The sequence below is a fragment of the Fulvivirga sp. M361 genome, from assembly GCF_007097395.1.
Classification (GTDB): domain Bacteria; phylum Bacteroidota; class Bacteroidia; order Cytophagales; family Cyclobacteriaceae; genus Fulvivirga.
On record NZ_VKDC01000003.1, the window covers coordinates 115,343 to 173,013 of the forward strand.

Here is a 57,671-nt window from a genome sequence, read left to right on the forward strand (position 1 = left end):
CTGATACCTGTAACCCGGGTAAGTGGGGTCACTACATCTCTGTCGGTTCCTTCGGGAGGATTGTTTTCCGGAACAGCGGCACTTGTTCATTTACATGGTTATACCCCAAACCAAATGTATGCAGGTTTTAAAGGTGTGGTACTTAACTTTCCTTCCACAGGCAGGAGAGGGCGTTTCGATCGCAGAACCGATGAGGAGATAAAAAAGGCATCTGATAAATCTCTGAAAAACCTGAAAGATACCTGGGCCAAGGTAGTAGAATATCATAAAATCGATTCAGCGATCAAAGCAGCTGCGAGTAAAGAACAGCTGGATTACTACCCTGAGATGGAGGTATTATTACCGGTATTACGAGGTGAAACCCCTTTGCTACTGGAGGTAAATACTGCCAAAGACATACAGGCCGCCCTGGATTGGGTAGAGAATAAAAATCTTAGGGTTGTTTTTACCGGTGTCTCAGAAGGGTGGCGAATGGCCAAAGAGCTTGCTGAAGCTAAGGTACCTGTAATCACCGGCCCTGTATTAAGTCGGCCTACACGCGATTATGATCGGTATGATCGTCCGTATGCTAACGCGGGAATTATGCATGAAGCAGGGGTAAAAGTGGCTATTCGTACTTCAGGAGCTGAAAATGTAAGAAACCTTCCTTATAATGCTGGGTTTGCAGCAACCTATGGTATGGGTAAAGAAGAAGCATTAAAAGCCATTACTATCGTACCTGCGGAAATATTTGGGTTGCAGAATGAAATAGGTTCTCTCGAGACAGGAAAAATAGCCAACATAGTAGTGACGGATGGAGACATTTTCGAAACAAAGACCCAGGTGAAGCACGTTTTTATTAACGGTTGGCAAATACCTATGGAAAGTCGCCATACAAAGCTCTACGATGAATTTCTTGAACGTAGCCCGGGGCTGAAGAAATAAGTATAATTGGATGGAAATTATGAAGGTCGGTTTTTACTGACCTTTTTTATTTAGTAGCTATAAGGCAAGTTCAGTATTTATGATTTCTTTCACTTTCTGAAGTTGTACTTTATTAAAAATGAATGCTGGTAAGCCCTCTATTTCCTTTAATTTGGCCTATTTATCTTGTTTTCGGTGTGTCTTCAAGCGTTACGAGTCAAAGCAGGGTCTTTATTAAGACTACCTGATGATAAAGCATTCCAAAATAAATTTTTCTACGTGATACAGCGTTTGTTCCGCGGGGCGCATTATTAGATAAACGATGGCAGAATTCGCAGCATATTGACAGACCTCGAACTCATTCAACTTTGTAAAAAAGGAGACCGGAAGGGGCAGAGGCTTTTGTTCGAAAAATACTGTAGTGCTATGACGCGTATGTGTTATCGGTATATCAAAGATGAATCAGAAACGATGCTGGTACTTAATGAAGGTTTTCTAAAAATATATCGTAACATAGCACAGTTTGAATACCGGGGAGAAGGCGGATTGACCGCCTGGGTTAAAAAGGTAATGTTAAATGAAGCTCTAGGTTATCTGCGTAAGCGAAAGCCACTTCATGTCTCATCACTTGATGAAAGCTCTGACTTGTCCTGGGACTACATAGCATTGGAAAATTTAGAAGCAGAATACATCTTTCAAGCCATATTGAGTTTACCGGAAGGTTACCGCGCAGTATTTAACCTGAGCGTAATTGAAGGTTTTAGCCATAAGGAAATAGCTGAAAAATTGGGCATCGCAGAGAGCACTTCAAGGTCTCAGCTTGTTCAGGCAAAGCGCAGATTACAAAGTATCCTGATCAAAGAAATATGCCGATGAAGACACTTGATGATATACTAAGGGAAAAAGTGACATCACTTGATTCTATGCCGGAATTGTCGTGGAATGAAGACGACTTGTGGCAGACATTGCAAAGTGAACTTGGGTACCAAAATCTAAAAAAAAGTAGAGGGCGAACGATGTTATGGTCATCTATAGCCGCAGCAGTATCTATTGTTACTGTTGTATTTATCAAAGTTTTCATTGCTGATCCTGGAGCTACTATTACCTACACTCACTATGTGGAGGATGCAGAAACTGCCATGTTGGATGAAAATGAGGCCGGCTCTGATGAAGGTGCCAGGGAATTGATTGAGTCTATGTGTCTGAGTGACCTGGAAATATGTAAAACCCCGGAATTCATTGAGTTAAAAGATCAACTGGACGAGGTAGCAGAAGAAATCGAGAGCTTGGATCAAATGATTGCCATGTATGGTGAAGATCCGGCGCTGGCCCGGTCCAAAACAGAGATCGAAAATTTTAAATCAGAAATAATGTATCAGCTTATCCAGATTATAACATCATGATGAAGGTACAAATAAAAATAGTCATGTTTTTGTTGATCAACATGGGTTTGATGACGCTACCATACTCAGTTTTGAGTCAGAACAAGGTACATGTAGTCACAAAGAAAATTGAGCAGCAGCTGGAGTTCAAAGCAGGGGAATCATTAATGATTACTGCTGAAAAAGCCAATATTAATGTGGAAGCCTGGTCCGGTGATTATATTGATATCATGCTCAAGCTGATCTCTAAGCACCCAAATGAAGAGATCGCTAAAAAGGAGCTGGCATATATAGGCTATAAATTGGAAAAAGCCGCTAAGGGTCATAGCATAAAAAACTACTTTGATGCTAATGGGCGTAATGCTCGTATCAAGGGTAATCTATTGTTCTCCTATACGATAAAGGTGCCTTATGAATGTGCGTTGGATGTAACCAATTTGTACGGTACGCTATATGTTTCAGGGATTAGGTCAAACCTCAAGAGCAGGGTAAGATTTGTTGAGTTTACGCTGAAAGATCATCATGGTGGCACCATGCTGGAATCCTTTTTTAGTGACTTGACGGTGGAAAACTATAAAGGTCATTTTACGGGAAGCTTTGAAAAGTCGAAACTGAGGATGGCTGCTTTCAAGGGACAAATAGATATAAAAAGTAATTATGGTGAAATAGAAATTGAAGGAGGTACCCGTGATGCGTTGAATATAAATAGTAATAAAACCAAGGTCAGTTTTAATGCCCCTAACCTGACTTCCTATAACTATCGTTTGCAAAACAAGCAAGGGAAGATTATTCTCCCGAACTCACTGGGAAATTCCGAAATTTCCACGGATGGTAATATGGAACATTACGACCGGGAATTTAATCAATCCAATACCTCAATATTTATCTCAACAAGTTACAGTACTATAGTACTCAGAGAAACGTCGAATTGATATGCCAAATTTTACAAAAACGATCCATTTAACCATTTTCTTGGCACTTATAGCTTCGATACAAGGTATAGCGCAAGAAGGAACTATCTCAACATCAGTGGAAGAGAAAAGCTTGGAAGACTTCGAAGAAGAAAGAAAATACCAATATGTTGACCAGCGTTGGCAGGAAAGAAGGAGTTTGATCAAGTTGAATGTTCCTATAACGGAAGATGTAAATATTGATGGGCTAGGTATGTCGGTGGAGCATAAATTAAAACCATCCCTTTCTGTTGAATTAGGTTGGGAACTCCCCTTATATTATGGAAGTTCTTTGTTTGCTCAATTAAGGTATTATCCGTCGAAACGAAAATCGTCTAAGTCTGCCTATGATCGAGTGAATAATTTTTCAGGGACTTACTTCGCCGCTTCTTTTGAAAGATCTTTTGGGCAACAAGGCTTTGATAACGCCATTTATACCAGTCTTGAAGATGACTATATTTATGGACTTAGCTTTGGGAGGCAACAAAAAATTGGTAAATGGGGATTTTTTGATGCACGTATTAAGGCGGAATATCTCAGTAATCTAAGCACATTCCGAATGGGCCTGTCAGTAGGGTCAGGCATAGCATTCGGCAAATCTAAAAGCGTTGATACCGGGGCTTCAAAATTCAATGAATTTAGCGAAGGGTATACCATTGGAGGCGGAATGTTCAGGATCTCTGACCCGGGCTTTTGGTACCAGCCTAATACCAGAAATCACACCCTTGGAACTGTCTCGGGAGGGAGATTAACCTTAGGTTGGGAACAACAAATAATGAATAACCTTTCCCTGATCGTTCAATACAGGTCTCAGTTTAATCATGGCAACTCCAGGCGGATCACCAAAAATTATTCATCGTTTTTCAGTAGTGATAATTACAATGAATATAGAATAGCCATTGATATGGAGCTACGCTATTATTATAACTTCAACAGGCACATGAGGAGAGGCACTGCAACGAGAAATTTTGAGGGGAATTATATTAGCATTTTGATAGACGATTTTTATAAAAATTATTTCCATAACACGGATATAAACTTAGGAGGCGGGCCAAGTGGGGTAGATTATAAAGGGTTTGACGAATTTAAGATCGGAGTAGCATGGGGAATGCAAAGACGCTTTGGGAAACGAGGTTTCCTGGATGGAGGAGTTGGAGTTTCTTATGACATAGGGCATGAATATTTTGAGCCTTTGATGAAAGCTTCTATTGGCGTTATGATAGGTAAATGATTATAGATGTGCATTTCATTCCGAGTATTCAACCTTTACTTGTAACAGAATGTTCTATCTCATCTGCATTAAAGTCAATCAACTGCTCACAGTAATTTTTGTGCTGGTATATGAGTATCGACACTTCTAATTCTTAATCTATCTAACAGGATTATAACTAACTACTTTACCAGAGTGATTAAAGGAATCAGGGTCAAGTACGCCCATTTAGTAAAACCAATTGCCTTTGATGTACCTGAATAAAACCACAAACAAGATGAAAGATATATCAATAATTATGATCAACTATAACTCTGCATCCTATTCCATGAACTGTGTGAACAGTATTCTGAATAAGACAAATAGTGATCTGGAATACGAAATAATCATAATTGATAATAATTCAAATGAGCAAGACTATGATCGTCTAAACCATTTTTGTAAAGGAGTGGCATGTGTGTCATTGATAAGAAGTCGAATTAATTTGGGGTTTTCCGCAGGTCATATGCTCGGCGTACAGAAGGCTCAGGGAAGTTACATTTATTTCTTGAACAATGACACCGAGTTCCTCAATGATAACCTTCGGATTCTTTACTCTTTTATGGAAAGTAATAAGAGCGTAGCATTATGTACTGGTCAAATGTATGATTCAAATAAAAATTTTAAACCTTCCTTCAACAGCTTTCCTACCTTAAGGCGAGCGTTGTTCGGTGCATCCCTGCTGAGTATTTTTAATCCTCGCAAATATCCAAGTCGCAAACGTGCATTTACTTGTCCGGTACAAGTGGACTTTGCAACCGGGGCTGCAATGTTTGTTAATTTTGAAAAATTTGCAGAAGTAGGTGGCTTTGATACAAACTATTTTTTATACTGTGAAGAGGAAGATATTGCGATGAAGTTTAAGCAGGCCGGGTATTCAATTTTCTTAATTCCGGAAGCAAAGTTTATTCATCACGTGAGTAAAAGTACCATCCGTGATCTAAGAATTGAGAAAGAGTTTTATGTTTCGCTATTCTATTATCACAAGAAGTACTCAGGCTTCCTGGAATATAAGATTATAAAACTTTTGCATTTTCTTAAAAATGTCAAAAGAGCATATAAAGGAGCCAATTACCTGAAAATTTCACTTTTCATACTAAAAGGAGCTAAGATGGGTAATTCATTAAGGCATGGACAGAAAATTGCACTTGGTGATAGGTGAATTTTAAACTCAATGGCAAAGGTCTAAAAAAAGATACTGATCTGCTATATAATGAGAATTTAAAATAGAACGGTATGGGCGTGCTGAGGCGTTTTGGAAGGGATAAAAGGATTGAGGTTTCAGATACTTGTAATTGGATTCAGTGAATAGCCTGCGAACCTCATTAACTGGCCGTACACAGTACTCGATTTATCTCAGGTAGTGGGGAGTTAGTTAAAATTACCCTTAACACACTTGAATGAAACCAAAGATATGGTGAGAGATGTATATCAATAATAATGATTCTTCGTTGTGTTTAGCGAAGTAATCGAATACCATGAATAAAACAATTAGTACAATAGGAGGTACAAGGTACTTCAGGCATTTTTTCCACATATCAAAAATTGATAAAAAGGTTAGAGCGTAATGATTTCAGATATGTGGCTTACAGGTTTATTGGTCATTGCGGATAAAACCGGTAATGACTACCTTGTTAAGTATTTTTGCATTTTGTAGGTATAATGAGTCTTATAATATTTAAATACACATGTTGTATAGTTAGTTGTTGGTTATGAAAATCTTGATCTATGGATGGGGTTAAGATTAGCTTCTCAACACGCGTACTCAGGTGAAGTATGTTCCTTATCATTCACAATTTAATGTAACTCAGTAATCATTTTTGCGTCAATTTTACCTTACCCCAAACATGAAAACAAAACTAAGGCTTGGCCTTGTCATTTTTCTTTTGCCCTGTAGTGTTGTTTTTGCACAAAAATATAGTATCAGTGGTTATGTCAAAGAAAAAGGAAGTGGTGAGTTGTTACCCGGGGTTACTGTCTATCTGCCTGACTTGAAAACCGGTGCAGTTACCAATACGTATGGTTTCTATTCCCTTACGTTAGCCGGGAATGAAACATATGATGTACAGTATTCCTTCATTGGTTACGAGCCAATAAGCAAACGTCTTAACTTAAATGAAAATAAAAGCATCAATATAGAACTGACAGCTTCTGCAATAGCTTTAGAGGAGGTAGTGGTCATGGCTGAGCAACAAGAACTGATAAGTGAAAAGAGCCAAATGAGTGTCGTTAGCCTTCCAACAAGAAAGATACAGGATTTCCCCTCCTTTTTAGGTGAAAAAGATGTGATGAAAACGCTTCAATTGATGCCTGGTGTTCAGTCAGGGTCAGAAGGAAGCTCAGGGCTTTATGTCAGGGGGGGCGGGCCAGACCAAAACCTGATAATTCTGGACGAAGCTGTGGTGTATAATGCCAGTCATCTTTTCGGCTTCTTTAGTGTGTTCAATGGAGATGCGTTAAAATCTGTGGAGCTGTATAAAGGTGGCTTTCCGCCCAGGTTCGGAGGAAGGCTGTCTTCCGTGGTGAAAATGGATATGAAAGACGGCAATAAAGAGGAAGTCCATGGAAAGGTTGGTATAGGTCTGTTATCCTCCAGTTTCATGCTGGAAGGGCCTATTAAAAAGGGAAAGACTTCTTTCCTTGTCAGCGGCAGAAGAACGTATCTCGATGTATTGGCAGCCCCCTTTATTAAGGCGTCTTCGGATGGTGAGGCAAGTGGCGGTTATTATTTTTATGACCTCAACACTAAGATCAATCATGAATTTAGCAGTAGGGACAAGCTTTATGTGAGCGGTTATTTTGGCCGTGACAAGTTTTATGCAAAAGAGAAGTATGAAGATAGTAAATTTAATGCGGGTCTTGGCTGGGGTAATGCCACCGGCACTTTGCGTTGGAATCATCAGTTCAACGATAAGCTGTTTGCCAATAGCTCCTTGATTTTTAGTCGATATAGCTTTGATATCTCGGCCGATGAAGAGGATCGGGACTTTGATTATAAACTCAAATACTCATCCGGGATAACAGATTACAGTGCAAAGTTTGACCTCGACTTTTTTCCTAACCCGAGTCATAGCTTACGTTTTGGTTTGCTGACCACCCATCACAGCTTCACCCCGCGTGCTTTGGTATTGCGGGAGACAGGTATAGAGCCTAAGGATGAACAAGATAAATTCAATTCTATCGAAACGGCTGTTTATGCTGAAGATGATATGCGACTTTTTAATCGGCTCAATATTTTACTTGGATTGCGGCTAAGCCATTTTAACTATAAAAACACACAATATTTCAAACCGGAGCCGAGATTGTCTATGGCCTATATGCTGAATGATAAGCTCTCGGTGAAGGCATCCTACGCCAGTATGAACCAATACATACATTTGCTTACCAACTCAGGCATAGGCCTGCCGACTGATTTGTGGGTTTCGTCCACAGATAAGGTAAAACCACAAAGTTCCCGGCAGGTAGCCATTGGGCTGGCAAAAGATTTTAACAGCAGGCATGGACTTAGCCTGACCATAGAAGGGTATTATAAAAAGTCAGACGATGTTATCGCCTACAAGGAAGGGGCAACTTTTTTGGTACTGGATGATCCTGAGTCTGCTGAAAATGTTAACTGGGAAGATAACATCACTGCCGGGCAGTCCTGGGCTTATGGCGCTGAAGTATTTCTGGAGAAAAAGCTGGGAAAATTTACCGGTTGGCTTGGCTATACCCTTTCAAAGACAGAGTTGCAATTCGATGAATTGAATTTAGGAGAAAAGTATTTTGCCAAATATGACAGACGTCACGATGTATCTTTGGTAGGGGTTTTTAAACCATCAAATAAAATTACTTTGTCCGGAACCTGGGTGTATGGTACAGGTAATAACTTTACTGTGCCTACCGGTACTTTTCGGGTAGCACAAGAAAAACTGTCACATTCTTTCTTTTTTGAACCTGAGTTTGATGATATAGAGCAAATCAATAACTTCAGAGCGGAGGCTTATCACCGCCTGGATTTTGGAATACAATTCCATAAAAAGAAGAAAAGAGGTATCAGGACCTGGGACATCGGTATTTATAATATATACAATCGTAGAAATCCATTTTTTTATTATACAGAGTCAAAGACAGTACCTCAGGGTGAAAAGATAGCTCTTAAAAAGGTGAGTATACTTCCCGTTATTCCATCCATCAGTTATCGCCTGGAGTTTTAAATATAAATGATGAATAGTATGATCTGCCTTCCTAAAATTATTTTCAACAATGCTTTGCTGCTTGTTCTATCTGTTTTTGTTGCCAGTTGTGTAGAAGAGGTAAACCCGAAAGGTTTGGTTAATACAGATCGAAAAGTGGTGATTAATTCTCTCATATCTCCACAAGATTCTATTATTTCTGTTGAGGTCTCATTGTCCAGACCAGTTTTGGGAATTACCAACTTTGGTGCCGATTTGATCACGGATGCAGAGGTTATTATTTCGGATGGTACTGTGAGTAACGTAATTCCCTTTGATGATGTAACTGCGAGGTACAATCTGGAAACGGATGTATTCCCGATACAGGCTGGAAAGCAATATTTTCTCGAGGTAAAAACTGGTGGAAATACATATAAAGCAAGCTGTCAGGTACCTGAAACACCGGCTACTGACATCAGAACGACCATCAGTGAGACTAGGGATGGTTTCCGGCTAAGGGTATTTTGGAGAGACCAGAAAGGTGAAGAGAATTATTACAGAGTATCAGGAGGTTATAAAGATGATGTTGATCGTGATCGCAATTTTTACCTGGGATTGGATTTTGCTGAAGAAGGCTTTAAGACAGATAATGGCAGGGACGGGGAGGTTATTTCGGCGGATACTGATATTTTGTTGAATTACTTCGTAAATGGTCAAAAGGTATTAATCGATTCGTTAGAAATTCAATTGCTCACTACAGACAAAAATTATTACGAATATCAAAAAGTTTTAGTTGATATCGATCAGAATGAAAATCCGTTTGCCGAGCCCGTCCGGCTTATTAGCACCATAGAAGGTGAGGATGCCTTGGGCATTTTTGCTGCATATCAATCTGTTATAAAAAAGATGAAAGTGGAATGATCTCAGACAAACGTCTGTAGGTTTTTCAATAGATAAACCTGCATCTGCATTTTGGTAAAAAATGACCAAGGTTGGTTATTGTAGGCAAAACAGGTAATGGCTAGCCTTACAAAGCATTTCGTGTATTGTCGGTATGTCTGGTATGATAGAAGCTACCTGCTAATACAATACACATGCGGTTGAAATGAGTCGCTGGATATGAAAACCTTAACAAGGCGAGTCTTTCAATGCAAGAGCTCAGATGAAGTATGGTCCTTATAGTTCCCGATGTCCTTAATGTACTTTAGTAAAACGGTTGGTCAAATGAAAGATGTATCAGTGATCTTTATCAATGATAACTCATCATCCTATTCAATGTACTGTGTGAACAGTATTTTGGATAAGTCAAATGATGATCTTAATTATGAAATCATAATCGTTGATAATAATTCTAACGAATTGGACTATGACCGTTTGAGCCATTTTTGTGAAGAGATAGCCTGTGTATCAGTGATCAGAAGTAGTGTTACTTTAGGAGTTTCTGAAGGACATATGCTAGGTGCTGAACAATGTGATGGAAAGTATATTTATTTCTTAAGCAATCATGTGGCATTTCTTAATGATAATCTCAGGATCCTTTATTTTTTTATGAGAAGTAATAGAGAGGTGGCGTTATGTACTGGTCAAATGTATGATTCAAATAAAAACTTCCATCCTTCTTTTAACAGCTTTCCCGGTTTGATACGATCGCTATTTGGTGTATCCCTTTTAAATGTTTTTAATCCACTCAAGTACCCGGATCGTAAAAGTGAATTCACCTTTCCTATACAAGTCGACTTTGTTACTGGTGCAGCAATGTTTGTTGATGGTAAAAAATTTAAGGAAATAGGTGGTTTTGATACTAATTACTTTTTGCACTGTGGAGAGGAGGACATTGCTATGAGATTTAAAAAAGCTAACTATCCAACTTTTTTAGTTCCGGAAGCAAAGTTCATTTACCATATGCCAAATAAGGCCTGTGATATAAAAGTCGAAAAAGAATTTTATAAAGCGTTATTCTATTACTATAATAAGTTTTCTGTCAAATTGGAATATAGAGTAATGAAAATATTACTCTTTCTTAAAAATGTTAAAAGACTATATAAAGGCTTCTATTATCTGGAAATAGCACTCTTTGTTTTAAAAGGAGCAAAAACAGGAGAGTCGTTAAGACACAAGTAATAAGCACAAAAGTATGTTCGGTTATAATAGGTAAGCGATCTTTTTCTCAAGAGGATTACGCTTGGAGTTACCCTGCTAAAACCAATTCATTAAGGTAATAAAGAAGAAGCTATGCAGAAGGGAGTTTTGGATTTACTCACTTCTTAATGATTCTGCCGGATTAGCTTTTGCTGCCCTGAATGCCTGGTTACTTACAATGATCAGGGCAAATAACAGTGCCACACCACCGGTTAGAGGAAATACCCACCAGTCGATAGCTGTACGTATGGAGTAGCGGTCCAGGTATTGATCGAGTAGCCACCAGGATATGGGGCCTGAAATAGCGAATGAAATGATCACCAGCAGCGAGAATTCCTTCGATACTAAACCGACCAGGCTGGATATGGAAGCACCCAGTACTTTACGTATTCCTATTTCTTTCGTACGCTGTTCTGCTGTGAAAGAAGCTAATCCAAATAAACCCAGTCCGGTGATGACAATCGCTAAAGACGCAAATAATGTGGCAAGTTTGCTCGTCATCTCCACGGTGGTAAATTTCTTTTGAAAAGCTTCATCTGCAAATGTATATTCAAAAGGATATGCCGGGTTGTGCTTTTCGAAGATACCTTCTACTTGCGCCAGTGTAGCGTTTAAATCATTTGTTTTTTTCAATCTTACAGAGATGACATTGATCCAATCCGGGTTCATGATCATAAAAAGGGGTTTGATCGCCTCGTTCGGAGACCCCATAAGTACATTGTCTACTACACCTATGAGTGTTCTTTTACCTCCCCATAAGTCCAGTTCAGTTCCTATTGGCTCATCGAGGTCCATTAAGTCCAGCGCTGCTTTGTTAATGATAATAGCGGCGGTATCACTTTTAAACTCTCTTGAAAAATCCCGTCCCATAAGCACTTCTATGCCCATGGTCCTGGCATAGTCATATTCAGTGGCAACAGTGGTAAATATTACCCTCAGGTCTTCCGGTTTGCCAGGCCACCCGACAAAGTTATTGGAGTTAATCGTGGTGATAGCCCCATTTGACCTGGTTACAGATAATACAGCGCCGGATTGTTCTAATTCATCTTTGAGTGTGTAATAGTTTTTATCAAGTTCATCATTCGTAAAGATGGAGATCAGGTTTTCCTGGTCATAACCAAGGTCACGGCTTTTTACGAGCTGGATCTGACGGAAAATGACTATAGTGCCAATAATGAGTAAAATGGCAAAACCAAATTGGAGTGTGACCAGTACTTTCCTGGGGGTACTGACCTGTCTGCCTGTGGTGACTTTTCCCTTGAGTACTTTCACTGGCTGAAAGGAAGAGAGATAAAAGGCCGGATAACTGCCGGAGACAAGGCCCGTAAATAAGATAATACCGATAGAAAACAGCCAGAAAGATAAGGATGCATAAGGTATACTAAGTTGTTTATCAACGAGGTCGTTATACGCAGGAAGAACTAATTGAGCCACTAAAAGGGCAACGATAAATGATACTGTTGCAATAAAAAGCGACTCACCGAGAAATTGCAAGATCAATTCATAGCGATTAGAGCCAATACTTTTACGTATACCAACTTCTTTAGCCCTGCGCTCTGATCGTGCTGTGGCGAGGTTCATGAAGTTGATACATGCAATGACCAGGATGAAAATGGCAATAATGGTGAACAACCGGATAAAATCATTTCTTCCGCCACTTTCCTGACCATTTTCAAAAGTAGAATGTAATCGCCAGCGATGCATGGGATGTAAAAAGAACTCGGGCTTCATGTCCTCTTCACCGTTTTCCTGCAGCAGGTGTACTATGGCTTGTTCTACTTCCAATTCATTTTCAGGGTTATTGAGCTCCACATAAACTTGAAAGGAATAGTTACCCCAGTTGTCGTTATTATTCTGTATCCATTCCTTTAAAGCATTTAGCTTCCAGGTCACAAGAAAGTCAAATTCAAAAGATGAGTTTTCCGGTAGATCCTCTAATACTCCGGTCACTTTGAGATCATACTGATCATTAAAGCGCACCACTTTGTTGATCGGATCATCATCGTTGAACAATGCTTTGGCAGTGGATGCGGTGAGTACAATTGAATAAGGATCGTCCAGGACAGTTTCAGCACTACCTGAAGACAACGAAAACCCGAACATTTCCAGAAATTCTTCACTCACATAATAGGCTGTTTTAGTTACCCGGGTTTCTTCCCACTTTAGAAGGTGTTCTCCACCCCAGTCTGAAACGGCTGAATTGACAATATTGCTGTTACGGGTTTTCATAGCTTCGTAGGTGGGAAGAGGCACGGAGTTCCATGAATTGATTTCCCCACTAAACTGGGCATTTACCCATACCTGGTATAATCGCTCACTTTTAGGAATAAAATGATCGTAAGATACCTCATCTTCTACCCAAAGTATGATCAATAAGCTGCATACAATGCCGATAGCCAGACCCGTAATGTTGATAAATGAATAAACGGAATTCTTGAAAATATTCCTTAAAGTGACAACAAAGTAATTTTTCAGCATATTACAAGATGGGTTATATCAGGAGTACTCTTTGTTACAGTAAAGGTTACGGGTTAAGAGTTGATTTTTCATTTGATTAAAGACCCTATTAACTTTTAAGAGGTTGCATGAAAAAGAAAAAAGGAGAAGTTTAATAATTGTGGGAATTTGACTCTGAAACTAATTTTTTTTTGAAACGTTTGTTTCAGTATGCCTAAGTCTGTTTTGTTTGATCGCGAAGATGTGATAAAAAAAGTAACACAGCTTTTTTTGCACAAAGGCTATAACGCTACATCCATGCAGGACCTGGTAGATGTTACCGGCTTAAATCGATCCAGTATATACAATTCCTTTGGTGATAAATTCAAACTCTACGAAGAATCTTTGAGGTATTATCAAAAGATGCAAAATGATAACTTGCAATCACGTATTAAGTTAGAGGAAAGCCCCAGAGCTGCTATTACCTTTGTGTTCGAAAGTATACGAGATGAAATCATTCAGGGCAAACAAGATAAAGGCTGCCTGATTACAAACTGTACTACCGAACTAGGTGGCAATGAGCCGAAAATCCGTGACTTTCTCTTAAGAAACCAGGAAAGCATGGTAACTATGTTCTCAACCCTTATTGAGCAAGCCCAGGAAATGGGTGAAATAGCGGTTTCGAAAGATCCTAAACAGCTGGCGCTTTACTTGTTTTCCAGTCTTCATGGCCTGAGATTGATCAGTATTTTAGATCATCAAAGTTCTGATATAGAGGATATTACTAATCAAATTTTAAAAAGTTTATAAAAAGGCCCGTTTATTTGAAACGTTTGTTTCAGTATATCGTTATTTGGAATGAACGTTTCAAATAAAAAATAAATAATGGGAAAATTAGAAAACAAAGTAGCGCTGATCACCGGGGGTAATAGTGGGATAGGCCTGGCTACGGCTAAACTATTTGCACAAGAAGGAGCTAAAGTGGTGATCACCGGCAGAAGGCGTGAAGCGCTTGAGCAGGCTGCCAATGCCATATCAGGCGAAGTCACTTACATTTTGGCAGATGCAGCGAATATTGAGGAAGGTAAGTTAGCGATTCAAAAAACGGTGGAAACCTATGGTAATATTGATATCCTGTTTTTAAACGCTGGTATTGCTCCTTTTTTACCAATCCTGGATATCACGGAAGAGCATTTTGATGATTTATTTGATACCAATGTGAAAGGCCCTTTTTTTACAATAAAGGAGGCAGTGCCGTACATTAATGAGGGAGGGGTAATCATTGGAAATACTTCTATAGTAGGACAAAAAGGCTTTCCGGGTACATCCGTTTATTCAGCCACCAAGGCAGCGCTAAGGTCGTTGTCCAGGGTATTGGCGAATGAGCTGAAAGAGAAAAAAATACGTTCTGTGAGTGTGGCGCCGGGCCCGATAGATACACCACTTTATGGTAAAATAGGTTTATCTGAAGATGAAGTACAACAGATGGGAGCAGGTTTTGCGCAGCAGGTGCCACTTGGTCGTTTTGGTTCCTCGGAAGAATTAGCCAAGACCGTGTTGTTCCTGGCTTCAAATGAGGCCTCTTTTATCAATGGAGTAGAATTGGAAGTGGATGGAGGATTAAGCCAGGTGTAAACCTGGAGAAACAATCCAACAAAAAGAGGTTGTTCTTTTCTTATGAGCAACCCCTTTTTTGTTTTCATTACTTTTCGTTGTATACGTGTATATCGCGTTGGGGGTAAGGAATGGAAATACCTGCTTTGTCAAATTCCAGTTTGACCTTTTCCTGAAGGTCGAAGAAAACACTCCAATAGTCCTCTTTCTTTACCCACGGGCGTACGGCAAAGTTTACCGAGCTATCTCCAAGTTCACTTACTGCTATGGTGTGTGCCGGGTCTTTGAGTATACGTTCGTCACTTGTAACAATAGATTCCAATAAGTCTTTTGCGGTTTTTATATCATCGTCGTATCCAATGCCAAATACCATGTCGACTCGTCGTATGGGTTCCGAAGAGTAGTTGACGATGGAATCATTAGATAATGTTCCGTTTGGAATGGTGATACGTTTGTTATCTGGTGTTATTAAGACCGTATTGAAAATCTGGATTTCTTTTACGGTACCGGAGTGCCCACCTCCGTCAATGTAATCACCTACTTTAAAAGGCCTGAGCACGAGTATTACCACGCCTCCTGCAAAGTTTTGAAGAGTGCCTTGCAGAGCCAGGCCAATCGCCAGGCCCGCCGCACCAACAATAGCTATGAAAGAGGTCATCTGTATACCTATTGTGCTAAGCACGCTAAGGATCAATAGCACCAGGAGGATGTTATAAACCAAACTTCCTAAAAATGGTTTCAATGATGCATCGACGTTTCTTTTCGATAATAGTTTCTCAAATCCATTACGAATGGCCCTGATAATCCATAATCCAATGACGAGGACAATTATCGCTTTCAGGATGGCCAACCCATAGTCTACCGCATAGTCCATGAGTAGATTTTTCATTTGTTCTAAATGCTCCATTTAAATGTAAAAGGTTTAAGTTGTAATAGTTTTAAATATAACATATTAAAAATCAATTACATAGAGCCAATTATGAACAAATGATTACGATTATTCTATACGTTGGATGTCGGCTCCAAGTGCTTTTAACCGATCTTCAATGTCCTGGTATCCGCGGTCAATTTGCTCGACATTGGAGATGATACTTTCACCATCTGCTGACAATGCTGCAATAAGAAGTGATACTCCTGCCCGAATATCCGGAGAAGACATGTTGATACCACGAAGGTTCTGTTTTCTGTCTAAACCTATTACCGTGGCACGATGCGGGTCACACAGAATGATCTGGGCCCCCATGTCGATCAACTTATCAACGAAGAAGAGCCTGCTTTCAAACATTTTTTGATGTACCAAAACGGTGCCTTTGGCTTGTATAGCTGTTACAAGTATAATACTCAGCAGGTCCGGTGTAAACCCTGGCCATGGGGCATCTGCTACAGTCATGATAGAACCGTCTATGAAGGTCTCTATTTCGTAATGCTTGTGTGCGGGAATAATAATATCATCCCCTTCAAAAGTCATCCTGATGCCCAGCCTTTTGAATACCTCAGGTATTAATCCGAGATATTCTACTCCGGCGTTTTTGATAGTAATGGAAGATTGGGTCATGGCGGCCAAACCAATAAAACTCCCTACTTCGATCATATCAGGAAGTAACGTGTGATCGGTACCGTTCAGACTGCTAACTCCTTCAATTTTTAATAGATTAGATCCAATACCTGAAATATTTGCTCCCATACGGTTGAGCATATTGCATAGCTGTTGCAGGTAAGGTTCACATGCTGCATTGTATATGGTAGTAGTTCCTTCCGCCAGTACGGCAGCCATAATAATATTGGCTGTTCCTGTTACTGAAGCTTCATCCAAATGCATGTAACAACCTTTCAGATTAGATGCATCAATTTTAAAAAGACCGTCATTTTGCGAATAGTCAAACTTGGCGCCCAGATTTTGAAAGCCTAAAAAGTGAGTGTCTAATCGCCTTCTTCCTATCTTATCGCCTCCCGGCTTTGGTATTTTGGCTTTACCATATCTGGCCAGAAGCGGGCCAAGGATCATAATAGAGCCTCTTAATGAGGCTGCCTTGGTTTTGAAATGTTCACTTTCCAGGAAGTTTACATCAATGTTTTTGCAGGTGAACCGGTAGGTCTCGGTATTAAGTTGTTCAACCCGTGCGCCCATATCACCAATGAGCTCTATTAATTTGTTAACATCGAGAATATCCGGTACACGGTATACTGTTACAGGATGTTCTGTGAGCAGTACAGCGGATAGTATTTGAAGGGCCTCGTTTTTGGCTCCTTGTGGAATGATCTCACCAGAGAGTTGTTTACCACCACGGATTTTAAATGAACCCATTATCTTCTTCTGCGGTTCCTTCCACCTTTTCTGTTATCGTGCTTACCGCCCTGTGATCTGTTATTATTGTTATTGTTAGACTTTTTCCGGTCCTTGTAAAGTCGCTCAAAAAGGTTGCCTTCTCTCACTTTTTCAAGATCGATACTCAGGGCGCCGCCTGAAATGGATTGAATGTTATTCAGAATGACTTCATCATCTATTACCTCTTTGTTCCAACTGCTATAGAAGCTTTTCATTAGCTTACCTATATAGACAATAGCATCTTCACGTTCCTGTGGGTCTTCTTTTTTGATGGCTTCATTTACCAATAATTCTATATTGCGGCCATAGTGTCTGTATTTTATTCTGTTATTCACATACCCGACCCGGTCCGGTTTTTTGTCCAGTATTTCCTTTTCAGGGATAGGGTAGGGGCTGTCCACCTCCAGCTCGAAACCTGCCATAATGAACATATCGTCCCACAGTTTTTGATTTGTTTCATTGGTCTCTTTAACCGTTGGAGCTATTTGCTTCATTAATTCTACCAATGTATGCGCGTATTGGGTCCTCTTCTCCTTATCTTCTATTGTTCTTAAGAAGCCAACTAGTTTTTGAATGTTCCTCCCATATTCTTTCAGAATTAAAGGAGAAAGGCTTGTATTATAATCCATGTAATGCTGTTTGCTGGCCGAAGCTGGTATTAAAGTATTGGCCAATTGTTAATTGTCGTGAATCTTGAGTTTAGCAAAGCTAAGTAATAATGTCTTTTCTCCAAAGTCGTCGAAACTAACTTTGGCCTTACGGTTGGCCCCACTTTCATCCATGTCTACTACTTTACCGTATCCAAATTTAGGATGTTCTACTTTCATTCCTTCTTGTAAGTTCGATGTATCGCTTGGTGTAAAATCGGCAGAGGGTTTGTAACTGCTCTTTTTCACCGGTTTCGAAGACACCGTCTTTTTCATTCCTTTTACAAAGTTTTTTGCATAATCCGGCCGCTCGTTTTGGGTAGTGCTATCTGCCGGATTGTACTTTTTATTTATTTTAATGAATGCAGGATCTATTTCTTCAATGAACCGACTCGGTTCACAGTTTTTTAATCTTCCGAAACGGTAACGGCTTAGTGCATACGAGACAAATAGTTTAGATTTGGCTCTGGTGATAGCTACATAAAAAAGGCGCCGCTCTTCTTCCAGGTCAGCACGGCTACTTAGCATCATTTGTGATGGGAAAAGATCTTCCTCCAGTCCTACGATATAAACATGCTGGAATTCCAGGCCCTTTGCCATATGGATGGTCATTAAGGTGATTTTTTCTTCATCATCATCTTTATCATTGTCCAGCCCCGTCACTAAAGCGATTTCCTGTAAAAAGGCCCCCAGGCTTTTGTCTTCTTTTTCAGGATCGTCTACATATTCTTTAATAGCGTTTAACAGTTCTTGTACGTTTTCGTATCGGTTAAGGCCTTCAACGGTTTTATCTTCGTACAGCTCTTTCAGAATGCCCGAGGTCTTGGCGATTTGAGTAGCAGCTTCAAAGGCATCTTTACTTTCTATTTCCAGTTTAAACCTTTTAATGGTGGTCACAAAATCCATTACAGCATTTGCTGCACGTCCACCCAGGAACGAGTTGGCGTTTTCCAATACTTCCCACAAACTAATCGCATGATCATTAGCAGCTACAATCATTTTACTTACGGAAGTATCACCCACGCCTCGTCGAGGGTAGTTGATAATACGTTTAAAAGACTCTTCATCGTTATGGTTGATGGAAAAGCGGAGATAAGCCATAAGGTCTTTGATCTCCTTGCGCTGATAAAAAGAAAGACCACCTATAATTTTGTATTTGAGGTTCATTCTCCTGAGCGCCTCTTCAATAGCCCTTGACTGGCTGTTGGTCCGATAAAGCACCGCGACTTCATTATTTTTGATTTGACGATGCATTTTTTCTTCAAAGATCGCGGAGGCTACCAACTTGCCTTCTTCACCATCGCTATTGGCTTTAAGCAGCTCAATGAGGCTCCCCTCTTCGTTATCTGTCCAGACGTTTTTCTTGAGCTGGGCTTTATTTTTAAAAATAACGGAGTTCGCAGCGTTAACAATATTGCGTGATGAACGATAGTTTTGCTCCAGCTTGATCACTCTTAGATCAGAATAATCTTTTTCAAAATTCAGGATATTCTGAATATCCGCCCCCCTGAAGGCGTAGATACTTTGGGCGTCATCACCTACTACAGCAATGTTCTGGCGTACGGCGGCTAATTTTTTGGTGATCAGATATTGTGAAATATTGGTGTCCTGAAACTCGTCCACCATAACATAATGAAAGCGTTGCTGATATTTATTGAGTACGTCTGTGTGTTCTTTGAAAAGCACATTGGTATTGAATAATAGATCGTCAAAATCCATGGCTCCGGCTTTGAAGCAGCGCTCTGCATAGGTTTTATAAATACGACCGAGCTCAGGCTTCATGTTACTTTCATCGTCAGCCTTGTAAATGGGATTATTTAAATATTCACGCCAGGAGATGAGCCTGTTTTTTGCCCCGGATATTCGATTGAGCACTACATTTGCCTTATATACCTTGTCATCAAGGTTAAACTCTTTGACGATAGTTCTTATGAGTGATTTGGAATCGTCCGTATCATAAATAGTGAAGTTACTGGGGTAGCCTAAATGATCGGCTTCGGCTCTCAGTATTCGTGCAAATACAGAGTGAAAGGTACCCATCCATAAATTACGGGCCTCAGTACCTACCACTTTTTCAATACGTTCCCGCATTTCTTTAGCGGCCTTGTTGGTAAACGTTAACGCTAGAATGTTAAACGGATCAACTTGCTTATTATCAATAAGATAAGCAATTCGATAAGTCAGCACCCGGGTTTTTCCTGAACCTGCTCCTGCTATGATCATTACGGGGCCATCTGTATTAACCACCCCTTCTCTTTGTGGCTCGTTTAAGCTATTTAAATACTCCATTCTACCTCATTAATCTTTTTGCAATTTACATTTTTGAGGGGATCAAATAAGGGTTCAGAACAACAATTTGAAGGGTTTGTTCTATAGACCCGATACTACATGATGCAGAAGTGATATCTTACGGTTAACAACCAGCTCATATGGTTAGGAATCATTTTAGAATATATATTTTTGAAGTAATGATAGAATTTGGTAAAACGATAATCTCAGATGACATTAAGGATAATTTCTTTGTATGTAATCTTGAAAAGTGTAAAGGAGCGTGTTGTGTGGAAGGTGATCTGGGAGCGCCTTTGGAAGAAGATGAATTGGACGTGTTGAAACAAGCATATGAAAAGATCAAACCCTTCTTATCGGAAGAAGGTATTCGTGCTATAGAGCAGCAGGGGCCTTACATTCTGGATGAAGAGGGTGAGTATTCTACACCTACTATAGGAGGAAAAGAATGTGCTTATGCCATTTATGATAAAGAAGGGATCTTAAAATGCGGGATTGAACAGGCGTATAATGAAAAGCAAACAGATTTTAAGAAACCCATCAGTTGTCACTTATATCCTATTCGCATTACTAAATATGATGAATTTGATGCACTGAACTATGATCAGTGGGATATTTGTGATGCTGCCTGTCATTTGGGCGCCTCTCTTAATGTGCCGGTCTATAATTTTTTGAAAGAACCCCTGATCCGGAAATATGGCAAAAGTTGGTATAACGATCTTGTTGATCTTCTGGAGAAGGAAAGCAGCTAATAAGCTAATCGGATAATGGAATAAGGAGTGCAAGTCTCAGGTTTAATGCATTATCATTTCCACTGTCTCCAAGTTCTGAAATATTGTCAAGATAGTCGGTATTAGTATTGAATATACCTGCCTGGAAAGAAAAGCCGAGCTTTCTTTTTGTGAAATAAATGATCCCTATGCTTGTGGGAAGAATAAAACTCAGATTTCTATAAGTTTCACCTTCATTTCGTGTATCCTCCTGTGACTCCAATACCTCGTCAAATTCATCTTTAGGGGTAAAACGCATGAATCCAATACCCTGGCTTAAGTAGAGGATCAGCTGTTCTTTTTTTATAATGTTGATATGGAGATCGTAGTTGAAGAAGAGGAAGTTCGTTTTTACGAAATTGTTAGGTGCGGGTGTGCCGGTATTACTTTGAAAACCGAAGGTCTGGTCTTCACTACTCAAAGAGCCGAATCCAATATTCAGAGCTCCATTCAGTCGTTTCTTTTTGTTAAAAAGTATCCCCGCTTGTATTCCGGGAGACCAGCTATCGTAGTTGCCTATTTCTCCTTTATAGCTATTTGCGGATACACCTACCTGAAAGTATGATTCCTTTTTTTGTCCGAAAGAAGGAAGTGCAAGCAGCACGCAAAGTATACCAATAAAGACCTTCATGGATTGTAATATAAAACAAAAGCCTGTAAAATCAGGCTTCTGTTTTCTGGAAATAATTTTAAATTCCATTTTGTATTAACCCTTGCATATGCCGGATTGTTTTGCAAGACCGGTATACTAATCACTTCAGGTCGCTAAAATCAAAGTCTTCTAAAAATTTTGTGGTGAACATCCCGGATTTGAATATTTCATCATCCATGAGTTTCAGGTGGAATGGAATAGTTGTTTTTATCCCCTCGATGACAAACTCGCTCAGTGCTCTTTTCATTCTGGTGATCACGTCTTCACGTGTTTGTCCGCTTACAATAAGTTTGGCGATCATGGAATCATAGTTAGGTGGTATGGTATAGCCAGCGTATACATGACTATCCACTCGAACGCCATGCCCACCTGGCATATGGAGGTTCGTTATTTTTCCGGGAGATGGCCTGAAATCATTGGACGGATCTTCCGCGTTGATCCTGCATTCCATAGCGTAGAGGTTTGGCTCATAGTTATTTCCTGATATCTCTATACCTGCAGCTACTTTGATCTGTTCTTTGATTAGGTCGTAGTCGGTCACTTCTTCCGTAATAGGATGCTCCACCTGTATCCTTGTGTTCATTTCCATGAAGTAGAAATCACCGTTTTTGTCTACCAAAAATTCAACCGTACCAGCTCCTTCATATTTAATAGCCTCTGCTGCTTTTACGGCTGCTTCACCCATCTTATTCCTTAACTCCGGGAATACCGTCATAACGGGTGACGGTGTTTCTTCCAGGAGCTTTTGATGCCTTCTTTGAATGCTGCAATCACGCTCGGAAAGATGGCAGGCTTTACCCTTACAATCACCTACTATCTGTATTTCTACATGGCGCGGCTCTTCTACAAATTTTTCCAGGTACATGCCGTCATTTCCAAATGCGGCGGCGGATTCCTGTCGTGCCGAATCCCATGCCTTTTCAAATTCAGATTCGTTAGCAACGATACGCATACCCCTACCTCCGCCACCTGCTGTAGCTTTCAGAATGACCGGGTATTTGATCTTTTTTGCAATTTTCTTTCCTTCAGCTACAGAACTCAACAAGCCTTCGGAACCGGGTATGGTAGGGACTCCTGCCGCTTTCATTGTAGCTTTAGCGGTAGCTTTGTCTCCCATATTATTGATCATATCCGGAGAGGCCCCAATGAACTTTATATTGTACTCCTGACATACGGAGCTGAACTCGGCATTCTCCGCAAGAAAACCATATCCCGGATGGATGGCATCCGCATTGGTAATTTCTGCAGCGGCTATTATATTGGGTATGTTAAGATAAGACTCACTGCTTGGAGCTTTTCCAATACATACAGCTTCATCCGCGAAACGTACATGGAGACTGTCTTTGTCAGCGAGAGAGTAAACAGCTACAGTTCTGATATTCATCTCCTTGCAAGTACGGATTACCCGTAGTGCAATCTCACCTCTATTAGCGATTAGTATTTTATTGAACACAATTTTGTCGGTTAAGAGATAATGATTCGATTGAAAAAGACCGCTTCTTTAAGAAGGGTCTACCAGAAACAATACCTGGTCGTATTCTACAGGAGAAGAGTTTTCCACCATGGCTTTCACGATAGTGCCGCTTACTTCCGACTCAATTTCATTGAAAAGTTTCATGGCCTCTACAATACAGAGAGTCTGTCCGACTTCTATCTTATCTCCAACAGAAACAAAGGAAGGACTGTCAGGATTGGCAGATCGATAAAATGTCCCTATCATGGGAGATTTTACCTCAATATACTGACTACTGTCTTCAGTACTTTGTGTTGTTGCAGCTTTTGGTGCTGCCGGGGCGATTGTTTCAGCAGGGGCAGGGGCAGGGGGAGGCGCGGCAGCGGCGGCCACAGGAATCGCGGACACACCTGATTCAACTATTTTTGTTTTAACATCCGGGGCCCTTTTTATGGAGAGCTTAATCTCCTCGGTTTCTATGTTAACTTCATTAAGACCTGTTTGAGAGATAAAGTCTATTAGGTCTCTTATTTCTTTGGATTTCATATCTCAGTGCTTTTGTTGACTGTTTATTCTTTGACCCGTTCTACATAAGAATTCGTACGGGTATCTACTTTGATTTTTTCATCCTGATTAATAAAAAGAGGTACTTGCACAATTGCTCCGGTTTCCATTGTAGCGGGCTTAGTAGCGTTGGTAGCTGTGTCACCCCGTAAGCCAGGCTCAGTGTATGTAACGACCAGCTCTACAAATGCCGGTAGTTCACAACCCAGTACTTGTTCTTTCTCAGCATGATACAATATATCGACATTCTGACCATCTTTCATGAGGCCAGGATTGTTGATCAGGCTTTCTTCAACGGAGATCTGCTCATAGGTTTCGTTGTCCATGAGGTGATATCCCAGGTCATCTTTATATAAAAACTGGTGTGCCCTTCTTTCGACACGCGCTGTGGTAATTTTATGACCGGAAGTAAATGTGTTATCTATTACTTTGCCCGAGGTCATGCTTTTAAGCTTTGTTCTTACAAAAGCAGGCCCTTTTCCAGGCTTTACATGTTGGAACTCAACGATGGTATAAAGATCGTGGTTGAATTCAATGCATAGTCCGTTCTTGAAATCGGCGGTTGTTGCCATTGAATATAATTTTGGTCTAAGTTATCAATGAATAAAGAAAAAGCAACTATTTGGAGTCATATGCCCACTTTAAATAAATAGCACCCCATGTGAACCCGCCACCAAATGCCGCCATTACCAGGTTGTCTCCTTTTTTGAGTTGTGATTCATAATCCCAGAGTAATAAAGGAATGGTTCCTGCAGTGGTGTTGCCATAGCGCTCTATGTTCATCATTACCTTATCTTCCGTTACACCCATTCTATTGGCCGTGGCGTCTATAATTCTTTTGTTAGCCTGGTGAGGAACAAGCCAGGCAACATCGTCTGAGGTGAGATTATTCCGTTCCATGATTTTAGCTGCGTAGTCTGCCATGTTAGTTACTGCAAACTTAAATACTGTAGCTCCATCCTGGCGGGCGTAATGCCATTTATTATCTACTGTCTCATGTGATGCCGGATATTGGCTTCCACCGGCTTTCATCTTAAGGAATTCTACTCCTGTTCCATCACTTTTATGAATAGAGTCTACGATACCTACTTCTTCCAGACTTGGTTCTAATAACACTGCTCCGGCACCATCGCCAAAAATGATACAGGTAGTCCGGTCTTCGTAATCAATAATGGAAGACATTTTATCTGCACCCACTACGATTACTTTTTTGTAAAGACCCGTTTCTATAAACTGACTTGCCGTGGTCAAGGCGTAAAGAAACCCGGAACAGGCGGCTGAAATATCATAGCTGAAAGCATTGACCGCTCCTACATTGGCGGCTATCAGGTTGGCAGTGGCAGGAAAGACCATGTCCGGTGTTACTGTAGCGCATATGATCAGGTCTATCTCATCGGCTTTAACAGCAGTCTTTTCTAATAAGCCTTTCACCGCTTTGCTGGCCATCACGCTGGTGCCTTTTCCTTCGCCTTTTAAAATTCTTCTTTCTTTTACACCCGTTCTGCTGGTTATCCATTCATCGCTCGTGTCTACAAGTGTTTCAAGTTCCTGGTTGGTAAGGATATAATCGGGTACATATCCATGAACTCCTGTAATGGCAGCCTGTGTTTTAGCCATAGCGTTAGTTATTCTTTAAACTTATCTTTAATCTTCAAATGAATATTGGATTTAGCCATTCTATGAGATAGCAATACCATGTTTTTAATGGCTTTGGCACTCGAAACACCATGACCTATTACTACGTTCCCATTGATTCCAAGAATAGGACTTCCACCTATTTCTTCATAGTTGAAACGATCGAAATAAGGGTCTTTTATTTTTCGATCCTGGATCATATCATAAAATGATTCTGCCATTTTTAGGATCACATTGCCAGTGAAACCGTCACATACGATCACATCGGCCTTGTCATTGAAGAGATCCCTTCCTTCAATGTTACCAATAAAATTTAGATTTGAGTTGATTTTGAACAGTTGATATGCTGCTTGTGTCAGAAGGGTGCCTTTCTGTTCCTCTTCTCCGAGATTAACTAAACCAACTTTAGGGCTTTCTATATTAAAAACGTGCTTTGCGTACAGTGAGCCGATCTGCCCAAATTGGTATAGAACATCAGGCTTACAGTCGGCATTTGCACCCACATCCATGATCAAGCCAAAATCTCCTGATTCCTTAGGAACGAAGCCAACTATACCGGGTCTTATGATACCCTCAATAGATTTTATGGTAAACATGGCGCCAACGTGCATAGCGCCTGTGTTGCCAGCGCTGCTGAATGATGCAACTTCTCCCGATTTTAACATACCGTAACCTATAGGAATACTGGCCTTAGGTTTGGTGGAGAAAGCCTTGGTAGGGTGTTCACCCATGTTAATTACATCATCCGCATGTACGATCTCTATTTGTGATGAATTGATATCGTAGCCTTCTAGCTTGTGCTCAATGACTCCTTTATCTCCTATTAACACAATAGATGTGTCTGCAGGTAGCTCTTTACACGCCAGCACTGCACCGTCAACAGTACTATCGGGGGCATAATCGCCTCCCATTGCATCTAATGCAATCTTCACAGAGCAGTGGGCTTATGCTAATACTTCTTTCTCTATTACTACTTTACCTTTATAGTAAAGCTTGCCTTCATGCCAAAATGCTCTGTGCGGTAAGTGAAACTCTCCTGTAGTAGGGCAAATAGCTAAATGTTTCGCCTCCGCTTTCACGTGAGTTCTTCTTTTGTCCCTTCTTGACTTTGAAATTTTTCTTTTAGGATGAGCCATTTGTATTAAATATTTAGTTTTTTATTCTTTATTTTTTAATCCTTTTAACATTTTCCAACGTGGATCGATATCCTCTGCTTTGCCGTCCTGATCATTTTGCGAAGAGTAGATCAATTCATCATCTTCATTTTCATCTTTGAACCTTGGGTGCAGCCTTTTCATTGGTATTGCCACACCGATGAATTCATAGATATATTGCGCAAAATGAATCCTTTGTCGGTCCCTTTCGATGATCACAATATTATCATCCAGCTCCTTCTCTTCTTCACCAAATTTGAAGATCATCTCCTCCTGGTCCCGAATTTCAAAATCAAAAGGATCCAAACTTCTGTCACACGTTAACTTTACTGAAAGCGCCATATCAAATGTAGCCTTAATAAAATTGTCATTTTTAGCCAACACCATGTTCACTTTGCCGTTCCCTTCCTCAATTACACTTCCCTCATGAGCCGCAAAAAAAGAATTACCAATATCAAATTGGTAATTGTGTTCTTTGTTGCTCAGTCTGAAAATGTCAATATCAAATGATTGAAGCACATTCACTACGCTCTCCCCCTTAAATTAAGTCTGCAAAGTTAATAAGATTATTGAAATAATTAAAAGCTAAAGGAAAACGTTTAGGTGTATTTCCTAAAAACCATTTTCTTTAATTCTTCCAAGGTATGTTCATGGATTTCTTCCTGAAGGAATTCCACCACATCTTTTTTGAAACCTAATTTGATGGCAATGTCTTTGCAAAAGAGAACTTCCGTATCGAAAATCTTCTTATCGGCAAGCATTAGATCAATAATGTTGTAAAGGTAATCGAATCTCTGCTCACTGGACAATGCTCCGAGAGTACCGATGGGTTCCGGATTTCGGATCAATTCCTTGACCTGATTTGAGGGAAACTGTTTTTTCTTAGCTAAATTAAAAATCATCTCCCTTTCCAGGTGAGAAAAATGTTTGTCAACTTCAGCCAGCTGAATGAGAATATTGAGTTGTTTTCTGGTAACGATGTCCATTATTGGTCGACGAAATCAGGTAAATATAAGGCATTTGGATCATTTAAAACAAGCCACTTGTAGAAAGAACCTCAACGATTGTATATGAATACCCCTTTTTCGGGGGCAAATTGATGAATATATGCTTATCTGTGCTTGTTTTTGAAGATATCATAAGCCATCATTATTGCCGTGCGCATGGAAGATGCATCTGCAGTGTTCTGGCCAGCAATGCTATAAGCAGTGCCATGGTCAGGCGAAGTTCTGATTATCGGGAGGCCTGCAGTATAATTTACACCCTGCTGAAATGAAATGGTTTTAAAAGGGATCAAACCCTGATCGTGATACATGGCCATTATGGCATCGAATTTTTTATATTCTCCCTTTCCAAAAAAACCATCCGCCGGATAAGGACCGAAAATAAGCTTACCGTTATCTTTAAGTCTTTTGACTACAGGACGAATGATGTCATCATCTTCTTTGCCAAGAAGCCCTTTTTCCCCGGCGTGTGGATTTAGTCCAAGGACAGCTATTTTAGGTTTACTGATGCCAAAGTCATTTTTTAGGGCTCCTTCGAGGATGTTGAGTTTTGAGGTGAGCCGGTCGTCAGTGATGTACTTACTGACTTCCTTCAAAGGTATATGACCGGTCACCACACCTACTTTCAAGGTTTCAGTGGCCATCAGCATTAGACTGTCTTCTACTTCAAAAGCGTCTGTGAAATATTCAGTATGCCCCGGGAAATTAAACTCTTTGCTTTGTATATTATTTTTATTGATGGGAGCTGTCACTATGGCGTCGATCATACCTTTTTTTAGGTCTTCCACTGACTTTTGGATGGCCATCCATGCTGCTTTCCCGGATTCGTTGGTCGCTACGCCTGTCTTGATCTCTATCATTTCACTCCAACAGTTTACGACATTCACTTTCTTTTCGTTGAATTGCTGATCATCTTTCACACTGCCAAACTGAAAATCTTCTAAACGCAGGTTTTTACGGTAATACGATAGTGCTTTTGTAGAGCCATAGATGACAGGGGTAATGTAATTTAGCAACCTTGAATCGCGTAATGATTTTATTATTACTTCCGGTCCTATACCATTCAAATCACCTATCGTTATTCCTATTCTCGGATTCCGTAACTCACTGCTCATTATTTTAATATCTTTACACGTGACACAACCTCTTCAATTAAGCTTGCAATTTAACGCATTTATACTGATCTAAAATAATGGTTCAAGCCAAAAAGCATCTCGGACAACACTTCCTCAGAGACCATCAAATTGCCCGTGAAATTGTGCAGGCACTGGACCTGGATGAGAATGATGTACTGGAAATAGGACCCGGTACCGGAATACTTAGTGATCACTTACTGAAAAGAGAGGGACATCGGGTCTTCCTAATGGATGTTGATCATGAATCAATCGAATATCTTCGGCAAAAATACGCATCGAATACAAGCCGGATCATTGAGGCAGATTTTCTAAAGACGGATTTAACGTTTTTGTCTGATCAATTCAAGATCATTGGTAATTTACCTTATAATATTTCTTCTCAAATTTTTTTTAGGGTCATCGAACTGAAGGATCAGGTTAGCGAAATAGTTTGCATGCTGCAAAAGGAAGTGGCCGAGCGTCTTGCCTCACCTCCCGGCAGTAAAGCCTATGGTATTCTTAGTGTGCTTTTACAAGCTTATTATACGATCGATTATTTATTTACCGTTGGCCCTGAAGTATTTCAACCTCCTCCAAAAGTGCATTCAGGGGTGATACGCCTGGTAAGGAATGATACCACACACTTGGAATGTGATGAAAAACTCTTTAAAACTGTTGTTAAACAGGGTTTTCAAAACCGTAGAAAAACATTGCGCAACGCACTGAAACCACTAAATTTGCCGATTGAAATTACGCGTATGGAGCTTTTAGATCGTCGAGCTGAGACACTTTCAGTTGAGGATTTTGTAGGGCTCACAAAACTTATTGAAAAGTGGAGCAACTAGTGCAATTTGAATTGACCAATGAGTTTCTTGAACGTATGCGTACGGCGCTTGCGGAAAGGGATACAGATTTCATTAAAATGAGTCTTAACGGTGTTATGGCGGCTGATGTGTCTGCTCTACTCACTGAATTCGATACCGAGGACAGCAAGTACGTTCTTGAACTTTTAGATGAAGAGCTGCGGGCAGAGATCATTAATGACCTGGATGAGGATATTCGTGAAAGATTTCTGAAAGCTTTCAATGCCGGAGAACTGGCGGTTATCATCAATCACCTTGACTCTGATGATGCGGTAGATATTCTTAACGAATTACCGCTAAAGAACAGGGAAGAGGTCATAGCCAGTCTGGATAACGAAGAAAAAGAATCTCATATTCTTGACCTGCTGCGTTACGATGATGATGTGGCCGGAGGTTTGATGGCTAAAGAGTTGATCAAGGCGAATCATAACTGGACCGTAGTGCAGTGTATAGAAGAGATCCGTCGGCAGGCGGAGAATGTCCAGAAAGTGTACTCTGTATATGTGGTTGATGATGATGATAGGCTGTTAGGTAGGGTTTCACTAAAGAAGATCATACTGGCCAATGACAGAACCAAGGTTGCTAATATTTTTGAAGATGATGTAATCTCCGTAGAGACGTTTATGTCAGAAGAAGAAGTTATCCAGATTATGACCAAATATGATCTGGATGCTGTGCCGGTATTGAATGTTCAGGGAAAGTTATTGGGTAGGATCACCATAGACGATGTGGTGGATGTTATCACAGAGCTGGCTGAAGAGGAAAGGAATTTGATGGCTGGTATCACGGAAGATGTAGAGGAGGCAGATAGCGTGTGGATGCTTACAAGAGCACGGCTACCCTGGTTGATCGTGGGAGTGTTTGGTGGTTTTATCAGTGCAAAATTTATAGGTCTCTTTGAGCAGGAGTTGCTGCGGATAACGGCTATCGCTTTTTTTATTCCCCTGATACAGGCTACAGGTGGTAATGTAGGAATACAATCCTCTTCCATAGTAGTACAGAGTCTGGCTAATCCATCTGCCTTTAGTGATGGGATGTTGAAAAGATTGGTAAAAGTGTTTTTGGTAGCTATTTTAAATGGGCTGGTCCTGGCATTGATTGTTTACGGATTTAATATCGCTACAGGAGGAGATGCCAGTTTGTCTCTGGTGGTTTCGTTGGCCTTGTTTGGTGTAGTAATTATTGCCTCATTTTTAGGTACCGTAACACCCTTGATTTTGGATAGGTTTGGGTTGAATCCAGCCCTGGCATCAGGACCTTTTATTACCACCACCAATGATCTTTTGGGGTTGGCCGTATACTTTTATGCTGTTCATCTGTTTTTATAATATATGAAATGTTTGGTAGTAGATGAAATGCATGATAGCTTGGCCCCAATGCTTGCCGCTATAGGTTGGGAGTGCGTCTATCAGCCGAAAATTACACGAGCGGAGATCATTGATATAATCCCGGACTATGATGGTCTTATCATTCGAAGCAAGACACGTGTTGACCGGGAATTGGTAGGACATGCCAATAAGCTCAAGTTTGTAGGGCGAGCAGGTGCAGGTATTGATAATCTGGATGAAGCTGTATTAAAAATTCTGAATATCAGGGTTTTGAATGCTCCTGAGGGAAATCGAAATGCAGTGGCAGAACATACTGTAGGACTTGCCCTCGCACTTTTAAATAATTTGACAATTGCCAATGAACAGGTCAGACAAGGAGTCTGGGATAGAGAAGGTAACCGTGGGATGGAATTGGCAAGTCAAACAGTAGGTTTGCTTGGTTACGGGTTTATGGGAACAGCGGTAGCAAAAAAGCTTACGGCTTTAGGGTGTAAAGTGCTGGTCTATGATAAATACAAGCGGACCACGGATAATGGATTGGTTTCTTCCGTAGAAATGGATCAGATTTTTGAGGAGGCGGATATTTTTAGTATTCATGTGCCACTTACTCCGGAAACAAGAAATATGATTGATCTGAACTACCTCAATCAATTTAAAAAATCTGTTGTGATCATCAATACGGCCAGGGGGGAAGTGCTACAGTTAGAAGGTCTTCTGGAGGCCATGAAATTGGGTAAAGTAAGGAGTGCCGGGTTGGATGTTTTAGAAAATGAAAAACTTAATAACCTTACTGAAAATCAACAAATGACATTCAGTAAATTAATTAAAAGCTCTAAAATCATACTTACCCCTCATGTGGCAGGATGGTCGCTAGAGTCTTATAAACGGATCAATGAAGTACTTGCAGAGAAAATAGATGCTGAAATAAACGTAAATAACTAAAAATTATTACATATTGTTAAGTTGTTAATTAAATGCAAATTTTCATTTTTCAATTCAATTTTGTTAATATCGTTACCGCGAGTTATTTTTTGATATACGGATTTCATGTTTCTTAAAACTCAACTTAAGAAGTTAAAGGACTATGTAAACTCAATCATAGAGCAGCCCATACTCACGTCGTCTATCGTATTAGGCATTTTGTCGATAGTGGTTCTGGGGCTTAGTTTGAGATACTACCTTCAAGATTTCGACACATTTTTTAGTCAGGTCATGGCTGAGGCACATGGCATGCTGTTCGATATAGCAGTGATAGGTATTCTCATTTTCTGGTTAAATAAGAATGGTGAGATGCGCCTGCGTATTCGTATGTATAGAGATGAGATAGACGACTTTCGTCTTTGGGAATCTGAGGAAGCTGCATTTCGTACCGTGGGTAATATTAAAAGGTTGAATCGGCACAATATTTATGAAATGAACCTGGTGAATTGTTACTTATCCAGGACCAACTTAAATTATGTGAATTTAGCCGGGTCTAACCTTAACTCTGCAGACATTAGTAATGCCTTTCTTATAGAGACTAACCTGGAGAATACGAGGTTGAATCAGACAAATCTGGAAAACTCCAATCTTAACCAGGCACTTTTAAAAGGAGCATATGCAAGTGGTGCAAACTTTAAAGATGCCTACCTGATCAAGGCGCAATTGGAAAATGCCTTTTTGATCAAAACTAATTTTAAGAATGCATTTTTGATGGAAGCTAACCTAACAGGATGTTACCTGACAGGTGCTGATTTTGAAAATGCCAGTTTGTATAAGGCGGATCTCAGAGGAGCCAAAGGCCTTACCATTGAGCAACTGACCAAGGCAAAGACACTCTATCTTGCCCAGTTTGACGATGAAATATTAAATCAAATCAAAACCAATATACCCGAATTAGTGGGTAAGTAGAAGGTGCGTTTTTTTGGAGATAAACGATAAAAAACTACCTTTGTAATCTATTTAAACAGGATAAAGGCGTAAAACGGTTACATGTTTGTGACCGTTCTTTGTTTTTTATGGACTTGTAGTAAATACAATAAATCAGGAATTATGGGAAATGTGTCATATTATACAAAGGAAGGATTAGATAAGTTAAAAACTGAGTTGAACGATTTGAAAACCAAGGGCAGATCTGATATTGCTCAACAAATAGCTGAGGCAAGGGACAAAGGTGATCTTAGTGAAAATGCGGAATATGATGCGGCTAAAGATGCGCAAGGACACCTTGAGGCGAAGATAGCCCAATTGGAAGAAGTAGTAGGTAATGCACGGATTATCGATGAAAGCACGATAGATACTTCGAAGGTCTCTATACTCTCAAAAGTTAAGATCAAGAACAAAAAAAATGGAGCTACTTTTACTTACACACTGGTTTCTGAAGAGGAGGCAGACCTTAAATCGAGTAAAATTTCAGTTCAGTCACCGATTGGCAGGGGGTTATTGGGAAAAAAACAAGGAGATGCCGCTAAAATACAGACGCCCGGCGGTGAAATAGAATTTGAGGTAGTAGAAATAGGGCTATAATGAGTAGTATTTTTAGCAAGATAATCAACCGCGAAATCCCGGGGCACATAATTGCTGAGGATGATAATTATATTGCGTTCCTGGACATTAACCCATTAGTTGCCGGGCATTGTTTGGTGGTACCCAAAAAAGAGATTGATTATATATTTGACCTGGATGATGATACATTGTCCGGGCTCACTATTTTTGTTAAAAAGGTCGCTTTGGCCATCAAAGAAGCCATTCCTTGCTTACGGATAGGTGTAGCGGTAATCGGTATTGAAGTACCACATACCCATGTTCATCTTGTTCCACTTAACTCGATGGACGATATTAATTTCTCCAGACCCAAGCTTAACCCTGGTGAGGAAGAACTTAAGCTTGTAGCTGAGAAGATCAGTGCTTTTTTATAAGAAATCAATATCGACACTGTACGGAAATTTCATTAATTGTTGAAGAGCTTCATCCACGGTAAGGTCTTCAAAGAGTACCTGATGTATGGCATCAGTAATAGGCACACGTACTTTGTAGGTATCGGCAAATTTTTTAGCGATTTGTACGGTATTTACTCCCTCAGCTACTTCATCCATAGAATTGATGATCTCAGCTACCTTCTCACCCTTGGCAAGTCTATGACCTACAGTATAGTTACGACTCAGTGTGCTATTACAGGTAGTGACCAGATCACCGATACCGGCCAATCCTAAAAAAGCCTGAACATTACCACCCATTGCCTGGCCTAAATGGATCATTTCCACCATCCCGCGACTTACTAATAACCCTTTTGCATTCTGCCCGAATCCCAGCCCGCTAATGGCCCCCGATGCTATGGCAATAACATTTTTTAGCACCCCAGCCAGTTCAATGCCTATTAAGTCTTCGTTGCCATAGACCTGAAACATTTCGTTTCTTAATAAATTGCCACCTTCTCGGATCACTTCTTTGAAATGGCTGGCTACCACGGTTGCAGCCAATTGATTTTCACTCATTTCTTTCGCCAGATTAGGGCCGGCCAGGCACCCTATTCTGAGCACCACGCTCTCATCCATGATCACTTCACTCATAGTCTTGATCTGGTCCCGTTCTAACCTGTCAATACTACTCAGAGTCTCCCCTTCTGGTAATGAAATATCCAACCCCTTGGTGCCGTGAATAAGTATGTGATAAGGGTGAAGGTATGGTGAAAGTAACTGCATCATATCCCGAAATGAAGAGGACGGAACGATCGGAAAAATGATATCACAGGTATTGGCCAGGTGACTTAAATCACCGGTAGGGGTGATGTTTTTATGCAATGTGTGCCCCCGATGTCGCTTCGTTTCAGCAATTTTTTTTACAACGACGCTGTCTCGGGCGAAAAGTAAGACTTCAGAATTTTTTGCAAGAATATTAGCAATGGCAGAGCCAAAACTGCCTGCACCAATTACGCCAACAGGTTTTTTAGACTTTTTTTTCCAATTCATAGCCAGCCATTCTATTGTGATAGTAATAAAGTGTATTGAGATCTTGCGTAATAATAAGTTTGTCTTTAGTAAGTAACAATGGCCTTTTGGAGTGGTACATACCTACGTTCTCAAGCCCTGTTTTAATGACATCGTCCAGTTCACCTTTTAAGTGAAGTGCTACATTGACCTGCTTTTTTTTGTTAAGCTTAAAAATAACTTTCCTGACTTTTTCAAACTCACTCTTAAATGTGTCATAAGATATCATTAGTTCTTCCTCAGGAAGTCTGAGGAAATCATACAGGTCTAGTTTTAAGTATTCTTTTCGCCATATGTTAAAAGCAGTAAACGCTACCAGGTGGCTGGCGAATACCCTGTTTATTTTACGATACTCCTTGACAATAATATCACTAAGCCTGCGGGTGTATTCTTTTTCACGTTGCAGGTCAACGGTGATTTTTCCATCCGACATGAAATAATCGCGGGTATCAATGACCCTTCCCTTTGCGTCTATACTATTTCCTTTTGGGTCTACATAATTGCCGAGAAGGTCCATAGCCCTACCTATTGAAACGGATATATCTGAGCCCTTTGTGAAAAATTTTAAGAGGAACTTAAGCATCTTATATGAAGTAGAATATTCATCATTTTCCACATAATACCTTTCCTGTCCTTTAATAGACAAATATTCTTTGATCAAAGTAGGAGCTTCTAATACAAAATTATAGTTGATGGTTACAGGTACAATGAACAGTTTTTTGCCATCATGATTGGGATGATTCATAAAAATGGTGCGCTGGGCTTCCATGGCTGATCCCAGTAGTCCCATTTTCAGTGAGGTTTCTATTTTTCCACTGCGTGAACGTGTGCCACCCGGGAAAAATAATGTATGTGCTCCTTCTTGCATAGCAGCGCTCGAATAGGTTTTCAATGTTTCAAGATAGATAGGATTCTTTTTACGGCGATCGACTTTATAGGCACCCAGACTGTTCATAAAATAAGCCAGTATCTTAATATTGAACAGATTTAAACCAGCGCCATAGATGAATGCGGGTAGGCCTAATACATGAATGATCCATCCAATCAGGATAGAATCCAGGTTGCTAAAATGAGTAGGTACCATCACCACGGTACCAATTCTTGCTAACTTTCTTAACTGTTTTGCTTTACCGGTGATTTGTATCTTGTCGTTAAGAGAATACTCATTGGAGAAAAGTGCATTGAAACGTTTTACCCGGGTAGCATTCAATAATTTTGAGAAGCCAAATTTTATTATTTCACGAGCTAATTTGTAACGGCTTTTTTTGAAATTACCGGCTATTTCATTGGCGTATCTGGAAATAATGCGCTTTAAGATTTCTTCTTCTTTTTCACGAGAACCTGATTTGCTGACCAGCTCTACCAATTCCTGACGTACAGTATTCCAAAATGAGTAATCATCAGGAGGATCTACAAGCCAGGGATTCTTTTTAATACGAAGCTTCTCCAGGTATAAAGTAGTTTCAAGCTCTTCCCTAAGATTGTTACGCCTTACATTATCCTTACATATTTTATCAAAGGTCTCTTCAATTACAGTCTCAACAAACTGTTTTCTATTCTTACTTAACTGGACTACGGGCCAGTCTTTCGTTCCTTCTAAAATAGGTTTATAAGATTTTTGTCTACCGCTGTCCTGGGACTTCATTCTTTTGATTTTATGGCGCCAAAGATAGCAGAAAGAAGTTATTGGATTTTGAACATGTTATTTTTAAACCTCATGGGGATACCGGTTGTAAAGCAGCGGTGGATATTGGGCCTTCCATATGCGGGATCAGCTCTCCTTGTTGATTTTCTTGGTAGTTTACCTGCACATTAGCACTCAGAGGTTCGAAAAGTAACGTAACATAACCATTTTGATAGACCGGCTTTTCCAGAAGCTCTTTAGAGGCAGTAAACGTTATTTGCTTGCGTTGTAAGGCGTCAAGCCATTCCTTTTCCAAAATGAGTACATAGTATACCGGAGGAGTATTACTGGCTTGATACCTGGAAACAAAAGAGACAAAGGATTTTAGGTTTTTAGTGGATGATTTGATGAAAAAGTCAAACTCTTTCACATTCGTAGTGACAGTGAGTGTGTTGCCTCCTTCATAGCCGTAGTAAAGAAGAAAGAGACCCCCAATAAAGCTGCCCATTGTGAGCCAGGGACTAAAAACATCATTGAACAAAGCGATTAACGAAAGAGGACTGATGATCCCTCCTAATATCATAGGGAACATCATTAATTTATCTTGAAAATCAATTTTCTTTATGTCTTCAAGAAGAAAAGAATCCAGCTTGCCAGAGCGCCTGATAAATAATCGGGTTTCTGACAGGTAACAGACATTGCTTTCATCCCCTGCTTTTTGTAGATAACAGCTTGCCAGAATGGCTTCATTCTCAATATACATAAGTTAAATTTCTTGCAAGGCATGCATCAGATCCTCTTGCATAGCCTTAAATCTTTCAAGTGCACTTTCAATAAACTTTTCTGTCAGTAGATCTTCCAGTTGTTGTGGGCCATAAATATCCAGTTCATCCACTTTAAAGGTTTGTTCCAGGTTATCCTGCTCTAGTTTTATAAGATATTTACCGTTCCAATTGAATATGGTGATGCGACAATTATTTTTATTGATTTCTTTGATAATACGCATAAAATGAGGTCTTTAATGTCAGTTATTTACTTTTATAGCTCTTAATCGGAACTTATTCTTTGAAGTGTAACTTATTCTGTAAATTTAATGTTCAAAAAGAGCTTTAGGAATATTTAGTGGACCAGATTTGAAGCGAAAATTTTTTTTACATAGCATCCGTTTTCTTATCATAGGCTTAGTAACAATCATTTCCAGTTGTTATCAGCAGCTATATGCTACTCATTTACGAGCGGGAGAGATCATTGTTCGAAGGGATAATTGCAGCGCAAATATATTCACAATCACCATCATCGTTTATACGGACACTGGCTCCGATGTACGCTTTGGCGAAGGGATACTTGATTTCGGGGATGGCTCCGACACATTCACTGTACCTGTCATAAATAATGGAAATGCAGTAACATGGCCTGACGTACAGAACCCGGCAAGTATTGATATTGATGGATTGGGGAACGAAGTTTCTGCTGCTTCTTTTACCATCGATCACGTCTACTCATCAGCCGCTCCATTCTATGTTATAACATACACTGAACCTAACCGAAATGAAGGAGTGGTAAATATTGATAACTCGGTAAATACTACCTTCCATTTAGAAACACAGATTAGCTTAGATGCTTCTTTAGGGTGCAATAACTCACCTGTACTACTTATTCCACCTATTGATCGTGCGTGTGCCGGTGTTGCTTTCTTTCATAATCCAGGAGCCTTTGATCCGGATGGGGACAGCCTCTCTTTTGAATTGGTAATCCCTAAGAAAGATGCAGGGACCCTGGTAGATGGATATGAACCGTTAAACGATCCGAGTTTCTATGAGAATTTTGGGCAGGGTAATGAAACCAGGAATGGACCCCCCACTTTCAGTATCGACCCTGACATAGGTGAAATAGAATGGAATGCACCGGGAAGGTTAGGTGAATATAATATAGCATTTATAGTTAAAGAATATAGATTTCGTTTTGGAGAATGGTTTCAACTCGGTTTTGTGCGTAGAGATATGCAGATCATTGTGGAGGGTGATTGCCGGAATGAAAGGCCTGAACTTCGAATTCCCGAAGACATTTGTGTGGAAGCCGGAACATTGATTGACGAACGAATACTTGGTTTTGATCCTGACGGGGACAGTGTGGTAATAGAAGCATTTTCTCAGATAATGGAGGAAGGCGCTGTGGTAGTTGGTGATGGCGTTATTCAATCCTCTGTTCCTCAAGCTGAAGTGAATTTTCGTTGGCAGACAGAGTGCGAAGATATTAGAGAACAACCCTATCAGGTGGTTTTTAAAATTACAGATCAGCCTGCCGATAATGGGATTAAACTTGTGAGTTTTGCAACCTGGAATATTACAGTGGTAGGTCCCGCTCCTACATGGAATGATCCTGATGCTGTGGTTCAGGAAGGTCAATCCTTACGATTATCATGGGAGGACTATGAATGCAGGGGTGTGGCTACCAATTTGCAGGTTTGGCGCAGGGTCGATTCAAATCCTTATATACCGGATGAATGCGAAACGGGTATAAGGGAGAATGCCGGATATGAACTGATTAGTTCTTTGCCGGATAACCAGGACACTTTTCTGGATGAAAATCTGGCCTCAGCTGCTAAGTATTGTTACCGGTTAATTGCCGTATTTCCGGATCCTCCCGGGGGTGAAAGTATTATATCTGAAGAAAGGTGTTTTGAATTTGTTCCGGCCGAAGAACCTATTATAACACACATTTCAGTAAGAAGCACCAGTGAATCAAATGGTGAAGTTTCCATTACCTGGAGAGAACCTTTCGAACTGGGTGGGTTAATACCTCCTTATACGTTCCGGGTTTATCGCTCCACAGGTTTCAATGGAACAGGAGATGAAGCATTGGTTTCTACTGATATTGTAAGAGATATAACAGAAACGGATAGCACAAACCTGACCTTTGTCGATACTGGCCTTAATACCCTTAATGAGGTCTATCATTATAGAGTGGCTATAGTAGACCCAACCGGCGGAAGTGGTGGTGATGAAATATTTTCTGCCCCTGCTTCTACTGTCAGACTGGAGCTTACTCCCCAGTTTGGACAGATCCAGTTGAATTGGAGGGCTGAAGTTCCATGGTCAAATACGATAGCCACTGCTCCCGGCAGCCAACATCTTATCTACCGTGGATTAGAAGGAGATACAGATGATGAACTAGATTTTCTGGCAGCTGTAGACGTAACAGAATTTGGTTTTGAATTCATTGATTCAATGAATCTCAGTGATGATCAGATATACTGTTATCGTGTACTGACAAAAGGTACGTATGGTAATCCGGCCATCCAGGGGCCTTCACTGGATCCGCTGGTTAATTTTTCACAAATGGCCTGTGCTCAGCCAAGTGATTCAATACCACCCTGTGCACCGGAGCTAGCACTGACTTTGCCTGATTGTGAGGTATTTACTAGTACCAATACCTGTTCCTTTAACGACTTTCGAAATGAGTTATCATGGACCACTGATTTTGATGATGATGCCTGTCAGAATGATATTCGGAACTATGAGGTTCATTATGCTCCTACCACAGAAAGTGAATTTACAGTAGTAGCGGAGGTGACAAATGAACGCTTTGACCATGAAAACCTGCCCTCATTTAAAGGGTGTTACAAGATTTTGGCGATAGACCGATCGGGTAATCCCAGTGAGTTTAGCAATACGATCTGTGTGGATAATTGTCCTAATTATGAATTGCCTAATGTTTTTACTCCAAATGGAGATAAATGTAATGAAGTATTTAGCGCATATAGCGACACTAATTTTACAGGAGAAGATGGTCAGGTAACAGGCGAGTGTGGGGTGGTAGAGGCTTTCAGGTGCGCCCGCTTTGTGTTGGCTGTAGACTTTACGGTTTATAACAGATGGGGAAAACCTGTGTATACCTATCAGGGAGATCGTGGCAGCGAAAATAGTATCCTTATCAATTGGGATGGGAGGGGAGATAATGGTTCTGAACTATCTGCCGGTGTATACTATTACCTCGCACAGGTGACTTTCGATACGGTTGATCCGGGCAACGCTGTCCGTGATATCAAAGGATGGGTTCAGATCATCAGATAGTTGCCAGCACACGAAGTTATATTGTTCGATGGGGTTTGTAACCTTTGTAATAATGCCGTTAATTTCGTCATAGACCATGATAAAGCAGGCCGATTTCGTTTTGCTTCGTTACAATCTGCATATGCCAGTAATTTGCTGGCCTCAGCGAATGTGACCTATCCGTTTCCGGATTCCATCATCCTTGTAAAAAAAGATAATCAATTAAAATTTAAAAGTACAGCTGCCCTACATATCGCTAAAAAATTAAACGGAGTATGGCCACTTTGTTATATTTTTATATTGTTGCCGGCATTTATTCGAGATTACCTTTATGATATTATAGCGAAAAACCGTTATCGCTGGTTTGGAAGACATGATGTCTGTAAAATCCCGTCTCCGGAATTACAACGACTGTTCTTGGATGTGCAATACAATAAAGGATAAACTGATTTTAGGAGATTTCATCCCCGGGCTGATCCTATACCGATCACCTGACAAACAACAGTACGGTAAACTTGCCCACTCAGTAAATACCATTTAGCTTTGCAGACTTAAAAATAAGACGTTATGAAGGCATATATTTTTCCAGGTCAGGGCTCTCAGTTTTCAGGTATGGGTAAAGACCTGTATGAAAGTAATCAGAAAGTGAAAACTATTTTTGATTCGGCGAATGATCTTTTAGGGTTCCGCATTACAGATACCATGTTTGAAGGAACTGCTGATGCTTTAAAGCAGACAAAAGTTACGCAACCGGCTGTTTTTTTGCATTCAGTAGCTTTGGCTTTAACAGCAGAAAATTTTAAGCCTGATATGGTGGCAGGTCATTCACTTGGAGAATTTTCCGCACTCGTAGCTAATAAGACTTTATCTTTTGAAGATGGTCTTAAGTTAGTTTCTCAAAGGGCCTTAGCTATGCAGAAAGCCTGTGAGCTCAACCCTTCTACCATGGCGGCTATATTGGGGTTAGATAATGAAATTATAGAGCAAATATGCTCAGATATAGACCAGGTAGTAGTACCTGCTAATTACAATAGCCCCGGTCAGGTAGTGATTTCAGGTTCAAATGAAGGAATTGCCATCGCCTGTGAGAAACTCAAAGAGGCCGGCGCAAAAAGAGCACTACCGCTTCCGGTAGGAGGAGCGTTTCATTCTGAACTTATGGAGCCCGCGAGAGAAGAATTAGCAATAGCCATTGAAGGTACGTCTTTTAACGCACCCGTTTGCCCTATCTACCAAAATGTAAATGCAAAGCCATCTTCTAACGTCAATGACATCAAACAAAACCTCATAGCACAGTTAACTGGCCCGGTAAAATGGACCCAGTTAGTAGAGCAGATGATCAAGGATGGTGCTACCGAATTTATTGAGTGTGGACCGGGAAAGGTGTTACAGGGTTTAGTAAAGAAGATCAATCGCGAAATGGAAGTGAGCGCTATTGATGGTTAAAAACATCTGACACAAGATGTAAGAGGCGGGTTAGAGGTGAAGTCAAGACTAAGGTAATTCCCACTCGATTTCCCAAATATGTGTTTTGGAAGCGACAATGGTGAAAATGGCGTTCTTTTTACGTGAAACATGGCAACCTTCACGTCTAATAGTTAGCCTTTCCTGTCCCAGGATATTCCTCTTATCGAGAGTATGAAATGCTACCATGTTACTCTGTCTGGATGGAATGATTACAGTGTTATTATCACTTTTTATCTGGATGACCGGGATGTGCTTCATATCTGCTTGATGAAGAGCACGCACAATTTTGCGTGCGTCAGGTACACCATGGCCCAGGAAATTATTAGGCCTGGCGTTTAGATGAGAAGAGGCTAAAATCATGTTTTTAACTTCTTTATTGGATAGTTCCTTATTGGCCTCCATGATGCAAGCTGCTAACCCGGTGATAATTGGAGCGGAGAAAGAGGTGCCATCACGCGAGAAGCAGGCTACATCAGGCTTGACGTAGCTCAACGTTCCAGGCCCAACAGAGCTGTAAGGCGCTTTAGTCCAATAGGGATGATCAGTAGCTCCAACTGTGAGTACTCCTTTGGCATCCGATGGAATAGAAATGACCTTAAACTTTTTATTCCCATCGTTTCCGGCGGAGATGACGATCAACATACCCTTTTCTTCAGCAGCTATTTGTGCAGCTTGTGTAATAGCACTACTTTTTCCGTCTACGTCAATGGGGGTGTAGTCTTCTTCTAAAAGATCATACCCATCTGAATAGCCTAGTGAAGAATTCACCAGTCGGACACCCTCGTCGTACATCCATTCCAATGCTGCTACCCAGTTATCTTCTTCACCGCGATATTCCCTATCAGACTGATCTGTTCTGGCCAGATAAAAGGAGGCATCGGGAGCAAGTCCTGACATAAGTTTTCCATGTCTTCCCGCTATGGATAACCATACTCGGGTACCGTGATAAGCATTACTTTTCCTGGAATCTATGTATGGATCTGAAAGATGTTTTTCAATAAAATTACGATATCCCAATACCCGATCATCCATGATTATGTCAGCCAACTTCTTTTCCTTATCGGAGCGATGAAAACCTCCATCTATAATCCCTATTTTGATACCTTTTCCAGAATAACCTGCTTTGTGCAATGCAGCGCCATTGATTTGACTTATAGGTGTGCTTATTTTTAAAGTGTCAACATTTTCTATTGCCGATGCAATAGTATAACCCATGACAGGTGTAATATATTTTATACTATTATTGGATGCCAGAACCTGTAGCTGCCCTTTCGTCAAATAAGCTGAAACAGCCTTAAGCCATTGCGATGTAACCACTGGTTCTATCCCTTGTTCTGTGATATTTCTAACTTGTTGATCAAACGTTTGCAGGGTTTGGGGGTTAAAATATATCCAGTACTTTTGCTGGCACCATAAAGAGGTGCTGGTAGTCAGGAGGAGCACAAAAAGGACCACTTTTAGTCTGCAAGTTTTCATACTAAACGAAACTACGTTTTTACCGGAATTAAATTATAATTATATGAAATATAAACCACTGAATAAAGAGCTTTACGTTCTTAACCGTAAAAGATTTGCCAAAGAACTCAAATCCAATTCCTTAGCTGTTTTTAATGCGAATGACATTATGCCCATTAATGCGGATGGTATGATGGCCTTCCGGCAAAATAGTGATCTCTATTATCTTTCCGGTATTGACCAGGAAGAGACCATCCTTTTATTATATCCCGATTTTCATAACGGTCAGCTCCGTGAGGTTTTATTTCTTAAAGAAACAGACGAAAATATTGCGGTTTGGGAAGGGCATAAATACACCAAAGAAGAAGCGCGTGAAGCTTCCGGTATATCATCTGTTTATTGGTTATCTGAGTTTGAGCAGATATTTAAGACATTAATGACCCAGGCTGAATATATTTATCTTAATACAAACGAGCATTTACGGGCTGTTATAGAAGTAGAGACACGTGATGCGCGTTTTTCAAAATGGTGTATAGAACATTATCCAATTCACAAGTATGAACGTTCTGCACCCGTAATGCACAAGCTACGGGCTATAAAATCTCAGGCAGAGGTAGAGGCCATGCAGATAGCATGTGATATTACAGAAAGGGCATTCAGACGTATATTAAAGTTTGTGAAACCGGGAGTAATGGAGTATGAGGTTGAGGCGGAATACATCCATGAATTTGTTCGGTCCCGGTCGAAGGGGTTTGCTTATACACCAATAGTAGCGTCAGGAAGCAATGCCTGTGTACTGCATTATATTGATAACAACGAAGAATGTAAAAGTGGAGATGTACTACTGATGGATGTAGGTGCCGAGTATGCAAACTATAATGCAGATATGACACGATCGATACCGGTGAATGGTAAATTCTCGCAACGCCAGAAAGACGTATATAATGCAGTTTTGAGAGTGAAACGAGAGGCTATGCAAATGCTGAAACCAGGGAATACTATTCCGGAATATCATAAGGAAGTAGGTAAATGTATGGAAAGCGAGTTGATAGGGTTAGGCCTGTTGGATGCAACCGATATTAAAAACCAGGATCCGGAGAAACCAGCCTATAAAAAGTATTTCATGCATGGTACTTCCCACCACTTAGGGCTGGATGTTCATGATGTAGGAAATATATATCAGAAAATGGAAAAGGGTATGGTATTTACCGTTGAGCCGGGGATTTATATACCTGAAGAAAACCTGGGGATACGTCTTGAAAATGATGTGGTGATCACTGAGGATGGATTGCTGGATCTCATGAAGAATATTCCAATTGAGGCGGAAGAAATCGAAGAGTTAATGAACACTTGATATTACCTGTAAATGAGAGGAATAAATTATACGTGGTGAATAACCTGGATGGTATTGCCAAAAGAAAGAATTAGGTTAGATTATGCAACAGACAAGTCACAATTCAGATAGAGCGCCGGAGCCTGTTGGGCTTTATCCACATGCCCGTCAGGTAGGTAACTTATTATTTTTATCGGGCGTTGGCCCCAGGGAAAAGGGCTCAAAAGATATACCTGGTGTCACATTGAGCCAAGAGGGGAATGTAATAGCTCATGATATAGAAGCACAGTGCCATTCAGTCTTTAAGAATGTACGATCGATTCTGGAAGCTTCCGGTTCGAGTTGGATGAACCTGGTAGATGTAACGGTTTTTCTGACCAATATGAAAGAGGATTTTAGTAAATACAATGCGATCTATGCGGAATACTTTAAAGACAATCAGCCGTGTAGAACTACGGTAGAAGTAAATGCACTTCCTACACCGATTGCGATCGAGTTAAAGTGCATTGCCATCATGGAGTAACATTATGATAATTAGATTATCATAATGTTATCAGCCCCTGGTGATTGGTAAGAAAATAGGATTTGGTATATGGAAGAACAGGATATAGGAAGTGCCAAACGTGACGTTAAGTAAGAATTTTGGCAGTTCACTAAGTATTAGTCCATGTTAACCCGAAATTATGAAGTGTTTGTAGTTGTTTATCTGCAAATAATGCAATTCGTCTAAATTCCGTGCAAAAATCTAACCTAAGTTTATTTTATTTGTTTATATAAGTACAGCACAAACTTTACCTAAAGATGAAATCAGATAATAAATTGCTTTCCGAGCTTCTCAGAAGAGGGATAGCGCCATTAATGCCAGCGAATGAAGAAGATGAATACAAAATCAGTGTATTCAAAAAATACTGGCAATCCTTTAATCACAGGGAAATAGAGCAAATTATGCAACAGGCATATGAGTATAAAACTACTCACACACCTTTTGCAGAGTCTGTTTAATCAAACAGAGAAACTTTCGCCACACCCGCAGGTCCTCGTGGCATTAGGATTGATGAATTGAAACCCTTTCCCATTCAGGCCATCAGAAAAATCCAGGGTAGTACCTAGCAGATAGAGTAAACTCTTTTTATCTACTAGAATTTTAATGCCCTTATCTTCAAATATTTCATCATTTTCTTCTGTGGCAGGGTCAAATTTTAGATCATACATCAGCCCGGAACACCCTCCCCCTTGTACCAATACTCTAATATTATGATCGTCAGATTTGCCTTCACTTGCACGTAATTCGACAATTCTGTTTTTTGCCTTATCTGTTACACTTATCATACCCTTTTAATTAAGCTACCGGATTTAAAACAACACTAAAAACTGTGATTATGTTCATATCACGTCCATAATACAATTTGTCCAATGCATCGTATACATTGCTCGCTCTGAAGTAAGATGTATGAAGCTCTTTGTCGCCTTTAGCGATCCATTGTATCGTATAAGGACTTTCTTTTTCCTTATAGTTTTCTACATACTCCAGCATCTTTTTTAAGGCATCCACCTTATCAAACCCTAATACGGAGTGGAACAGGAATGACTGGTTATGACGAGGATTAATCGTAATGAGATCAAGTTTCACCTTTCCTTCAAAGCTGCTATACTCAAAAATTAATGCATTAGTCCTCAGACCTAGATAGCCTTTAATATCTTTCTGTATTTTGGCTGCCTCTACATGCACGTCCGTGGATGAATCAATCATCTATTTTAGCTTCAGAATTTCTTTAAAATTAAATCTACCTCAAAACTTTCTGATCAGACAAAAAGTTTCAATCTTGACAAAGTTAACCAAATGATTAAATATTTAATATAGACATTGACCATGTTAAGAGTTGAGCACATAGGAGTGGCAGTTAAGAGCCTTGAAAATTCAAATAACTTGTTTTCTAAACTTTTTGGTGAAGATCATTATAAAGAAGAATCAGTGGAAGGGGAACAGGTGCGAACTTCCTTCTTTAAAATCGGAGAAACGAAAATTGAATTGCTGGAGTCTACAGGGCCTGACTCTGCCATAGGTAAGTTCATTGAAAAACGTGGCGAAGGAATACATCATATTGCTTATGAAGTAAGTAATATTGTCAGCGAGGTGGAGAGATTAAAAAATGAGGGTTTTATAATACTCAATGAAGAGCCTAAAAAAGGTGCTGACAACAAGTTGGTTTGCTTTTTACATCCAAAAAGCACTAATGGCATATTGGTAGAACTGTGCCAGGAAATTAACGCCTCTTTTGATTGAAGCTTTTAAATTCCTTTGGAGAAGTTTTACCGTATTGCACTGAATTATAGTATTTCAATTTCTTTTTTCCCAGGGCAGTCTTGTATTGAGGTTTCTGACCACATGAAGTAAGAAGTACCAATCCGACCAGAATAATTCCGAAGAAAAATACTCCAATAAATTTGCTAGGTGATTTCATAGTTTAATTGGCAGTTGGTTTACATCTGTAAATCAGGTTTTTAGAGAAACAGTAACCAGCTTAAATTCCAATATCAGATATTCGACTACTTTTGTACTATAAATGGCAGAATATGCCGGTGAATTACATCACGTAAAAAGAGAAAATGACCGAAAAAAGAACAGAAATAAGTAGTGTTGGCGAATTTGGTTTGATCAACCGTATCCAGGAAAATGTTTCATTGAACAATACTGAATCAGTGCTGGGAATAGGTGATGATGCAGCGCTCCTGGATAACGGAGATGATTATACCGTAATGTCCAGTGACATGCTATTGGAAGGAGTACATTTTGACTTGTCCTATATGCCATTGCAGCACCTGGGCTACAAGGCGGTGGCGGTCAACGTGTCAGACATAGCCGCCATGAATGCTGTTCCTAAACAAATCCTGTTGAACATAGGTGTCAGCAATCGCTTTTCTGTGGAGGCCCTTGATGTATTTTATCAGGGTGTGAAAGCAGCTTGCGAGAATTACAAAATAGATCTGGTAGGAGGTGATACCTGTTCATCAGCCAGTGGTTTTGTAATATCAGCTACTGCGGTTGGTTCTGTGAAAAAAGACCGTGTTGCTCTTCGCTCCGGAGCCAGGCAGAACGACATAATCTGTGTTACGGGCGACCTGGGCGGCGCCTACCTGGGTCTGCAAGTACTGGAACGTGAAAAACAGGTCTATCTGACCAATCCTGAAATGCAGCCACAGCTGGACAAATATGATTATATCGTGCAACGTCAACTTAAACCTGAGGCACGTATGGATATTGTTTATGAGCTGGCTGAAATGAATGTGAAACCTACTTCTATGATTGATATTTCCGATGGACTTGGTTCGGAGTTGTTGCACCTGAGTAAACAGTCAGCACTTGGGGTGCAGATTTATGAAGATAAGCTGCCTGTAGATAAACAGACGTATGATACCGGATTTGAGTTAGGTATTGATTCTACCACCGCCGTGTTGAATGGAGGAGAAGATTATGAGCTTCTATTTACGATAAACCAGGACGATTTTGAAAAACTCAAAAACCATGCGGATATTCATTTCTTAGGTTATATGAAAGAACCCAAAGACGGTAATATGATGGTGACCAAAGGTGATAATGTGGTGCCCATTGTTGCCCAGGGATGGGACCACTATCGCGAATAACCATAGTGATAAGAAAATAGGACAACCGGGTAAATGCAGGAGATTCATTGGGGTAACTTCAATTTAACTTTTTTTTCATGTTGTTGCCGTTCTAACGTTTTTCTGGCTTTTTCAGCAATTACGTCCTGTACCCTTTCTTTTTGTATTTTACTTTCCAGCCATGAAATGATGTCAAAGTATATAAATGCTCTCTTTTCAAATGGATTATTTTGCATGGGTAGCAGCCGTTTTCGTAATTTTTGGAATTCAGGGATTAGGTCCTCCTCTGTAAATTCTCCTGCCAGCTTACGCAAAAAGTTCAATATTGCCTTTTGAAAGCGGTGTAGGTCATCCTTTTTTAACATAAATCGGTACGTGGAGCGTATGTAATAATCAATTACGTCCATATTACCCAATTCGTAATGACTGATCAGGTTCAATATTCGTGCGAAAGAGTGAATGTCCTCTCTCAAATCGATGTTTTCAAAGTATGTGATCCTATTTAACCACTGGATGGATTCGCGATAGTTATCATTACCAAAATAAAGACAAGCCACTTTGTAATAGAGAATGATTTTAGAATGATTGTCTAGTTGCGTGATAAAATATTCCAGTCGAGGTTTTATTTTATTCATAAGAGATACCCCGGAACTGAACTCACCCAGCATAAAGATGCGGTTAAACTCATGTACATAGGTGTATTTAAGTAATTTAAGTCGGATGTTTTCGTTGATCAGGTTTTTAGGGTAGTGGCGTATTTCTCTTAATCTGCGACTGGTGTCCACAAATGAATGGTACTCATGGCGTTTGTATTGGGCGATCATCAGGCTATTGATCGCATTCAAATATCCTTCCACACGGAAATAACGCAATTCTTTATGGCTATCAAATAATTGTACCCCTTTCTCAGCGTATTGATGTCCCTTTTCAAAATCTTGCAGGAAAAAATAATATCCAACATATAGATTGTAGAGATTTAATTTTTCATTAGGAGAAAGTTCATCCTCATTAAATTTGGGTAGTTGTGAATTGAACAGACCTGAAATGGTGTCAAGGTCTGTTTGGTTCCTTATGAAACCAATTTTTGTATAAATGGAGTTAAGCTGTGCTGATAAGTTGGTGAATTTATTAATATTATTGATCCTGGCGCTGACATCTTTTACTTCTTCAATGATCCTGTTTACCCGTGTTTCGTTGTCAGGACCAATCGTTTGGGTCAGGATATTTTTTTCCCATTTGAGGATCACGAGTTGTAATTCCAGGTTATCAATTTTTTTTGCCCTCTTTTTTGCCTTTTTCAGCATTTCGACGCACTGATCATAAAGACTACGGTTAAAAAGTATCTGAGCATGATCTATCATCTCGCGTATCTGAATGTCCATGACAGCGCTTTGATTATACTGCCGGATACATTGCAGGACTTTTTTGTACAAATGTGCTTTCAGGTTAGACAACTGCTGCGCCTTGATACCTGGTACCGCCTGTATGATTTCCCTCTCATTATAAGTAGTTTGGCTATCCATTTGATCAAAAAGCATCAGGTATTTGGTATTGGGATCTTCTAGCCGTGACTGTAATTTGAAATAGCGTTTTTCACTTTTTTTGAGCGACTTTATTAATTGAAACAAAGCGTCTGATTTTGTCTTAGACATCGTAATTACCTGTTCATTATTTTGTCTTTATTTTAATTTAAGCATAATAATACACAAATCGATCTCATTTAGCCGTCGTAGATGACGGAATTTTTGGTAGTAGGATAACCTTTGTTTACAAATACTTTTGAATGGAGACACTTAATGAGATTTTTTAGAATGACTTGCTATGAACAATAGAATTCAGATTTTCGATACTACGTTGAGGGATGGTGAGCAAGTGCCCGGTTGCGGGCTGAATAAAGAGGAAAAAATCACCATAGCAAAAGCCCTTGAAGCATTGGGGGTAGATGTAATAGAAGCAGGTTTCCCCATTTCAAGTCCGGGAGATTTTGAATCAGTGAAAGCACTGGCAGATGTGATAAAAGATGCTACTGTTTGTGGCCTGTCCAGGGCCGTAAAAAAAGACATAGAATGTGCCGCCGAAGCATTGAAAAAGGCGGTGAAGCCAAGAATACATACTGGCCTGGGGACATCAGACCAACACGTTTTTACCAAACTTAAAATTTCCAGGGAAGAAGTGCTGATAAGGGCCCATGAATGTGTGTCCTACGCCAAAAAATTTGTAGAAGATGTAGAGTTCTATGCCGAAGATGCTGGTCGTACGGAGAATGAGTTTTTAGCCCGGGTCATCGAAACAGCAGTGAAGGCAGGAGCTACGGTAGTCAATATTCCTGATACTACCGGATATTGTTTGCCGGAGGAGTACGGACAAAAGATCAAATATTTAGCAGATAATGTAAGAGGTATAGAAAATGTTACCATATCCACTCATTGTCATAACGACCTTGGTTTATCTACTGCTAACAGCATTGCAGGAATTCAAAATGGAGCTCGTCAGGTAGAATGTACGATAAACGGTGTTGGTGAACGGGCCGGCAATACTTCGCTCGAAGAAGTGGTCATGATCCTTCGCAAGCATAACTGGTTGAACTTTGAGACCGGCATTAATACTCAGCAACTGTACCCAATAAGTCAACTGGTATCTGAGACTATGAACATGCCCATTCAGGCGAATAAAGCTATAGTTGGATCCAATGCCTTTGCACATTCTTCAGGAATACACCAGGACGGAGTTATCAAAAACAGGGATAATTATGAGATCATAGATCCTGCTGAAGTAGGAGTAAATAAGTCAAGTATTATTCTTACTGCCCGTAGCGGAAGGGCGGCGTTGAATTTTAGGTTAGGCCAGATAGGTGTGCACCTGAATAAGGAGGAGTTGGAAGATACTTACCAACGTTTCTTGAAAGTCGCGGATGAAATCAATGTGGTCAATGATAAAGACCTTAAAGAATTAGTAGAAGGAATAGCTTCTGTAAACGCTTAAAATGCTCAATGCTGATGGAAGTTAAAACATTATTCGATAAGATCTGGGATAACCATGTGGTTCATCAAATAGAAAATGGACCTAACGTATTATATATTGATAAGCACTTTATTCATGAGGTGACCAGTCCACAGGCATTTGCGGGCCTGAAGGAACGTGGAATTGGGGTATACCGTCCTGAACAAACCGTAGCCACTGCGGATCATAATGTGCCTACTCAGGATCAACACCTGCCGATAAAGGACGCACTTTCCAGGCATCAGGTGGATACCCTGATAAAGAATTGCGATGAGTTTGGAGTAGAGCTCTATGGCCTTGGGCACCCCTATCAGGGAATTGTTCATGTTATAGGACCTGAACTGGGTATAACACAACCAGGTATGACCATTGTTTGCGGAGACAGCCATACCTCAACGCATGGGGCCTTCGGAAATATTGCCTTTGGAATAGGTACCAGTGAAGTAGAACAGGTATTGGCCACACAATGTGTGTTACAGCGTAAGCCCAAAACCATGAAGATACAGATTGATGGTGTACTGAATAAAGGCGTAGTGTCAAAAGACATCATACTTTATGTTATTTCAAAGCTATCTACAAGTGGCGGAACGGGTTACTTTATTGAATTCTGCGGATCAGCCATTGAAGGGCTTTCCATGGAGGCTCGTATGACCATTTGTAATATGAGTATAGAAATGGGGGCCAGAGGAGGTTTAATAGCCCCTGATGATACTACATTTAACTATATAAAAGATCGTGAATTTGCGCCCAAAGGTGAGCTGTGGGAGAGGAAACTTGCATACTGGAAAACCTTAAAATCAGATAAAGGTGCCAGCTTCGACAAAGAAATACACTTTAAGGCAGAAGATATTGAACCCATGATCACCTATGGCACTAACCCCGGAATGGGTATAGGGGTCAGTGAAACCATTCCTGCGGTCAACGGTCAATCTGATGTTACTTTGAAAAAGGCGCTGGAATACATGGACCTTACCGGGGGGAGCCAATTATTAGGCAAAAAAGTAGACTACGTCTTTATCGGCAGCTGTACTAATTCCAGGATTGAAGATCTAAGGATGGTGGCTGATCTGGTAAAAGGTAAGAAGAAAGCAGAGCATGTAAATGCAATGATCATACCGGGCTCTAAACAAGTAGAAAAGCAGGCAGTAACTGAGGGAATTGATAAGGTGCTGGCAGAGGCCGGGTTTGAGTTAAGGCAGCCAGGTTGTTCAGCTTGTTTGGGAATGAACGAGGACAAGGTGCCTAAAGGCAAGTATTGTGTTTCTACCTCCAACAGAAATTTTGAGGGTCGTCAGGGGCCTGGTGCCAGAACCATGTTGGCAAGCCCGCTGACAGCGGCTGCTTCAGCTATTACAGGACATGTTACTGATGTAAGAGAGATGTTGAATTAACAGAGATGGAAAAATTTAAAACGCTTAAAAGTACTTGTATCCCACTGCCGTTACAAGATATAGATACTGACCAGATCATTCCGGCAAGATTTCTCAAGGCAACCACACGGGAAGGTTTCGGTGACAATCTATTCAGAGATTGGCGTTACAAGGAAAATGACCACCTCAATCCTGATTTTATTCTGAACCAACCAGGAATAACCGGAGACGTGCTGGTAGCCGGTGAAAATTTTGGATGCGGCTCCAGTAGGGAGCATGCGGCATGGGCATTATTTGATTTCGGATTTAAAGTGGTGATTTCCAGTTTTTTCGCTGACATTTTTAAGAATAATGCTCTTAATAATGGATTGCTGCCTGTTCAGGTGAGCAATGAATTTCTGAACCTATTGTTTGAAAAAATCCAGGCCGATCCTTCTACTGAAGTGAACGTAAGTCTGGAAGATCAGGAAATAAGTATAGCAGGTACTGATTTTAAAGAAAGCTTTGAAATCAATCCCTATAAGAAATATTGCCTCGTACAGGGGTATGATGATATAGACTTTCTTATTAGCAAGAAAGAAGAAATTAAGGAGTTTGAAGACAATCGTCTTGAAGTAGCGAGATGATTACAGCCCCCTAAATATTTTATTCTAGTGGTTTAGGTTGAAAAGTGGGGGCTGTTTTTTTTTGAAAAGAATTGATAAGAAATATTTAGGGACCTTGTTGAATCAGGGAATTGACACATGAAAAAGAATATTGCAGTTTTACCGGGAGACGGCATAGGGCCGGAAGTGACAGCGCAGGGAGTAAAAGCACTTAAAGCTGTTGCCGAACTATACGGTCATGAATTTACTTACGAAGAGGCTCTGGTAGGTGCCGTTGCGATTGATGCTGCTAATGATCCGTTTCCTGCTGAGACTGAAACGGTTTGTAGGGGCGCTGACGCAATTCTTTTTGGAGCTATAGGTCATCCGAAATATGATGATGATCCGAAGGCCAAGGTAAGGCCGGAGCAGGGACTGTTAGCAATGCGCAAAAAGCTGGGACTTTTTACCAATGTGAGGCCGGTGACCAGCTATGACGCCCTTTTATCAATTTCTCCTCTTAAAGAGGAAATCATCAAAGGAGTAGATTTTGTGGTTTTCAGGGAGCTTACAGGAGGTATTTATTTTGGTCAGCCACGAGGTAGGTCGGAAGACGGCACAAACGCTTTTGATACTTGTAACTATTCTAAGGAAGAAATTCTCAGAGTGAGTAATCTTGCTTTTCAAGCAGCCCGAAACCGGTCAGGAAAAGTGACGCTGGTAGATAAGGCAAATGTATTGGCTACCTCGCGACTTTGGAGAGAGACTGTTCAGGAATTGGCAAATGACTATCCGGATATAACACTGGACTTTATGTTTGTAGACAATGCTGCCATGAAGATCATCCAGAATCCGGGTTATTTTGATGTTGTGCTTACTGAAAATATGTTTGGCGACATTATAACGGATGAGGCATCTGTGATTTCAGGTTCATTAGGTATGTTGCCTTCTGCTTCCATTGGTGTGGAAAGAAGTTTGTTCGAACCTATTCACGGTTCCTATCCTCAGGCGGCAGGGAAAAATATTGCGAATCCTTTTGGAGCTATATTATCGGCCGCCATGCTTTTAGAGTATGCTTTCGGTTTGATAGAAGAGAGTAAAACCATCAAAGAGGCTGTGATGAAGACAGTCGATAGCGGGGTAGTTACTGAAGATATTGACAAAGATAAATCCAGCTCTACGGAAGAGGTGGGAGATAAGGTTGTAGCCATGATCCATGAACTATCAGCCGTTAATTTTTAGGTGCGATGAAAAAAAGTGAGGTTGGATATTGCTTTTGTAAACACTATTTGATTAGCTTTATAATAAGATTTAGAAATGAGAAATATAAATATCATAGTCCTCGTCATTATTAATGTCATCGTCAAAACGGCGATCGGGGATAGGTGATATTTGCATGCTAATGAAAAATATCAAGCGCCATCCCCCGGGATGGCGCTTTTTTTATGTCAAAAAAATAGAAACCTGCAACCACATATATCATGTACTACGATGAAAACACCATAATATTCCTCGATGGGAAATGGATACGAGCCAGCGAGGCCCGGACCGGCATGTATAATCAAACTATGCACTATGGCAACGGGGTGTTCGAAGGAATCAGGGCCTATCAGAATGCCGATGGATGCAATGTGTTTAAGGCAAAAGAGCATTTTGAAAGATTACAATATTCTGCCACTAAAATGCATATTGACCTTCCATATTCAATCGATGAATTGATCAATATTTCTTACGAATTGTTGGATAAAAACGATCTGAAAGATGCGTACATACGGCCACTGGTATACCTGGGAGCTAATATGTCACTGTTGCCTACGGATGAAGTACATGTTTTAATGGCAGCCTGGAAATGGGAGAAATTGTTAGGGGAGGAACCACTTAAAGTTATGGTTTCCTCTTACCAACGGCCTAACCCCAGGTCGTGTCACGTGGAGGCTAAAGTGGTGGGACACTATACAAATTCAATTCTCGCGACTGCCGAAGCTAAGAAATTAGGGTATGATGAAGCGCTACTGCTGGATATACATGGTAATGTAGCGGAGGGTTCCGGAGCTAATTTTTTCTATGAAAAAGAAGGGATATTATACACTCCTCCGGCAGGTAACATTTTACCTGGAATTACTCGTGCAACTATCATGGACCTGGCAAAAGACCTCGGAATACACGTGACCGAACGTCAATTTACAATAGAAGAGGTCTATAATGCTGATAATGCCTTCTTCGCTGGTACGGCAGCCGAAATAGCGCCTATTGAATCCATTAATGGAGAGAAATTCAAAGGTTCATGGCAGGAGTCTGCAGGGCACAGCCTTTATCTGATGTATCGTCAAAAAGTTCAATATAACGAATACCAAGGTTTAACTATTGTTTAATTCCAATGTCCAAAACACTTAATAAATACAGCCAGCGAGTCACCCAGGACCCTACCCAACCTGCGGCACAGGCTATGTTGCACGCTATAGGTTTGTCTGAAGAAGACCTTAAAAAACCTCAGGTGGGTATCGTAAGTACCGGTTTTGAGGGTAACCCATGTAACATGCATCTGAATGACCTGGCCCAGGTAGTGAAAGAAGGTGTCAATGCACACGAGCTGGTAGGTTTAGTATTTAATACCATCGGAGTAAGTGATGGCATTTCTATGGGTACACCCGGGATGCGGTATAGCCTGCCCTCACGCGACCTTATAGCTGATTCTATAGAAACAGTAGTTAATGCACAATCCTATGATAGCGTAGTGACTGTTGTAGGATGCGACAAAAATATGCCTGGCGCCATGATCGCTATGGGACGCTTGAACCGACCCGGTATTTTGATGTACGGTGGAACCATTGCCCCCGGGTGCTACAAAAGTAAAAAGCTTGACGTTGTTTCCGCTTTTGAAGCATTAGGAGAGAAAATAGCCGGATCCATTAATGAAGAAGACTATAAAGGTGTGGTGGCCAATGCTTGTCCCGGGCCTGGTGCCTGTGGAGGGATGTATACAGCCAATACCATGGCTTCAGCAATAGAAACATTAGGTATGAGTTTGCCTTACGGGGCTTCTAATCCTGCTATAAGCGCTGATAAGCGAAGAGAGTGTAAGCTGGCAGGGGAGGCTATGAAATATATTTTGGAGCATGACTTGAAACCCAGAGACATTGTCACAAAAGCTTCTTTTGAAAATGCTATTAAAATGATAACTGTCCTTGGGGGATCGACAAATGCTGTTCTGCATTTACTGGCCATAGCTAAGGCTTTTGAAATAAAGCTATCTCTGGATGACTTTACCAGGATCAGCACTGAAACTCCTTTTTTAGCAGACCTTAAGCCCAGTGGTAAATACGTGATGGAAGATCTGCACGAAGTAGGCGGTATCCCGGGAGTGATGAAATTAATGTTAAAAGAAGGCTTGTTGGATGGAACCTGTAAAACAATCACTGGTAAAACAATTGAAGAAAATGTAGCAGATCTGCCAGGGTTGGATACAGGCCAGAAGGTGATCCATATGGTAGATGATCCTATTAAAAGCTCAGGTCATATCCGCATACTGAAAGGTAATCTGGCACCGGAAGGTTCTGTGGCAAAAATTACGGGTAAAGAAGGAGAATTGTTTGAGGGCCCTGCGAGGGTGTTTGAAAGTGAATTTGAGGCAAACGATGGATTAACAGCCGGTCAGGTTAAATCAGGAGAAGTCGTTGTGATACGCTATGAAGGTCCTAGAGGCGGTCCCGGAATGCCGGAAATGCTTAAACCTACTGCTGCTATTATGGGCGCAGGTCTTGGTAAAGAAGTTGCTCTGATTACAGACGGTCGATTTTCAGGAGGTACACATGGTTTTGTAGTTGGGCATATCACCCCTGAGGCGCAGGAAGGTGGGGCGATCGCTTTGGTGAAAGATGGTGATATCATTCGCATAGACGCTAAAGAAAATACTATCCAGGTGTTGATCTCCGATGAAGAATTGGCTACACGAAAAAACCAGTGGCAGGAGCGACCTCTGAAAAAGAAAAGTGGTGTGCTTTATAAATATGCAAGATTTGTTTCATCAGCATCCGAGGGGTGCGTAACGGATTTATAATATGGAGACTATAGCAGTTGAAAAAGAAGTTGGAAAGAAAACACAGACCCTTAGTGGTGCCGAGGCGGTTATCCTGTCGCTCATTGAAGAGCAGACAGAATTTATATTCGGATATCCGGGTGGAGCTATTATGCCTATCTATGATGCACTGTACGGTTATACAGAACAAGTACAACATGTCCTTACCCGCCATGAGCAAGGTGCTATCCATGCTGCCCAGGGATATGCAAGGGTCACAAATCGGCCTGGTGTGGTATTCGCTACTTCCGGTCCGGGTGCTACTAACCTCATCACTGGTTTAGCGGACGCCAAAATCGATAGCACTCCCCTGGTATGTATTACCGGGCAGGTGCCTTTTTCACTGCTGGGAACGGATGCATTTCAGGAAACAGACGTGATCAGTCTTTCCATGCCGGTAACAAAATGGAACTTTCAGGTCACAAAGCCGGAAGATATACCAGGCGCCATTGCCAAAGCATTTTATATTGCTACTTCAGGAAGACCGGGTCCCGTACTGAT

56 protein-coding genes (2 of these 56 running past the window's edge) are annotated in these 57,671 nt (G+C 40.5%); 33 read left to right on the forward strand and 23 right to left on the reverse strand.

What is annotated here, in order from left to right:
* From FNH22_RS02970 to FNH22_RS03010, 9 genes are all read left to right on the forward strand, one after another.
* A protein-coding gene (locus FNH22_RS02970; protein ID WP_143396834.1) for an amidohydrolase family protein crosses the window boundary here: on the forward strand, window positions 1-924 show its 3' portion. Its footprint begins 384 nt before the window's first position; only the last 924 of its 1,308 coding nucleotides appear in the window; its start codon lies beyond the left edge, outside the window; the stop codon is at window positions 922-924.
* A 321-nt stretch (window positions 925-1,245) separates the two neighbouring features.
* The gene (locus tag FNH22_RS02975; protein WP_185154057.1) at window positions 1,246-1,779 is read left to right on the forward strand and encodes an RNA polymerase sigma factor; all 534 of its coding nucleotides are present in this window, start codon (window positions 1,246-1,248) and stop codon (window positions 1,777-1,779) included.
* Entirely contained in the window at window positions 1,776-2,306 is a 531-nt protein-coding gene (locus tag FNH22_RS02980; protein WP_143396836.1) for a hypothetical protein, read from the forward strand. Before FNH22_RS02975 ends, FNH22_RS02980 begins: the two co-directional genes overlap by 4 nt.
* Window positions 2,307-2,356: 50 nt before the next feature.
* Entirely contained in the window at window positions 2,357-3,217 is an 861-nt protein-coding gene (locus tag FNH22_RS02985) for a hypothetical protein (RefSeq protein WP_143396837.1), read from the forward strand.
* A 1-nt stretch (window position 3,218) separates the two neighbouring features.
* Complete coding sequence (locus FNH22_RS02990; RefSeq protein WP_143396838.1) at window positions 3,219-4,466, forward strand: hypothetical protein; 1,248 nt, start codon at window positions 3,219-3,221, stop codon at window positions 4,464-4,466.
* Between the two features lie 277 nt (window positions 4,467-4,743).
* Window positions 4,744-5,646, forward strand: a complete 903-nt coding sequence (locus FNH22_RS02995) for a glycosyltransferase family 2 protein (protein ID WP_255517981.1) — start codon at window positions 4,744-4,746, stop codon at window positions 5,644-5,646.
* Window positions 5,647-6,331: 685 nt separating this feature from the next.
* Window positions 6,332-8,680, forward strand: coding sequence for a TonB-dependent receptor (locus FNH22_RS03000; RefSeq protein ID WP_143396840.1), 2,349 nt, complete (start codon window positions 6,332-6,334; stop codon window positions 8,678-8,680).
* Window positions 8,681-8,686: 6 nt separating this feature from the next.
* Entirely contained in the window at window positions 8,687-9,559 is an 873-nt protein-coding gene (locus FNH22_RS03005; RefSeq protein WP_143396841.1) for a DUF4249 domain-containing protein, read from the forward strand.
* A gap of 303 nt (window positions 9,560-9,862) precedes the next feature.
* Entirely contained in the window at window positions 9,863-10,759 is an 897-nt protein-coding gene (locus tag FNH22_RS03010) for a glycosyltransferase (RefSeq protein ID WP_255517968.1), read from the forward strand.
* Between the two features lie 132 nt (window positions 10,760-10,891).
* Here FNH22_RS03010 and FNH22_RS03015 read toward each other — a convergent pair whose 3' ends face one another.
* Window positions 10,892-13,255 carry an ABC transporter permease gene (locus FNH22_RS03015; protein ID WP_143396843.1) on the reverse strand — a complete coding sequence of 788 codons (2,364 nt, stop codon included), beginning with the start codon at window positions 13,253-13,255 and terminating at the stop codon, window positions 10,892-10,894.
* Window positions 13,256-13,444: 189 nt separating this feature from the next.
* On the opposite strand from FNH22_RS03015, the gene FNH22_RS03020 reads away from it, so the two are divergent.
* Window positions 13,445-14,023: a TetR/AcrR family transcriptional regulator gene (locus FNH22_RS03020; protein WP_143396844.1), complete on the forward strand. Its 579-nt coding sequence runs from the start codon at window positions 13,445-13,447 to the stop codon at window positions 14,021-14,023.
* Window positions 14,024-14,098: 75 nt separating this feature from the next.
* Window positions 14,099-14,848 carry a glucose 1-dehydrogenase gene (locus FNH22_RS03025; protein WP_143396845.1) on the forward strand — a complete coding sequence of 250 codons (750 nt, stop codon included), beginning with the start codon at window positions 14,099-14,101 and terminating at the stop codon, window positions 14,846-14,848.
* Window positions 14,849-14,915: 67 nt separating this feature from the next.
* On the opposite strand, the gene FNH22_RS03030 is transcribed toward FNH22_RS03025, so the two are convergent.
* From FNH22_RS03030 to FNH22_RS03045, 4 genes are all read right to left on the reverse strand, one after another.
* Window positions 14,916-15,734, reverse strand: a complete 819-nt coding sequence (locus tag FNH22_RS03030; RefSeq protein ID WP_143396846.1) for a mechanosensitive ion channel family protein — start codon at window positions 15,732-15,734, stop codon at window positions 14,916-14,918.
* A gap of 90 nt (window positions 15,735-15,824) precedes the next feature.
* Window positions 15,825-17,132, reverse strand: a complete 1,308-nt coding sequence (gene murA, locus FNH22_RS03035) for a UDP-N-acetylglucosamine 1-carboxyvinyltransferase (protein ID WP_143396847.1) — start codon at window positions 17,130-17,132, stop codon at window positions 15,825-15,827.
* The gene (locus FNH22_RS03040) at window positions 17,132-17,782 is read right to left on the reverse strand and encodes a DUF4290 domain-containing protein (protein ID WP_143396848.1); all 651 of its coding nucleotides are present in this window, start codon (window positions 17,780-17,782) and stop codon (window positions 17,132-17,134) included. Before FNH22_RS03040 ends, murA begins: the two co-directional genes overlap by 1 nt.
* Before the next feature lie 48 nt (window positions 17,783-17,830).
* Complete coding sequence (locus FNH22_RS03045) at window positions 17,831-20,089, reverse strand: ATP-dependent helicase (protein ID WP_143396849.1); 2,259 nt, start codon at window positions 20,087-20,089, stop codon at window positions 17,831-17,833.
* A gap of 179 nt (window positions 20,090-20,268) precedes the next feature.
* Between FNH22_RS03045 and FNH22_RS03050 the strand changes: the two genes are divergently transcribed.
* A complete protein-coding gene (locus tag FNH22_RS03050) occupies window positions 20,269-20,838 on the forward strand; it encodes a DUF3109 family protein (protein ID WP_143396980.1) in 570 nt (189 codons plus the stop codon).
* 4 nt (window positions 20,839-20,842) lie between these two features.
* Here the strand turns inward: FNH22_RS03050 and FNH22_RS03055 are convergent, their stop codons facing one another.
* The 10 genes from FNH22_RS03055 to pdxA all read right to left on the reverse strand — a co-directional run bounded on the left by FNH22_RS03055 (window position 20,843) and on the right by pdxA (window position 28,433).
* Entirely contained in the window at window positions 20,843-21,556 is a 714-nt protein-coding gene (locus FNH22_RS03055) for a hypothetical protein (RefSeq protein WP_143396850.1), read from the reverse strand.
* Between the two features lie 52 nt (window positions 21,557-21,608).
* On the reverse strand, window positions 21,609-22,961 hold the full coding sequence (gene accC / locus FNH22_RS03060; RefSeq protein ID WP_143396851.1) for an acetyl-CoA carboxylase biotin carboxylase subunit: 1,353 nt from the start codon (window positions 22,959-22,961) through the stop codon (window positions 21,609-21,611).
* Window positions 22,962-23,009: 48 nt separating this feature from the next.
* Entirely contained in the window at window positions 23,010-23,507 is a 498-nt protein-coding gene (gene accB / locus FNH22_RS03065) for an acetyl-CoA carboxylase biotin carboxyl carrier protein (RefSeq protein WP_143396852.1), read from the reverse strand.
* Between the two features lie 23 nt (window positions 23,508-23,530).
* On the reverse strand, window positions 23,531-24,097 hold the full coding sequence (efp, locus tag FNH22_RS03070) for an elongation factor P (protein ID WP_143396853.1): 567 nt from the start codon (window positions 24,095-24,097) through the stop codon (window positions 23,531-23,533).
* A 46-nt stretch (window positions 24,098-24,143) separates the two neighbouring features.
* Window positions 24,144-25,142 carry a beta-ketoacyl-ACP synthase III gene (locus FNH22_RS03075; RefSeq protein WP_143396854.1) on the reverse strand — a complete coding sequence of 333 codons (999 nt, stop codon included), beginning with the start codon at window positions 25,140-25,142 and terminating at the stop codon, window positions 24,144-24,146.
* 8 nt (window positions 25,143-25,150) lie between these two features.
* Window positions 25,151-26,092: a phosphate acyltransferase PlsX gene (plsX, locus tag FNH22_RS03080; protein WP_143396855.1), complete on the reverse strand. Its 942-nt coding sequence runs from the start codon at window positions 26,090-26,092 to the stop codon at window positions 25,151-25,153.
* Between the two features lie 12 nt (window positions 26,093-26,104).
* A complete protein-coding gene (gene rpmF / locus FNH22_RS03085) occupies window positions 26,105-26,296 on the reverse strand; it encodes a 50S ribosomal protein L32 (protein WP_143396856.1) in 192 nt (63 codons plus the stop codon).
* 21 nt (window positions 26,297-26,317) lie between these two features.
* Complete coding sequence (locus FNH22_RS03090; RefSeq protein ID WP_143396857.1) at window positions 26,318-26,839, reverse strand: DUF177 domain-containing protein; 522 nt, start codon at window positions 26,837-26,839, stop codon at window positions 26,318-26,320.
* 74 nt (window positions 26,840-26,913) lie between these two features.
* Window positions 26,914-27,300: a TerB family tellurite resistance protein gene (locus FNH22_RS03095; RefSeq protein ID WP_143396858.1), complete on the reverse strand. Its 387-nt coding sequence runs from the start codon at window positions 27,298-27,300 to the stop codon at window positions 26,914-26,916.
* A 125-nt stretch (window positions 27,301-27,425) separates the two neighbouring features.
* Window positions 27,426-28,433: a 4-hydroxythreonine-4-phosphate dehydrogenase PdxA gene (gene pdxA / locus FNH22_RS03100; RefSeq protein WP_143396859.1), complete on the reverse strand. Its 1,008-nt coding sequence runs from the start codon at window positions 28,431-28,433 to the stop codon at window positions 27,426-27,428.
* 77 nt (window positions 28,434-28,510) lie between these two features.
* On the opposite strand from pdxA, the gene rsmA reads away from it, so the two are divergent.
* The 6 genes from rsmA (at window position 28,511) to FNH22_RS03130 (ending at window position 33,521) form a co-directional block, all read left to right on the forward strand.
* Complete coding sequence (gene rsmA, locus FNH22_RS03105; protein ID WP_143396860.1) at window positions 28,511-29,278, forward strand: 16S rRNA (adenine(1518)-N(6)/adenine(1519)-N(6))-dimethyltransferase RsmA; 768 nt, start codon at window positions 28,511-28,513, stop codon at window positions 29,276-29,278.
* Complete coding sequence (gene mgtE / locus FNH22_RS03110) at window positions 29,266-30,624, forward strand: magnesium transporter (protein WP_143396861.1); 1,359 nt, start codon at window positions 29,266-29,268, stop codon at window positions 30,622-30,624. Before rsmA ends, mgtE begins: the two co-directional genes overlap by 13 nt.
* A 3-nt stretch (window positions 30,625-30,627) precedes the next feature.
* Window positions 30,628-31,566 (forward strand): NAD(P)-dependent oxidoreductase, encoded by a 939-nt coding sequence (locus FNH22_RS03115; protein ID WP_221420206.1) that lies wholly within the window; start codon window positions 30,628-30,630, stop codon window positions 31,564-31,566.
* A 105-nt stretch (window positions 31,567-31,671) separates the two neighbouring features.
* Window positions 31,672-32,514, forward strand: coding sequence for a pentapeptide repeat-containing protein (locus FNH22_RS03120; RefSeq protein ID WP_143396862.1), 843 nt, complete (start codon window positions 31,672-31,674; stop codon window positions 32,512-32,514).
* Between the two features lie 141 nt (window positions 32,515-32,655).
* Window positions 32,656-33,129, forward strand: a complete 474-nt coding sequence (greA, locus tag FNH22_RS03125) for a transcription elongation factor GreA (RefSeq protein ID WP_143396863.1) — start codon at window positions 32,656-32,658, stop codon at window positions 33,127-33,129.
* Window positions 33,129-33,521 carry an HIT family protein gene (locus FNH22_RS03130; protein WP_143396864.1) on the forward strand — a complete coding sequence of 131 codons (393 nt, stop codon included), beginning with the start codon at window positions 33,129-33,131 and terminating at the stop codon, window positions 33,519-33,521. The genes greA and FNH22_RS03130 overlap by 1 nt, the downstream gene beginning before the upstream one ends.
* Here the strand turns inward: FNH22_RS03130 and FNH22_RS03135 are convergent.
* The 4 genes from FNH22_RS03135 to FNH22_RS03150 all read right to left on the reverse strand — a co-directional run bounded on the left by FNH22_RS03135 (window position 33,516) and on the right by FNH22_RS03150 (window position 37,219).
* Window positions 33,516-34,571 carry an NAD(P)H-dependent glycerol-3-phosphate dehydrogenase gene (locus tag FNH22_RS03135; RefSeq protein ID WP_143396865.1) on the reverse strand — a complete coding sequence of 352 codons (1,056 nt, stop codon included), beginning with the start codon at window positions 34,569-34,571 and terminating at the stop codon, window positions 33,516-33,518. The two genes, FNH22_RS03130 and FNH22_RS03135, sit on opposite strands and share 6 nt — an antisense overlap.
* On the reverse strand, window positions 34,549-36,234 hold the full coding sequence (locus FNH22_RS03140) for a 1-acyl-sn-glycerol-3-phosphate acyltransferase (RefSeq protein ID WP_143396866.1): 1,686 nt from the start codon (window positions 36,232-36,234) through the stop codon (window positions 34,549-34,551). The genes FNH22_RS03135 and FNH22_RS03140 overlap by 23 nt, the downstream gene beginning before the upstream one ends.
* Before the next feature lie 70 nt (window positions 36,235-36,304).
* On the reverse strand, window positions 36,305-36,976 hold the full coding sequence (locus tag FNH22_RS03145; RefSeq protein ID WP_143396867.1) for a hypothetical protein: 672 nt from the start codon (window positions 36,974-36,976) through the stop codon (window positions 36,305-36,307).
* Window positions 36,977-36,979: 3 nt separating this feature from the next.
* Entirely contained in the window at window positions 36,980-37,219 is a 240-nt protein-coding gene (locus tag FNH22_RS03150; RefSeq protein WP_143396868.1) for a hypothetical protein, read from the reverse strand.
* A 127-nt stretch (window positions 37,220-37,346) separates the two neighbouring features.
* Between FNH22_RS03150 and FNH22_RS03155 the strand changes: the two genes are divergently transcribed.
* The 3 genes from FNH22_RS03155 to fabD all read left to right on the forward strand — a co-directional run bounded on the left by FNH22_RS03155 (window position 37,347) and on the right by fabD (window position 41,711).
* Window positions 37,347-40,286: a gliding motility-associated C-terminal domain-containing protein gene (locus FNH22_RS03155; RefSeq protein ID WP_143396869.1), complete on the forward strand. Its 2,940-nt coding sequence runs from the start codon at window positions 37,347-37,349 to the stop codon at window positions 40,284-40,286.
* Window positions 40,287-40,709: a thiol-disulfide oxidoreductase DCC family protein gene (locus FNH22_RS03160; protein ID WP_143396870.1), complete on the forward strand. Its 423-nt coding sequence runs from the start codon at window positions 40,287-40,289 to the stop codon at window positions 40,707-40,709.
* Between the two features lie 123 nt (window positions 40,710-40,832).
* Window positions 40,833-41,711, forward strand: a complete 879-nt coding sequence (fabD, locus tag FNH22_RS03165; protein ID WP_143396871.1) for an ACP S-malonyltransferase — start codon at window positions 40,833-40,835, stop codon at window positions 41,709-41,711.
* A gap of 48 nt (window positions 41,712-41,759) precedes the next feature.
* Here fabD and FNH22_RS03170 read toward each other — a convergent pair whose 3' ends face one another.
* Window positions 41,760-43,208 (reverse strand): S8 family serine peptidase, encoded by a 1,449-nt coding sequence (locus FNH22_RS03170; protein WP_143396872.1) that lies wholly within the window; start codon window positions 43,206-43,208, stop codon window positions 41,760-41,762.
* Window positions 43,209-43,251: 43 nt separating this feature from the next.
* Between FNH22_RS03170 and FNH22_RS03175 the strand changes: the two genes are divergently transcribed.
* The 3 genes from FNH22_RS03175 (at window position 43,252) to FNH22_RS03185 (ending at window position 45,522) form a co-directional block, all read left to right on the forward strand.
* Window positions 43,252-44,541 (forward strand): aminopeptidase P family protein, encoded by a 1,290-nt coding sequence (locus FNH22_RS03175; protein WP_143396873.1) that lies wholly within the window; start codon window positions 43,252-43,254, stop codon window positions 44,539-44,541.
* Window positions 44,542-44,623: 82 nt separating this feature from the next.
* On the forward strand, window positions 44,624-45,043 hold the full coding sequence (locus FNH22_RS03180) for a RidA family protein (protein ID WP_143396874.1): 420 nt from the start codon (window positions 44,624-44,626) through the stop codon (window positions 45,041-45,043).
* A gap of 278 nt (window positions 45,044-45,321) precedes the next feature.
* Window positions 45,322-45,522 (forward strand): hypothetical protein, encoded by a 201-nt coding sequence (locus FNH22_RS03185; protein WP_143396875.1) that lies wholly within the window; start codon window positions 45,322-45,324, stop codon window positions 45,520-45,522.
* On the opposite strand, the gene FNH22_RS03190 is transcribed toward FNH22_RS03185, so the two are convergent.
* Window positions 45,523-45,849, reverse strand: coding sequence for an iron-sulfur cluster assembly accessory protein (locus tag FNH22_RS03190; protein WP_143396876.1), 327 nt, complete (start codon window positions 45,847-45,849; stop codon window positions 45,523-45,525).
* Window positions 45,850-45,859: 10 nt separating this feature from the next.
* A complete protein-coding gene (locus FNH22_RS03195) occupies window positions 45,860-46,270 on the reverse strand; it encodes a hypothetical protein (RefSeq protein ID WP_255517969.1) in 411 nt (136 codons plus the stop codon).
* 120 nt (window positions 46,271-46,390) lie between these two features.
* On the opposite strand from FNH22_RS03195, the gene mce reads away from it, so the two are divergent.
* Window positions 46,391-46,804 carry a methylmalonyl-CoA epimerase gene (mce, locus tag FNH22_RS03200; RefSeq protein WP_143396877.1) on the forward strand — a complete coding sequence of 138 codons (414 nt, stop codon included), beginning with the start codon at window positions 46,391-46,393 and terminating at the stop codon, window positions 46,802-46,804.
* Window positions 46,805-47,127: 323 nt separating this feature from the next.
* Window positions 47,128-48,162: a thiamine-phosphate kinase gene (gene thiL / locus FNH22_RS03205; protein WP_143396878.1), complete on the forward strand. Its 1,035-nt coding sequence runs from the start codon at window positions 47,128-47,130 to the stop codon at window positions 48,160-48,162.
* 44 nt (window positions 48,163-48,206) lie between these two features.
* On the opposite strand, the gene FNH22_RS03210 is transcribed toward thiL, so the two are convergent.
* Window positions 48,207-49,793 (reverse strand): hypothetical protein, encoded by a 1,587-nt coding sequence (locus FNH22_RS03210; protein ID WP_143396879.1) that lies wholly within the window; start codon window positions 49,791-49,793, stop codon window positions 48,207-48,209.
* Window positions 49,794-49,962: 169 nt separating this feature from the next.
* On the opposite strand from FNH22_RS03210, the gene FNH22_RS03215 reads away from it, so the two are divergent.
* From FNH22_RS03215 to ilvB, 7 genes are all read left to right on the forward strand, one after another.
* A complete protein-coding gene (locus FNH22_RS03215; RefSeq protein ID WP_143396880.1) occupies window positions 49,963-51,123 on the forward strand; it encodes a 2-isopropylmalate synthase in 1,161 nt (386 codons plus the stop codon).
* A gap of 14 nt (window positions 51,124-51,137) precedes the next feature.
* Window positions 51,138-52,532, forward strand: a complete 1,395-nt coding sequence (leuC, locus tag FNH22_RS03220; RefSeq protein ID WP_143396881.1) for a 3-isopropylmalate dehydratase large subunit — start codon at window positions 51,138-51,140, stop codon at window positions 52,530-52,532.
* A 5-nt stretch (window positions 52,533-52,537) separates the two neighbouring features.
* A complete protein-coding gene (leuD, locus tag FNH22_RS03225; protein WP_143396882.1) occupies window positions 52,538-53,137 on the forward strand; it encodes a 3-isopropylmalate dehydratase small subunit in 600 nt (199 codons plus the stop codon).
* Window positions 53,138-53,254: 117 nt separating this feature from the next.
* Window positions 53,255-54,337 carry a 3-isopropylmalate dehydrogenase gene (leuB, locus tag FNH22_RS03230; RefSeq protein WP_143396883.1) on the forward strand — a complete coding sequence of 361 codons (1,083 nt, stop codon included), beginning with the start codon at window positions 53,255-53,257 and terminating at the stop codon, window positions 54,335-54,337.
* A 239-nt stretch (window positions 54,338-54,576) separates the two neighbouring features.
* Window positions 54,577-55,467: a branched-chain amino acid transaminase gene (locus tag FNH22_RS03235; RefSeq protein ID WP_143396884.1), complete on the forward strand. Its 891-nt coding sequence runs from the start codon at window positions 54,577-54,579 to the stop codon at window positions 55,465-55,467.
* A gap of 5 nt (window positions 55,468-55,472) precedes the next feature.
* Window positions 55,473-57,152: a dihydroxy-acid dehydratase gene (gene ilvD / locus FNH22_RS03240; protein ID WP_143396885.1), complete on the forward strand. Its 1,680-nt coding sequence runs from the start codon at window positions 55,473-55,475 to the stop codon at window positions 57,150-57,152.
* 1 nt (window position 57,153) lies between these two features.
* Window positions 57,154-57,671 carry the start of a biosynthetic-type acetolactate synthase large subunit gene (gene ilvB / locus FNH22_RS03245; RefSeq protein ID WP_143396886.1) on the forward strand. Its footprint extends 1,210 nt past the window's final position, so 518 of the gene's 1,728 nt are visible here — the first part of the coding sequence; it begins with the start codon at window positions 57,154-57,156; its stop codon lies beyond the right edge, outside the window.

Bases quoted from the DNA above. Each gene is read 5' to 3' on its own strand.
- FNH22_RS02980 (WP_143396836.1), top strand. From the start codon at position 1,776: ATGAAGACACTTGATGATATACTAAGGGAAAAAGTGACATCACTTGAT.
- FNH22_RS02985 (WP_143396837.1), top strand. From the start codon at position 2,357: ATGACGCTACCATACTCAGTTTTGAGTCAGAACAAGGTACATGTAGTC.
- FNH22_RS02990 (WP_143396838.1), top strand. From the start codon at position 3,219: ATGCCAAATTTTACAAAAACGATCCATTTAACCATTTTCTTGGCACTT.
- FNH22_RS02995 (WP_255517981.1), top strand. From the start codon at position 4,744: ATGATCAACTATAACTCTGCATCCTATTCCATGAACTGTGTGAACAGT.
- FNH22_RS03000 (WP_143396840.1), top strand. From the start codon at position 6,332: ATGAAAACAAAACTAAGGCTTGGCCTTGTCATTTTTCTTTTGCCCTGT.
- FNH22_RS03005 (WP_143396841.1), top strand. From the start codon at position 8,687: ATGATGAATAGTATGATCTGCCTTCCTAAAATTATTTTCAACAATGCT.
- FNH22_RS03010 (WP_255517968.1), top strand. From the start codon at position 9,863: ATGAAAGATGTATCAGTGATCTTTATCAATGATAACTCATCATCCTAT.
- FNH22_RS03015 (WP_143396843.1), bottom strand. From the start codon at position 13,255: ATGCTGAAAAATTACTTTGTTGTCACTTTAAGGAATATTTTCAAGAAT.
- FNH22_RS03020 (WP_143396844.1), top strand. From the start codon at position 13,445: ATGCCTAAGTCTGTTTTGTTTGATCGCGAAGATGTGATAAAAAAAGTA.
- FNH22_RS03025 (WP_143396845.1), top strand. From the start codon at position 14,099: ATGGGAAAATTAGAAAACAAAGTAGCGCTGATCACCGGGGGTAATAGT.
- FNH22_RS03030 (WP_143396846.1), bottom strand. From the start codon at position 15,734: ATGGAGCATTTAGAACAAATGAAAAATCTACTCATGGACTATGCGGTA.
- murA (WP_143396847.1), bottom strand. From the start codon at position 17,132: ATGGGTTCATTTAAAATCCGTGGTGGTAAACAACTCTCTGGTGAGATC.
- FNH22_RS03040 (WP_143396848.1), bottom strand. From the start codon at position 17,782: ATGGATTATAATACAAGCCTTTCTCCTTTAATTCTGAAAGAATATGGG.
- FNH22_RS03045 (WP_143396849.1), bottom strand. From the start codon at position 20,089: ATGGAGTATTTAAATAGCTTAAACGAGCCACAAAGAGAAGGGGTGGTT.
- FNH22_RS03050 (WP_143396980.1), top strand. From the start codon at position 20,269: ATGATAGAATTTGGTAAAACGATAATCTCAGATGACATTAAGGATAAT.
- FNH22_RS03055 (WP_143396850.1), bottom strand. From the start codon at position 21,556: ATGGAATTTAAAATTATTTCCAGAAAACAGAAGCCTGATTTTACAGGC.
- accB (WP_143396852.1), bottom strand. From the start codon at position 23,507: ATGAAATCCAAAGAAATAAGAGACCTAATAGACTTTATCTCTCAAACA.
- efp (WP_143396853.1), bottom strand. From the start codon at position 24,097: ATGGCAACAACCGCCGATTTCAAGAACGGACTATGCATTGAATTCAAC.
- FNH22_RS03075 (WP_143396854.1), bottom strand. From the start codon at position 25,142: ATGGCTAAAACACAGGCTGCCATTACAGGAGTTCATGGATATGTACCC.
- rpmF (WP_143396856.1), bottom strand. From the start codon at position 26,296: ATGGCTCATCCTAAAAGAAAAATTTCAAAGTCAAGAAGGGACAAAAGA.
- FNH22_RS03095 (WP_143396858.1), bottom strand. From the start codon at position 27,300: ATGGACATCGTTACCAGAAAACAACTCAATATTCTCATTCAGCTGGCT.
- pdxA (WP_143396859.1), bottom strand. From the start codon at position 28,433: ATGAGCAGTGAGTTACGGAATCCGAGAATAGGAATAACGATAGGTGAT.
- rsmA (WP_143396860.1), top strand. From the start codon at position 28,511: ATGGTTCAAGCCAAAAAGCATCTCGGACAACACTTCCTCAGAGACCAT.
- FNH22_RS03115 (WP_221420206.1), top strand. From the start codon at position 30,628: ATGAAATGTTTGGTAGTAGATGAAATGCATGATAGCTTGGCCCCAATG.
- FNH22_RS03120 (WP_143396862.1), top strand. From the start codon at position 31,672: ATGTTTCTTAAAACTCAACTTAAGAAGTTAAAGGACTATGTAAACTCA.
- greA (WP_143396863.1), top strand. From the start codon at position 32,656: ATGGGAAATGTGTCATATTATACAAAGGAAGGATTAGATAAGTTAAAA.
- FNH22_RS03130 (WP_143396864.1), top strand. From the start codon at position 33,129: ATGAGTAGTATTTTTAGCAAGATAATCAACCGCGAAATCCCGGGGCAC.
- FNH22_RS03135 (WP_143396865.1), bottom strand. From the start codon at position 34,571: ATGAATTGGAAAAAAAAGTCTAAAAAACCTGTTGGCGTAATTGGTGCA.
- FNH22_RS03140 (WP_143396866.1), bottom strand. From the start codon at position 36,234: ATGAAGTCCCAGGACAGCGGTAGACAAAAATCTTATAAACCTATTTTA.
- FNH22_RS03145 (WP_143396867.1), bottom strand. From the start codon at position 36,976: ATGTATATTGAGAATGAAGCCATTCTGGCAAGCTGTTATCTACAAAAA.
- FNH22_RS03150 (WP_143396868.1), bottom strand. From the start codon at position 37,219: ATGCGTATTATCAAAGAAATCAATAAAAATAATTGTCGCATCACCATA.
- fabD (WP_143396871.1), top strand. From the start codon at position 40,833: ATGAAGGCATATATTTTTCCAGGTCAGGGCTCTCAGTTTTCAGGTATG.
- FNH22_RS03170 (WP_143396872.1), bottom strand. From the start codon at position 43,208: ATGAAAACTTGCAGACTAAAAGTGGTCCTTTTTGTGCTCCTCCTGACT.
- FNH22_RS03175 (WP_143396873.1), top strand. From the start codon at position 43,252: ATGAAATATAAACCACTGAATAAAGAGCTTTACGTTCTTAACCGTAAA.
- FNH22_RS03180 (WP_143396874.1), top strand. From the start codon at position 44,624: ATGCAACAGACAAGTCACAATTCAGATAGAGCGCCGGAGCCTGTTGGG.
- FNH22_RS03185 (WP_143396875.1), top strand. From the start codon at position 45,322: ATGAAATCAGATAATAAATTGCTTTCCGAGCTTCTCAGAAGAGGGATA.
- FNH22_RS03190 (WP_143396876.1), bottom strand. From the start codon at position 45,849: ATGATAAGTGTAACAGATAAGGCAAAAAACAGAATTGTCGAATTACGT.
- FNH22_RS03195 (WP_255517969.1), bottom strand. From the start codon at position 46,270: ATGATTGATTCATCCACGGACGTGCATGTAGAGGCAGCCAAAATACAG.
- mce (WP_143396877.1), top strand. From the start codon at position 46,391: ATGTTAAGAGTTGAGCACATAGGAGTGGCAGTTAAGAGCCTTGAAAAT.
- thiL (WP_143396878.1), top strand. From the start codon at position 47,128: ATGACCGAAAAAAGAACAGAAATAAGTAGTGTTGGCGAATTTGGTTTG.
- FNH22_RS03210 (WP_143396879.1), bottom strand. From the start codon at position 49,793: ATGTCTAAGACAAAATCAGACGCTTTGTTTCAATTAATAAAGTCGCTC.
- FNH22_RS03215 (WP_143396880.1), top strand. From the start codon at position 49,963: ATGAACAATAGAATTCAGATTTTCGATACTACGTTGAGGGATGGTGAG.
- leuC (WP_143396881.1), top strand. From the start codon at position 51,138: ATGGAAGTTAAAACATTATTCGATAAGATCTGGGATAACCATGTGGTT.
- leuD (WP_143396882.1), top strand. From the start codon at position 52,538: ATGGAAAAATTTAAAACGCTTAAAAGTACTTGTATCCCACTGCCGTTA.
- leuB (WP_143396883.1), top strand. From the start codon at position 53,255: ATGAAAAAGAATATTGCAGTTTTACCGGGAGACGGCATAGGGCCGGAA.
- FNH22_RS03235 (WP_143396884.1), top strand. From the start codon at position 54,577: ATGTACTACGATGAAAACACCATAATATTCCTCGATGGGAAATGGATA.
- ilvD (WP_143396885.1), top strand. From the start codon at position 55,473: ATGTCCAAAACACTTAATAAATACAGCCAGCGAGTCACCCAGGACCCT.